General features: G+C 65.8%; 55 protein-coding genes (1 of these 55 running past the window's edge). 25 read left to right on the top strand and 30 right to left on the bottom strand.

Features of this window, described 5'->3' with window-relative positions:
- The 5 genes from PVZ72_RS18545 to PVZ72_RS18525 form a co-directional block, all read right to left on the bottom strand.
- Positions 1–1,015 carry the start of a bifunctional diguanylate cyclase/phosphodiesterase gene (locus tag PVZ72_RS18545; protein WP_273862665.1) on the bottom strand. The gene continues 1,520 nt to the left of window position 1, outside the view, so only the first 1,015 of its 2,535 coding nucleotides appear in the window; the start codon lies at positions 1,013–1,015; its stop codon lies off the left edge, out of view.
- A 161-nt stretch (positions 1,016–1,176) separates the two neighbouring features.
- Positions 1,177–1,761, bottom strand: coding sequence for a DUF4136 domain-containing protein (locus tag PVZ72_RS18540; RefSeq protein WP_187978664.1), 585 nt, complete (start codon positions 1,759–1,761; stop codon positions 1,177–1,179).
- 62 nt (positions 1,762–1,823) lie between these two features.
- Entirely contained in the window at positions 1,824–2,435 is a 612-nt protein-coding gene (locus PVZ72_RS18535) for a DUF4136 domain-containing protein (RefSeq protein WP_273862664.1), read from the bottom strand.
- 47 nt (positions 2,436–2,482) lie between these two features.
- Positions 2,483–3,238: a methyltransferase domain-containing protein gene (locus PVZ72_RS18530; RefSeq protein ID WP_273862663.1), complete on the bottom strand. Its 756-nt coding sequence runs from the start codon at positions 3,236–3,238 to the stop codon at positions 2,483–2,485.
- On the bottom strand, positions 3,235–3,540 hold the full coding sequence (locus tag PVZ72_RS18525; RefSeq protein ID WP_187978667.1) for a nucleotide pyrophosphohydrolase: 306 nt from the start codon (positions 3,538–3,540) through the stop codon (positions 3,235–3,237). Before PVZ72_RS18525 ends, PVZ72_RS18530 begins: the two co-directional genes overlap by 4 nt.
- A gap of 131 nt (positions 3,541–3,671) precedes the next feature.
- Here PVZ72_RS18525 and PVZ72_RS18520 point away from each other — a divergent pair, with 131 nt between their 5' ends.
- Positions 3,672–4,790 carry a hypothetical protein gene (locus PVZ72_RS18520; protein WP_273862662.1) on the top strand — a complete coding sequence of 373 codons (1,119 nt, stop codon included), beginning with the start codon at positions 3,672–3,674 and terminating at the stop codon, positions 4,788–4,790.
- Between the two features lie 132 nt (positions 4,791–4,922).
- Here PVZ72_RS18520 and PVZ72_RS18515 read toward each other — a convergent pair whose 3' ends face one another.
- From PVZ72_RS18515 to PVZ72_RS18465, 11 genes are all read right to left on the bottom strand, one after another.
- Positions 4,923–5,393, bottom strand: coding sequence for a helix-turn-helix domain-containing protein (locus tag PVZ72_RS18515; RefSeq protein ID WP_187978669.1), 471 nt, complete (start codon positions 5,391–5,393; stop codon positions 4,923–4,925).
- Between the two features lie 355 nt (positions 5,394–5,748).
- The gene (locus tag PVZ72_RS18510; RefSeq protein ID WP_187978670.1) at positions 5,749–6,168 is read right to left on the bottom strand and encodes a GNAT family acetyltransferase; all 420 of its coding nucleotides are present in this window, start codon (positions 6,166–6,168) and stop codon (positions 5,749–5,751) included.
- Positions 6,169–6,274: 106 nt separating this feature from the next.
- Positions 6,275–7,300 (bottom strand): peptide ABC transporter ATP-binding protein, encoded by a 1,026-nt coding sequence (locus PVZ72_RS18505; protein WP_133859869.1) that lies wholly within the window; start codon positions 7,298–7,300, stop codon positions 6,275–6,277.
- Positions 7,287–8,318, bottom strand: coding sequence for an ABC transporter ATP-binding protein (locus PVZ72_RS18500; RefSeq protein ID WP_133859868.1), 1,032 nt, complete (start codon positions 8,316–8,318; stop codon positions 7,287–7,289). The genes PVZ72_RS18505 and PVZ72_RS18500 overlap by 14 nt, the downstream gene beginning before the upstream one ends.
- Complete coding sequence (locus PVZ72_RS18495; RefSeq protein WP_027602553.1) at positions 8,315–9,226, bottom strand: ABC transporter permease subunit; 912 nt, start codon at positions 9,224–9,226, stop codon at positions 8,315–8,317. The genes PVZ72_RS18500 and PVZ72_RS18495 overlap by 4 nt, the downstream gene beginning before the upstream one ends.
- A 22-nt stretch (positions 9,227–9,248) precedes the next feature.
- On the bottom strand, positions 9,249–10,259 hold the full coding sequence (locus PVZ72_RS18490; protein ID WP_133859866.1) for an ABC transporter permease subunit: 1,011 nt from the start codon (positions 10,257–10,259) through the stop codon (positions 9,249–9,251).
- A 360-nt stretch (positions 10,260–10,619) separates the two neighbouring features.
- Entirely contained in the window at positions 10,620–12,038 is a 1,419-nt protein-coding gene (locus PVZ72_RS18485) for an OprD family outer membrane porin (RefSeq protein WP_273862661.1), read from the bottom strand.
- 145 nt (positions 12,039–12,183) lie between these two features.
- On the bottom strand, positions 12,184–13,776 hold the full coding sequence (locus PVZ72_RS18480) for an ABC transporter substrate-binding protein (protein ID WP_273862660.1): 1,593 nt from the start codon (positions 13,774–13,776) through the stop codon (positions 12,184–12,186).
- Between the two features lie 42 nt (positions 13,777–13,818).
- A complete protein-coding gene (locus PVZ72_RS18475; RefSeq protein ID WP_187978673.1) occupies positions 13,819–15,417 on the bottom strand; it encodes an ABC transporter substrate-binding protein in 1,599 nt (532 codons plus the stop codon).
- 70 nt (positions 15,418–15,487) lie between these two features.
- Positions 15,488–17,086, bottom strand: a complete 1,599-nt coding sequence (locus PVZ72_RS18470) for an ABC transporter substrate-binding protein (protein WP_059314002.1) — start codon at positions 17,084–17,086, stop codon at positions 15,488–15,490.
- A 246-nt stretch (positions 17,087–17,332) separates the two neighbouring features.
- Positions 17,333–18,040, bottom strand: coding sequence for an SIMPL domain-containing protein (locus PVZ72_RS18465; RefSeq protein WP_158892193.1), 708 nt, complete (start codon positions 18,038–18,040; stop codon positions 17,333–17,335).
- Positions 18,041–18,217: 177 nt separating this feature from the next.
- Here PVZ72_RS18465 and PVZ72_RS18460 point away from each other — a divergent pair, with 177 nt between their 5' ends.
- The 6 genes from PVZ72_RS18460 (at position 18,218) to PVZ72_RS18435 (ending at position 25,229) form a co-directional block, all read left to right on the top strand.
- Positions 18,218–19,477, top strand: coding sequence for an ATP-binding protein (locus PVZ72_RS18460; protein ID WP_183631112.1), 1,260 nt, complete (start codon positions 18,218–18,220; stop codon positions 19,475–19,477).
- 16 nt (positions 19,478–19,493) lie between these two features.
- Entirely contained in the window at positions 19,494–20,054 is a 561-nt protein-coding gene (locus tag PVZ72_RS18455; protein WP_007159542.1) for a response regulator transcription factor, read from the top strand.
- Between the two features lie 283 nt (positions 20,055–20,337).
- Positions 20,338–22,071, top strand: a complete 1,734-nt coding sequence (locus PVZ72_RS18450) for an ABC transporter ATP-binding protein/permease (RefSeq protein ID WP_273862659.1) — start codon at positions 20,338–20,340, stop codon at positions 22,069–22,071.
- 83 nt (positions 22,072–22,154) lie between these two features.
- Entirely contained in the window at positions 22,155–22,907 is a 753-nt protein-coding gene (locus PVZ72_RS18445; RefSeq protein ID WP_178083873.1) for a FadR/GntR family transcriptional regulator, read from the top strand.
- A 133-nt stretch (positions 22,908–23,040) separates the two neighbouring features.
- Positions 23,041–23,952, top strand: a complete 912-nt coding sequence (kdgD, locus tag PVZ72_RS18440) for a 5-dehydro-4-deoxyglucarate dehydratase (protein ID WP_133859859.1) — start codon at positions 23,041–23,043, stop codon at positions 23,950–23,952.
- Between the two features lie 257 nt (positions 23,953–24,209).
- On the top strand, positions 24,210–25,229 hold the full coding sequence (locus tag PVZ72_RS18435) for an alginate lyase family protein (protein WP_273862658.1): 1,020 nt from the start codon (positions 24,210–24,212) through the stop codon (positions 25,227–25,229).
- Between the two features lie 8 nt (positions 25,230–25,237).
- Here the strand turns inward: PVZ72_RS18435 and PVZ72_RS18430 are convergent, their stop codons facing one another.
- From PVZ72_RS18430 to gatC, 4 genes are all read right to left on the bottom strand, one after another.
- The gene (locus PVZ72_RS18430; RefSeq protein WP_133859857.1) at positions 25,238–25,636 is read right to left on the bottom strand and encodes a septal ring lytic transglycosylase RlpA family protein; all 399 of its coding nucleotides are present in this window, start codon (positions 25,634–25,636) and stop codon (positions 25,238–25,240) included.
- 89 nt (positions 25,637–25,725) lie between these two features.
- Positions 25,726–27,174 (bottom strand): Asp-tRNA(Asn)/Glu-tRNA(Gln) amidotransferase subunit GatB, encoded by a 1,449-nt coding sequence (gene gatB / locus PVZ72_RS18425; protein WP_133859856.1) that lies wholly within the window; start codon positions 27,172–27,174, stop codon positions 25,726–25,728.
- A 14-nt stretch (positions 27,175–27,188) separates the two neighbouring features.
- Complete coding sequence (gatA, locus tag PVZ72_RS18420; protein WP_273862657.1) at positions 27,189–28,640, bottom strand: Asp-tRNA(Asn)/Glu-tRNA(Gln) amidotransferase subunit GatA; 1,452 nt, start codon at positions 28,638–28,640, stop codon at positions 27,189–27,191.
- Positions 28,641–28,648: 8 nt separating this feature from the next.
- Positions 28,649–28,936 (bottom strand): Asp-tRNA(Asn)/Glu-tRNA(Gln) amidotransferase subunit GatC, encoded by a 288-nt coding sequence (gene gatC / locus PVZ72_RS18415; protein WP_187978678.1) that lies wholly within the window; start codon positions 28,934–28,936, stop codon positions 28,649–28,651.
- A 232-nt stretch (positions 28,937–29,168) separates the two neighbouring features.
- Here gatC and mreB point away from each other — a divergent pair, with 232 nt between their 5' ends.
- From mreB to tldD, 8 genes are all read left to right on the top strand, one after another.
- Positions 29,169–30,206: a rod shape-determining protein MreB gene (gene mreB, locus PVZ72_RS18410; RefSeq protein ID WP_133859853.1), complete on the top strand. Its 1,038-nt coding sequence runs from the start codon at positions 29,169–29,171 to the stop codon at positions 30,204–30,206.
- Positions 30,207–30,293: 87 nt separating this feature from the next.
- Positions 30,294–31,508 carry a rod shape-determining protein MreC gene (gene mreC / locus PVZ72_RS18405; RefSeq protein ID WP_273862749.1) on the top strand — a complete coding sequence of 405 codons (1,215 nt, stop codon included), beginning with the start codon at positions 30,294–30,296 and terminating at the stop codon, positions 31,506–31,508.
- Complete coding sequence (mreD, locus tag PVZ72_RS18400; protein WP_133859851.1) at positions 31,508–31,996, top strand: rod shape-determining protein MreD; 489 nt, start codon at positions 31,508–31,510, stop codon at positions 31,994–31,996. The genes mreC and mreD overlap by 1 nt, the downstream gene beginning before the upstream one ends.
- A 63-nt stretch (positions 31,997–32,059) precedes the next feature.
- The gene (locus PVZ72_RS18395; RefSeq protein ID WP_273862656.1) at positions 32,060–32,647 is read left to right on the top strand and encodes a Maf family protein; all 588 of its coding nucleotides are present in this window, start codon (positions 32,060–32,062) and stop codon (positions 32,645–32,647) included.
- A 76-nt stretch (positions 32,648–32,723) separates the two neighbouring features.
- On the top strand, positions 32,724–34,178 hold the full coding sequence (rng, locus tag PVZ72_RS18390) for a ribonuclease G (RefSeq protein ID WP_133859849.1): 1,455 nt from the start codon (positions 32,724–32,726) through the stop codon (positions 34,176–34,178).
- 9 nt (positions 34,179–34,187) lie between these two features.
- Positions 34,188–38,021, top strand: coding sequence for a YhdP family protein (locus tag PVZ72_RS18385; protein ID WP_273862655.1), 3,834 nt, complete (start codon positions 34,188–34,190; stop codon positions 38,019–38,021).
- A gap of 58 nt (positions 38,022–38,079) precedes the next feature.
- A complete protein-coding gene (locus PVZ72_RS18380; RefSeq protein ID WP_273862654.1) occupies positions 38,080–38,919 on the top strand; it encodes a carbon-nitrogen hydrolase family protein in 840 nt (279 codons plus the stop codon).
- A 111-nt stretch (positions 38,920–39,030) separates the two neighbouring features.
- Positions 39,031–40,476: a metalloprotease TldD gene (tldD, locus tag PVZ72_RS18375; protein ID WP_158892217.1), complete on the top strand. Its 1,446-nt coding sequence runs from the start codon at positions 39,031–39,033 to the stop codon at positions 40,474–40,476.
- Positions 40,477–40,511: 35 nt separating this feature from the next.
- Here tldD and yjgA read toward each other — a convergent pair whose 3' ends face one another.
- Positions 40,512–41,036, bottom strand: a complete 525-nt coding sequence (gene yjgA / locus PVZ72_RS18370) for a ribosome biogenesis factor YjgA (protein ID WP_133859845.1) — start codon at positions 41,034–41,036, stop codon at positions 40,512–40,514.
- A 92-nt stretch (positions 41,037–41,128) separates the two neighbouring features.
- Between yjgA and pmbA the strand changes: the two genes are divergently transcribed.
- Positions 41,129–42,478 carry a metalloprotease PmbA gene (gene pmbA, locus PVZ72_RS18365; RefSeq protein ID WP_273862653.1) on the top strand — a complete coding sequence of 450 codons (1,350 nt, stop codon included), beginning with the start codon at positions 41,129–41,131 and terminating at the stop codon, positions 42,476–42,478.
- 224 nt (positions 42,479–42,702) lie between these two features.
- On the top strand, positions 42,703–43,317 hold the full coding sequence (locus tag PVZ72_RS18360; RefSeq protein ID WP_133859843.1) for a superoxide dismutase: 615 nt from the start codon (positions 42,703–42,705) through the stop codon (positions 43,315–43,317).
- A 67-nt stretch (positions 43,318–43,384) separates the two neighbouring features.
- Here the strand turns inward: PVZ72_RS18360 and PVZ72_RS18355 are convergent, their stop codons facing one another.
- The 9 genes from PVZ72_RS18355 to PVZ72_RS18315 form a co-directional block, all read right to left on the bottom strand.
- Complete coding sequence (locus PVZ72_RS18355) at positions 43,385–43,657, bottom strand: HPr family phosphocarrier protein (protein ID WP_133859842.1); 273 nt, start codon at positions 43,655–43,657, stop codon at positions 43,385–43,387.
- A gap of 31 nt (positions 43,658–43,688) precedes the next feature.
- On the bottom strand, positions 43,689–44,543 hold the full coding sequence (gene rapZ / locus PVZ72_RS18350) for an RNase adapter RapZ (protein ID WP_133859841.1): 855 nt from the start codon (positions 44,541–44,543) through the stop codon (positions 43,689–43,691).
- Between the two features lies 1 nt (position 44,544).
- Complete coding sequence (ptsN, locus tag PVZ72_RS18345; protein ID WP_133859840.1) at positions 44,545–45,009, bottom strand: PTS IIA-like nitrogen regulatory protein PtsN; 465 nt, start codon at positions 45,007–45,009, stop codon at positions 44,545–44,547.
- 18 nt (positions 45,010–45,027) lie between these two features.
- Complete coding sequence (gene hpf, locus PVZ72_RS18340; protein ID WP_007159519.1) at positions 45,028–45,336, bottom strand: ribosome hibernation-promoting factor, HPF/YfiA family; 309 nt, start codon at positions 45,334–45,336, stop codon at positions 45,028–45,030.
- 91 nt (positions 45,337–45,427) lie between these two features.
- Positions 45,428–46,927, bottom strand: a complete 1,500-nt coding sequence (locus PVZ72_RS18335; RefSeq protein WP_133859839.1) for an RNA polymerase factor sigma-54 — start codon at positions 46,925–46,927, stop codon at positions 45,428–45,430.
- Between the two features lie 102 nt (positions 46,928–47,029).
- Positions 47,030–47,758, bottom strand: a complete 729-nt coding sequence (lptB, locus tag PVZ72_RS18330; RefSeq protein WP_017640054.1) for an LPS export ABC transporter ATP-binding protein — start codon at positions 47,756–47,758, stop codon at positions 47,030–47,032.
- Positions 47,755–48,297 carry a lipopolysaccharide transport periplasmic protein LptA gene (gene lptA / locus PVZ72_RS18325; RefSeq protein ID WP_007159516.1) on the bottom strand — a complete coding sequence of 181 codons (543 nt, stop codon included), beginning with the start codon at positions 48,295–48,297 and terminating at the stop codon, positions 47,755–47,757. Before lptA ends, lptB begins: the two co-directional genes overlap by 4 nt.
- Positions 48,284–48,856 carry an LPS export ABC transporter periplasmic protein LptC gene (gene lptC, locus PVZ72_RS18320; RefSeq protein WP_007159515.1) on the bottom strand — a complete coding sequence of 191 codons (573 nt, stop codon included), beginning with the start codon at positions 48,854–48,856 and terminating at the stop codon, positions 48,284–48,286. The genes lptA and lptC overlap by 14 nt, the downstream gene beginning before the upstream one ends.
- Positions 48,857–48,938: 82 nt before the next feature.
- Positions 48,939–49,913, bottom strand: coding sequence for a KpsF/GutQ family sugar-phosphate isomerase (locus PVZ72_RS18315; RefSeq protein ID WP_273862652.1), 975 nt, complete (start codon positions 49,911–49,913; stop codon positions 48,939–48,941).
- Between the two features lie 204 nt (positions 49,914–50,117).
- Here PVZ72_RS18315 and PVZ72_RS18310 point away from each other — a divergent pair, with 204 nt between their 5' ends.
- The 8 genes from PVZ72_RS18310 to hisG all read left to right on the top strand — a co-directional run bounded on the left by PVZ72_RS18310 (position 50,118) and on the right by hisG (position 55,416).
- Positions 50,118–50,927 (top strand): ATP-binding cassette domain-containing protein, encoded by an 810-nt coding sequence (locus PVZ72_RS18310; protein WP_187978685.1) that lies wholly within the window; start codon positions 50,118–50,120, stop codon positions 50,925–50,927.
- Positions 50,927–51,721, top strand: coding sequence for a lipid asymmetry maintenance ABC transporter permease subunit MlaE (mlaE, locus tag PVZ72_RS18305; RefSeq protein ID WP_059314028.1), 795 nt, complete (start codon positions 50,927–50,929; stop codon positions 51,719–51,721). The genes PVZ72_RS18310 and mlaE overlap by 1 nt, the downstream gene beginning before the upstream one ends.
- A complete protein-coding gene (gene mlaD / locus PVZ72_RS18300; protein WP_007159511.1) occupies positions 51,721–52,197 on the top strand; it encodes an outer membrane lipid asymmetry maintenance protein MlaD in 477 nt (158 codons plus the stop codon). The genes mlaE and mlaD overlap by 1 nt, the downstream gene beginning before the upstream one ends.
- A gap of 14 nt (positions 52,198–52,211) precedes the next feature.
- Positions 52,212–52,862, top strand: a complete 651-nt coding sequence (locus PVZ72_RS18295; RefSeq protein ID WP_187978686.1) for an MlaC/ttg2D family ABC transporter substrate-binding protein — start codon at positions 52,212–52,214, stop codon at positions 52,860–52,862.
- The gene (locus PVZ72_RS18290; protein ID WP_187978687.1) at positions 52,859–53,173 is read left to right on the top strand and encodes an STAS domain-containing protein; all 315 of its coding nucleotides are present in this window, start codon (positions 52,859–52,861) and stop codon (positions 53,171–53,173) included. Before PVZ72_RS18295 ends, PVZ72_RS18290 begins: the two co-directional genes overlap by 4 nt.
- Before the next feature lie 73 nt (positions 53,174–53,246).
- Entirely contained in the window at positions 53,247–53,486 is a 240-nt protein-coding gene (locus tag PVZ72_RS18285) for a BolA family protein (protein ID WP_007159508.1), read from the top strand.
- Between the two features lie 22 nt (positions 53,487–53,508).
- A complete protein-coding gene (gene murA / locus PVZ72_RS18280; protein WP_187978688.1) occupies positions 53,509–54,774 on the top strand; it encodes a UDP-N-acetylglucosamine 1-carboxyvinyltransferase in 1,266 nt (421 codons plus the stop codon).
- A 9-nt stretch (positions 54,775–54,783) separates the two neighbouring features.
- The gene (gene hisG / locus PVZ72_RS18275; protein ID WP_007159506.1) at positions 54,784–55,416 is read left to right on the top strand and encodes an ATP phosphoribosyltransferase; all 633 of its coding nucleotides are present in this window, start codon (positions 54,784–54,786) and stop codon (positions 55,414–55,416) included.
- Positions 55,417–55,532: the final 116 nt, after the last annotated feature.

Below are 55,532 nucleotides of genomic sequence, written 5' to 3'. Positions count from 1 at the left end.
TATGCCCGGTGATGCGGGCGAAGCGTTCGGACAGATAGGTGATGCGGCCCGCGGCATCGCTTTCCCACAGCCAGTCGGAGGCGGCCTCGGCGAGTTCGCGAAAGCGCCTTTCGCTGCGACTCAGTTCGGCCTGGCTGGCGATCAGGGCATCGAACTGTTGGTCGAGTTGCCGCGCCGAATTCAGCGCATGGCGGATCAGCAGGGCCAGCACCAGCCCGAGCAGCAGCACCCCGGCCAGAAAGACCGGCAGGGTGCGGTGCAGGAGCTGGGCGCCGGGTTGCGGCGGTTGCCAGTTGAGCAGCAGCGGTGAATCCAGGAAGCGCAGCGTTTCGTGATCGACCAGGGGCACCCGCGACGCCTCGAGTCGCGGCAAGCCATAGGTATCGCTGAGATGGGCCAGGGTGTCCGGATCGAGCACGTTGACGAACAGCATCACCGACGGGGCGCCGGGACCCGGGGCCACGCTGTAGCTCGCTCCGGGCGTGATGGTGGCCGCGGCGACCAGCGCCGGGACACCACCCACGCTCAGCACCCGTACCAGGCTCTCGGTCTCGCCAGGACGCTGGCGGGTGGCCGCCAGCAGGCCGGCCAGATCGCCTTCGAGCCATTGCGCCGCCGCGCGCTCCGTCGGCCGGCCATCGATCACCGCATAGACGGTACGATCCTGCGGATCCAGCACGAAGACCCCGTTGTAGCCATAGAGCTCATAGGGGATGTCGCCGACGTTGCGCTCGTCGTTGGCCCAGAAGAGGTCGACCGCCAGGTGCAGGTGCTTGTAGGCCTCACCCCACTTGGCGTAGTTGATGATGTTGTGGCCGATCTCGTTTTCGACCTGCACCAGGGTGCGGTCGATGTAGGTCCGGGCGCGTTGCTGGACGTCGGCGTCCTGGCTGGTGGCGGTCCTGATCAGCAGGTAGCAGCCGAGGCCAAGCAGGATCGGCAGGGCGCAGATGACCGGAAAGAGGCGCAGCAGCAGGTTGTGGCTGCGGCGGGTGGCGATGGGCGTGGACGGCATGGTGAACCTGGGCGGTGCTGGACGACGGTCAGGATTCCCGCGAGGTGGCCAAGGACGGCGCGAGGGGTGCCTGGCCAGCGGCCATTATCCGCCACCATCACCCAGCCGTCTGCTCGCGGCCTGACCAGGGGCAGCGCTGAGCTGCCCGGACGGTCGACCGTTCAAGGCCGCGGTGGATAGCTGACCAGCAGCTCGTTGATCAGACGGCTGAAGGCGGCGCTGCGTTGGCTGGGCGTGGCGTTCTGATCGTCCAGCAGGCGCTCTTCGCTGGCACGCCAGACCAGCTTGCCGTCACGGCCATCGAGCATGTCGAGCTGGACCGTCATCACCGGGTAGGTGACGGTCTGGGTGCGCACATAGCTTGGTCCCCAGGGGCCGGGACCCCAGGCGGAGCCCCAGGGACCGCCCCAGCCCGGACCCCAGTAGGGATCGGCATAGCTGTAGCTCTGCTGGCGCTGGTCGAGGATCACATAGAGCTTGAGCTTCAGATCCGGGCGCGTGCCCGCCGCCGCGGGGCGCAGCCCGCGCTGGTCGAGGCCACTGCTCACCGAATCGCGCAGGCGCTGCTCGGTGAGATCGCTGCGCACCCGCGGATCGTTGGGGCGGTACTCGATGGCCGGGTCCGCCCAGCCCCAGCTGCGATAGGCGGCGAAGTCGCGGCTGGCGTCATAGTCCAGATTGCGCGGGCCGCGCTCGGCGCAGGCCGCCAGCAAGAGGACCGCAAGCAGCAGGAGACAACGTTTCATGGGCGATCCTCTGAGGTGAGCGCGCTAGTCTGCTTGGACTGGCTTAAGGGCCACTTATCCCTTCAGCTCGGCGGATAGTTGGCCAGCAGGCGGCGGGTGGTCTCGCGCAGGGTGCGCGCGCGTTCGCCGCTCTTGCCGTTGCTGGCCTGCTCGGCGGCCGAGTGCCAGAGCACCTGGCCGGTGGCGGGATCGAGCAATTCCACCTCCAGCACGTCGACCAGGAAGGTCCGGGTGCGGGTCCGCGCCTGGCCGACCGTGGCGCCATAGCCCGGGCCGTAGCCATAGGGCCCGTAGCCGCCGTAGCCGTAGCTGGTGTCGTAGTAGTCGGTGTATTGCTCGCTGCGCTGCTGCTGGGTCAGGCGGGCGCGTACCTGCAGATCGGCGCGGGCACCGCCGATGGCGGGCCGCAAGCCGCGCTGGTCGAGACCATCGGCCACCGCCTGCTGCACGGTCTGGCCATCCAGGCCGCCGCTGACCACCGCGGCGCCCGGTGCCCAGCTCCAGGTGCGATAGCGACTCCAGTCACGCGGTGCCGGCGGATAGGCCGCCGGATCCTGCTGCGGCAGTACCGGGAGCGACGCCTCTGGCAGGCTGCTGGCGACATAGGGATTGGGCGTCTGGCAACCGGCCAGGGCGAGCAGCGCGAGCGACAGGTAGAACAGGGGGCGACGCATGACCGGTTCCTCGAAGGAATGCTGGCCAGAGCATACCGCGCCCTACGTCATCCTGCCTTAGCTTGGCAGAGCCAATGCAGATAGCGCCCCAGGCCCGCGAAAGCCGGGTGCCGCCGGTGGGCCAGTTCCATGGCCACCAGCTCCTCGCCGTCGGCACGGGTCTGGAATTCCGGCGGCATGTAGTCGTGAAAGACCCGGACGCCACTGCGCGCCCGAACCTGCCAGTCCGCCGCCAGCCAGGCCTCGACCTCGCGCGGATCGAGGGGCCGTTGCGGCGTGAGGCCGCGTTGGCCCGCGCCGGCGTATTCACCCTGCCGGAGTTTGCGAAAATGCCCCTTGAGCAGGTTGCGATAGATCAGGGCATCGCGGTTGTAGAAGGCCAGCGACAGCCAGCCGTCCGGGGCCAGGCAGCGTTGCAGGGTCGGCAGAATCGACGGGGGCGTTTCCAGCCATTCCAGCACCGCGTGGCAGAGCACCAGGTCGAAGGGCTCGGCGAAGGCGGGCAATTCCTGCCAGGGCAGCGCCAGCCAGGCGGCGCTGACCCCGGCCGCGGCGAAGGCCTCCTGGGCCCCGGCCAGCATGGGCGCCGAAGGCTCGGCCAGGGTCACGGCATGGCCCTGCTGCGCCAGCCAGAGACTCATGTGGCCGAGCCCGGCGCCGATGTCCAGCACCCGCAGCGGCCGCGCGGGCAGTACCTCGGCCAGATCCGCCTGCAGCACGGCCAGGCGGATGGCGCCCTTGGTGCCGCCATAGATGTTGGCGGCGAAACGGGTGGCGCGGTCGTCGAAGAAGGTATCGGTCACGGCAGGAAACGCCTCTCGTTGTCGGCCAGCTTGGCCAGCACCGCCTGCTCCACGTCCAGCTCCAGTTCGCTGCCCAGTTGCAGCAGATAGAGCAGCACGTCGGCGATTTCCTGGCCGGCGTGTTCGCGCTCGGCGGCGCTCAAGGTGCGGGCTTCGGCATCGCTCTTCCACTGGAAGATCTCCACCAGCTCGGCCATCTCGACGCTGGCGGCCATCGCCAGATTCTTGGGATTGTGATAGCGGCGCCAGGCGTTGGCATCGCGGATCGCGTGCAGGCGGGTGAGCAGGGCAGGGAGGTCCATGGGCGTCCGGGGGTCGACAAAACGCCATTCTCCCATGGCGAGACGGCTGTCGTCCGCCGGCCTGCGCGACAGCCTGACGCCGCTGTTCTACCCTGGGGCCCATCACCGACACCCCGGTTGCTGGAGCCCTGATGAAATCTTGCCTGACCGGACTGGGCTTGGCCCTGCTGTTGACCACTGGCGTCGCCCATGCCGAAAAGCTGCTCTTGGAGGGCACCCTGGGCCAGGTCCGAGTGGTGGTAGAGGTCGATTCCACCGCCAACGACGAAGCCTATGGCCGCTACTTCTACGACCGCTATCGCCGCGACCTGCGCCTGAGCGGTCCGGCGCAATCGGGCGACCGGCTCAAGCTGGAGGAGGGTGCGCCCTGGCAGGACGGTCCCAAGGCCAGCTGGTCACTGACGCGCGGCAAGGATGGTTCCTGGACCGGCACCTGGAGCGGTGCCGGCAAGACCCTGCCGCTCGCCCTGGCGCCGCTGCAACCGGGGCAGTCCGCGGCAGCGGATCGCTATCGGCAGAAATTGCGCCAGGACGATCCCTATGAGTATCGCCGCCTGCAGGGACTCAGGCTGGAACAGGGCGAGCGCCAGACCTTCATGGGCCGGGGCCTGCGCTGGTGGCGCGAGCCGGTCTCGGGCATGCGGCTGTTCACCGTGGAGGGTGCCAGCGAGGCAGCCAATGCCGTACTGCGCGAACGCCTCTGGGCGGAGGTCGATGCCCACCTGAGCTGCATCGGCGCTGACGGCGAGCACAGCCTGGAGGTGACCCCGCAGCTGCTCAGCGAGCGGGTGCTCAGCGTCAATCTGTTCAGCCAGTACAGCTGCAGCGGCGCGGCTCACCCGGATTTCGGCAGCGCGCCCCTGACCCTGGATCTGCAGACCGGCGAGGAGCTGGCGCTGGAGGATTTTCTCTGGTTGGGCCACGGCCAGCCGATTCGTCCGCAGCCGGAGGATCGCTATTCCCAGGCCCTGGCAGACTATAGGCAACAGACCCTGGCGCCCTGGGTGATCCGGCTGTTCACCCGCCTGTATCCGCAACTGATGCAGGCGCCCGCCGACGGCGACGGCTGCGACTATCGTAGCGCCGACGTCTGGCAATTCGCGCCCTGGTACCTGACGCCCAAGGGCCTCTATCTCGGCCCGACCTTCTTCCGCGCCGCCCGCAACTGCGACGAACCCGGCGGCACCCTGGTGCCCTACGCCGAAGTCCGCAAGCATCCGGGGCCGCTGGTGGACCTCCTGCCCCGCTGACGTAGGTTGGAGCTGAGCGCAGCGAAGCCCAACAGCGCCGCCTGCCTCGAAGGTCTGGCTGCCCAGTAGCAGCACCATGACCAGCTAGGCGGTTCAGCTGCGCCTAACGCTGGTGCCGATCGGTGGCTTTTCCTACTTCCGCAAGAGCTTTTGCAGCCGGGCGTGCTGCCAGAGGGCGATCCTGTCGCGCAGGAAGAAGGTCTGGATGCCACGACCCAGCAACAGGATTCCCCAGATGGCGGCGACCCACAGGGACCAGTGGCTGTCAGGCGAGGTCGCGCGATTGAGCACATAGAGAAAGACACAGATGACCATGCCGCGCAGCACCTGCCAATAGAAGCCGATCTCGGCGGCGACCTGTTCACGGGCATTCGCGATTCGCTCGTCTGCAGCGGATCCCACTGCTTGAGTGGCTTGACCTGTCAGGTCGGCAACGCTGATTTCCAGAACGGCAGCCAGGGCGCTCAGGGTCTCCAGACTGGCCTGCTCGCCATTTTCGATGCGTTGCACCGTACGGGTGCTTATGCCCGCGAGTTCAGCGAGCTGCTCTTGCGACCACGCTCGGGCCAGGCGGTGTTCCTTGATTTTGTTGGGCAGTTGCATCTCGGTTTCTCCAGCGGTGGTGGACGAGCAAAAGCCTAGCCGCAAGGCCCTCTGTCCGACACGACGACAACCCGACAGCAGCCTGACAGCGAGGTGACAGGGACCTGACGGCCTCGCTGACAGGGAAGAGCGGAAGCCCGTCTCCTGACAGGGTCTTCCCTGTCCATCCACTCTACACCGGCTACACGCGGTGAAAACCGTCCAGGGATTTCCACAGCAGGTTCGGCTCCGCGGGGTAAGGCTGCGCCGTTACCCACCCTACGATCAGCCGTGAGCCCGTAGCGTGGAAAACCGCAGGGGGTTCTCCATTGGACGTTGAGTATCGGCAGCGGACAGGGCTTCGCCGCCTTCCACCCTAGTCGTCGGCGATCAGCCGCTTGCCCAGGGTGACGACCTCGGCCTCGGCATAGCCCAGGGCCGCATAGAAGCCGAGGATCGCCGCATTGTCCCGGCGCACCATCAGCTGCAGCTTGGGACAGCCGCGTTCGCTCAGCAGCTGTTCGGCGGTCGCCACCAGCCGCCGGGCATGGCCGCGGCGCTGATGCTCCGGGGCAACTGCGAGGTAATAGAGCCAGCCGCGATGACCGTCGGTGCCGACCATGGCGCTGGCCATGAGGGTGCCGTCCGCTTCGCCCACCAGGAACAACTCGGGTTGTTCGGCGAGCTTGCGCTGGATGTCGCGGTAGGGATCGTTCCAGGGGCGAGTCAGTCCGCAGGCCTGCCACAGATTGATCACGGCCTCGGTGTCGGCGGACTGGAAGGGGCGGATGTGCATGGGGCGGGATCTCCATCGCGGCCATGGCGGTGCGCCGTAGCGACCGCTCCTACAGGTTACGGTACACCCTGTAGGAGCGGCCCATGGCCGCGATCAGCTTTTCCAGCTAGAGAAAGTTCTCCGCATAGTGGCAGGCCACCTGGCGGGCTTCCACGTTGCGCAACGCCGGGACCTCGGTCTTGCACTTCTCCGTCGCATAGGGGCAGCGACGGTGGAAGACGCAACCGGGTGGCGGATCCAGCGGGTTGGGCAGCTCGCCCTGGATGCGGATGCGCGGCTTGCTCGGGTCCGGGTGCAGACTCGGGGTGGCCGACAGCAGCATCTGGGTATAGGGATGCAGGGGCCGCTCGAACAGCAGGTCGCGGCTGGTCTTTTCGACGATGCAGCCCAGGTACATCACCATCACTTCATCGGCGATGTGGCGCACCACCGACAGGTTGTGGGAGATGAACACATAGGCGGTCCGGTACTGCTGCTGCAGATCCATGAACAGGTTGAGCACCTGCGCCTGGATGGACACGTCCAGCGCCGAGGTCGGCTCGTCCGCCACCAGCACCTTGGGCTGCAGCATCATGGCGCGGGCTACGGCGATGCGCTGGCGCTGGCCACCGGAGAACATGTGCGGATAGCGCTGGTAGTGCTCCGGCCGCAAGCCCACCTGCTGCATCATCGCCTGTACCTTCTCGCGCCTTTCGGTGCGGGAGAGGCTGGTGTTGATCTGCAGCGGCTCGGCCAGCTGGTCGCCGATCTTGCGGCGTGGATTGAGCGAGGCATAGGGATTCTGGAACACCATCTGCACCTCGCGGCGCAGTTCCTTGCGGCGGGCGGCGTCGGCGTTTGCCACGTCCTGACCGCCGATGACCAGGCTGCCGGCGGTGGGCTGCTCGATCAGGGTCAGGGCGCGGGCCAGGGTCGACTTGCCACAACCCGACTCACCCACCACGGCCAGGGTGCGCCCGGCCTGAAGGTCGAAGGAGACGCCGTTGAGCGCCTTGACCGTGGCGTTGTCCTTGAACAGGCCGCGGGAGATTTGATAGTGCTGGGTCAGGCCCTTGGCTTCGAGCACGAGGTGCTCGGGCGCCTGCTCCGGGGTGGTGGAGCGGGCGAGGACGGTGGCTTCAGACGGCGCCATGGCGATCCTCCGGCAACTGGCTGGGACGTTGATGTTCGGGCAGCACCGCAGGCGCCTCGCCCGGGGCGACGTTGCGCGGGAAGAAGCAGCGCACCGCACCACGGTCGTAGGGCTCCAGCGCCGGACGCTCCTGGCAGCGCGGCTGCACATAGGGGCAGCGCGGGCTCAGCAGGCAGCCGGCGGGCCGGTCGTAGCGACCGGGAACGATGCCGGGCAGGGTGTGCAGGCGGTCCGTCTGGCTGTGCTCGGGAATGGCCGCCAGCAGGGCTTCGGTATAGGGGTGGGCGGGGGCGTCGAACAGGGTCGGCACCACGCCTTTCTCCACCGCCTGGCCGGCGTACATCACCACCACGCGCTGGGCGGTCTCGGCCACCACGGCGAGGTCGTGGGTGATGAGGATCAGGCCCATGCCCTCGTCGCGCTGCAGATTGACCAGCAGCTCCATGATCTGCGCCTGGATGGTCACGTCCAGGGCGGTGGTGGGTTCGTCGGCAATCAAGAGGCGCGGCTCGGCGGCGATGGCCATGGCGATGGCGACGCGCTGGCTCATGCCCCCGGACAGCTGGTGCGGATAGGCGCCCAGGCGACTGGCCGCGGCCGGGATCTCGACCTTTTCCAGCAGCTCCAGGGCGCGCTGGCGAGCGGCGCGACCCTTGAGGCCCAGGTGCTGGCGGATCACCTCTTCCAGCTGGAAGCCCACGGTGTAGCTGGGGTTGAGCGCCGTCATCGGGTCCTGGAAGACCATCGACAGCTCCTTGCCGATCAGATGTCGCCGGCGGCGGCCCTTGAGGCTGAGCAGGTCCTGGCCGTCGAAGGCCAGGCGGTCGGCGGTGATGCGGCCGGGGTGATCGATCAGGCCCATCACGGCCATCATGGTCACCGACTTGCCGGAGCCGGATTCACCGACGATGGCGACGATCTCGCCCTGATCCACGGTGAGATCGAGGCCTTCCACCACCGGCGGGGCGTCGGTGCCGCCGAAGCGCACCGAGAGGTTCTGGATTTCGAGGAGGCTCATGACTGCACCTTCAGACGCGGATCGAGGGCATCGCGCAGGCCGTCGCCCATCAGGTTGATGGCCAGCACGGTGAAGAGGATGGCGAGACCCGGTAGGGTCACCACCCACCAGGCGCGCTCGATGTAGTCGCGGGCCGAGGCCAGCATGGTGCCCCACTCGGGGGTGGGCGGCTGCACGCCGAGGCCGAGGAAGCCCAGGGCGGCGGCATCGAGGATCGCCGAGGAAAAGCTCAGGGTCGCCTGGACGATCAGCGGCGCCATGCAGTTGGGCAGCACGCTGACGAACATCAGCCGCAGGGTACCGGCGCCGGCCAGCCGCGAGGCGGTGACATAGTCGCGATGCAGTTCGCCCATCACCGCGGCGCGGGTCAGGCGGACATAGGAGGGCAGCGAGACGATGGCGATGGCCACCACGGTGTTGATCAGGCCTGGGCCGAGGATGGCGACGATGGCCACGGCCAGCAGCAGCGAGGGCAGCGCCAGCATGATGTCCATCAGACGCATGATCACCGGACCGGCACGGTTGGGCGAGAAGCCGGCGACCAGCCCGAGCAGGATGCCGGGGATCAGCGAGAAGACCACCGAGGCCAGACCGATCAGCAGCGACAGCCGGGCGCCATGGATCAGCCGGCTGAGCAGGTCACGTCCCAGCTCGTCGGTGCCCAGGGGGAACTGGCTGTTGCCACCGTCCAGCCACAGCGGCGGGGTGAGCATGAAGTCGCGGAACTGCTCGCTGGGCGCATGGGGTGCGACCCAGGGCGCGAAGAGCGCGCAGAACACCACGATGACCATGAAGATCAGCCCGCCGAGGGCGCCCTTGTTGCGGGCGAAGGCGTGCCAGAACTCCTTGAAGGGAGAGGGATAGAGGGCGCTCGGGTCTTGGGCGGCCGGGGTGTTTACCGTTGTCATAGGCTCTGTCCGTATGGGCGCATCAACGCTGGTGGCGGATGCGCGGATTGACCAGGCCGTAGAGGATGTCCACGACGAAATTGACCAGGATGACCAGGGTGGCGATCAGCAGGATGCCGTTCTGCACCACCGGATAGTCCCGGGCGCCGATGGCCTCGATCAGCCACTTGCCGATGCCGGGCCAGGAAAAGATGGTCTCGGTGAGCACCGCGCCGGAGAGCAGGCTGCCGACCTGCAGGCCGAGCACCGTCAGCACCGGGATCAGGGCGTTGCGCAGGGCGTGGACGAAGACCACCCGCCCCGGCGACAGGCCCTTGGCGCGAGCGGTGCGCACATAGTCCTCACGCAGGACCTCGAGCATGGCCGAGCGGGTCATGCGGGCGATCACCGCCAGGGGGATGGTGCCCACCACGATGGCCGGCAGGATCAGGTGCTTGAGGGCATCGACGAAGGCGCCGGGCTCGTCGGAGAGCAGGGTGTCGATGAGCATGAAGCCGGTGCGCGGCGGGATGTCGTAGAGCAGGTCCAGGCGACCGGAAACCGGGGTCCAGCCGAGCTGCACGGAGAACAGCATGATCAGCAGCAGGCCCCACCAGAAGATCGGCATGGAATAGCCGGTCAGGGCCACGCCCATCACCCCGTGGTCCACCGTGGTGCCGCGCCTGAGGGCGGCGATGATGCCGGCCAGCACACCGAAGACCGTGGCGAACAGCATGGCCGCCACCGAGAGTTCCAGGGTGGCCGGGAACAGGGTCAGGAATTCGTCCCAGACCCCGACGCGACTGCGCAGGGATTCGCCTAGGTTGCCCTGGGCAAGGTTGCCGATGTAGTCGAAATACTGCTGGTACAGGGGCTTGTCGAGGCCCAGGCGGTGCATGGCTTCGGCGTGCATCTGCGGATCGACGCGGCGTTCGCCCATCATGACCTCCACCGGATCGCCGGGGATGAGGCGGATCAGGGCGAAGGTCAGCAGGGTGACGCCAAAGAACGTCGGTATCAGCAGCCCGAAGCGACGGGCGATGAAGGCGAGCATCGGAGGGGGTATCTCCTCTTGAGGCTGATCAAGACGGCGCGAGTACATGCCCGGCCGCGTTTTTAAGTGAGAGCCCGCGCAAAAGCTAATGAGCTTTTGATCTGACTCTCAGACCTTGTGGGTCTGGATTCATCCCTGACGAGACCATCCTGGTCCGCAACGAACGACACCTGCGGACAGCAGGCTCGTTCGGTCCTACGAATAGGTTCGAAGAGCGCTCTGGAGCAAGGCTCCAAACCCGGCAGACTACCACGTTGCCACGGGCGTCGATATCCTCGACACGGCCCGGGCTTCGCCGGTGTTCGCAGCGCGATCCCGGCCAGATGCCGGACACTGCGTGGAAGCCGCCGGGTCCCGCCATTACAGCAGGTTGAACGGCAGGGTGGAGACCAGGCGCAATTCCTTGACGTTGCCGTCGACCTGGTTCTGGCTGGCGCGGTGATCGGTCAGCAGCAGGCGGAAGCGACTGTCCTTGAGCGCGCCCTGCTGCACCTTGTAGGTGGTGACCAGGCCGATCTCATGGTGCTTCTCGCCATCCTGCTGCAGGACCTCGGCATAGTTGGCGTACTTGCCGGCGCCGGCATCATAGTGGGTGCCGTTGATGTCCCAGCCCTTGGCGTACCAGACGCCGGTGCTCAGGCCGGGCACGCCGAAGTAGCTCCAGTCGGTCTCGTAGCGGATCTGCAGCGACTTCTCGTTGGGGCCGTTGTAGTCTGAGACCAGGGAGTTGGCCAGGTAGATGGCCGCGGTCTCGTGGGCGTAGTCGAAGTACTCGTTGCCGTCGATCTGCTGGTAGGCCAGGGTCAGGCTGTGGGCCTGGTGGCTGCCGGTGAACGCCAGGCTCCAGGCGGTGTTGTCGATGTCACCAGCCTTGGCGCTGCCGGCATCGACGGTGCGGTAGGCGTTGGCCACCGCCTTCCAGGCGAAGGTATCAAGAGAACCGCCGGCCTGGGTGACGCTCAGGAAGTACTGATTCCAGACGTCCTCGAAGTTGGCGCCATAGACGCTGACTTCCCAGCCCTGGGGCAGCTTGTAGTTGCCACCGAGAAAGCTCAGGCGGTCGGCGGTGACCTCGCGGGTACCGTACTCGGTGGTCCACTTCTCGTCGCCGGCACCGGTCCGCGGACTGACGCGGGTGAAGCTGCCACCCTGCAGCGAGAGGTTGTCCCATTCGTCGCTGGTCAGGGCGAAGCCGTCGAAACCGGAGGGGAAGGGCCGGTTGTCGTTGTAGCTGATCACCGGGGTGTCGAGCATGAACCGGCCGATCTTGAGCTCGGTGTTGGAGACGCGGAAGCGCGCATCGGCGATGCCCAGCTTGGACCACTCGGCATGGCCCTCGCCCTCGGCGTTGGCCAGGGTGCGGTTGCCGCCGCCACCGATCTGACCCTTGCCCCGCTCCAGGTTGGTGGCCTGATAGCCGGCCACGTCGATACCGAAGCCCACCGGGCCCTGGGTGTAGCCGGAGCTGTACTTGAGCGCGGTGGCCTGGACCCAGGTATTGCGCGAGTGGGTGCGCACCCGGGTGCCGTTCTTGCTGTAGCTGAATATCGGATCGGAGCTGGTCTCGCGGGCAAAGAAGTTGCGCGTGGTCAGGGTCAGGCTGTCGTCGGCGAAAAAGCCCTTGGCGCCTGCCTGGCCCTTCACCGGCTTCTGCACGTTGGGCAGGGTCTGGACCTCGTTGGCGTAGCTGGGATCTTCCGGCGCCGGGGACTGGGCGTGGGCGGTCAGGGCCAGGGTGAGCAGGGAGAGGGCGAGGCCTCCCCGGTGGACGTTGGTCATCAGGTGTGCTCCAAAGCGGTCGTTTTTTCTGTTATCTGGGCGTTTTCCGGCATGGCCGAACCCGTCGCGCCGAAACACGGCGCGAGGCGGGAAAGGTCGAGGGACGGGCCGCCCGGGCCCGGTCGCTTACGGCATCAGTTGCCGATCAGTCGAGGGTCACCGTGGAGAAGTCGTAGACCCCCAGCGGACTCTGCACATAGCCCTGCACCTTGGGTTGCAGGACATCGGTAAACAGCGGGTGCGCCAGCGGAATCCAGGGCATCTGCTGGTGGAAGATCTGCTGGGCCTGCTCGTAGAGCGCGGTACGCTGAGCCGGGTCGTTGATGCGCTTGGCCTTTTCGATGGCATCGTTGAAGGCCTTGTCGCACCAGAAGGCGCGGTTTTCGCCGCCCTGCACCGCGGCGCAGCTAAGGTTGTTGGTGAGGAAGTTGTCCGGATCCCCGTTGTCGCCGGTCCAGCTCATCATCATCAGGTCGTGCTCGCCGGCCTTGGTGCGCTTGACGAACTCGCCCCACTCGAACTGGGTGATCTCGGCCTTGATGCCGATCTTGGCCAGGTCGCCCTGGATCAGCTGGGCGACCAGGGCCGGACTGCCGCCGGGGCCGGTACCGGTGCTGATGTAGTACTTGAGGGTGAAGCCATCGGCGTAGCCGGCTTCCTTGAGCAGCGCCTTGGCCTTTTCCAGGTCATGGGGCCAGGGCTTGATGTCCTTGGCGTAGCCCAGCAGCGAAGAGGGATAGGGATTGATCGCCGCCTTGGCGCCGCCTTCGCCGAACACCGTCTTCAGGTAGTTCTGCTGATCGAAGGCCATGGCGATGGCCTGGCGCACCCGCACGTCGCTCAGCGCCTTGTGCTTGGTGTTCATCGCCAGGTAGGAGGTGGTCTGGCTTTCCACCTGGGCCAGCTTGAGGCTCTTGTCCTGCTTGAGCATTGGCACGTCCTGCGGTTTCACCGTCAGGCCGATCTGGCATTCGTTGTTGCGTACCCGCTGGATGCGCACATTGGGGTCCAGGGTCACCGCCAGCACCAGGCCATCCATCTGCGGCTTCTTGCCGAAGTAGTCCGGATTGACCTTGTAGCGGGTGTTGGAGTCCTTGGCATAGCGCTGGAAGACGAAGGGACCGGTGCCGATGGGCTTCTGGTTGATGTCGTCGGTCTTCTTGCTGGCCAGCAGGCTGTCGGCGTATTCCTTGGACAGGATCGAACCGAAGGCCATCGCCAGGTCGGCGAGGAAGGGCGCCTCGGGCTGGTTGAGGGTGAAGCGCACGTGGCTGTCGTCCACCTTGTCGATGGACTTGATCAGGCTGCCCATCTCCATGGCCGCCGCATAGGGATAGCCGCTGGGGGAGAGGTTGTACCAGGGATTGTTCTTGTCGAGCATGCGCTCGAAGCTGAACACCACGTCGTCGGCGTTGAAATCACGCGTCGGCTTGAAGTAGTCGGTGGTGTGGAATTTCACCCCCTGGCGCAGGGCGAAGGTGTACTGCAGGCCATCGGGGGAGACCTCCCAGCTTTCGGCCAGGCCCGGCTCCAGCTCGGCGGTGCCCTGCTTGAATTCCACCAGGCGGTTGTACAGCGGCGTGGCCGAGGCATTGAAGGTATAGCCGGAGGTGTAGCGACCCGGATCGAAGCCTTCCGGATTGGCCTCGGTGCAGACCACCAGGGGCCGGGCCAGGGCGGCATTGGCCGTCAGGCAGAGGAGGGCGGCGAGAGACAGCGAGAATAGCGGTTTGGACACGGAAGGCTCCTCGTGAAGGCCCGCAGGGCGGGCCGGACAGAATCAGCGGTCGAGGCTTACGCCATAGAAACCGGTGACGCCAAAGGGATTGATCTTGAAGCCCTGCACTTCTTTGCGCATGGGCTGGGACACCACCGAGTGGGCCATGGGGCTCACCGGCATCTGCTGGCGAATGAGCTGCTGCGCCTGCTCGTAGAGCCGGGTGCGTTCGGCGCGATCGTTGCTGGTCTTGGCCTTCTGGATGAGGGCGTCGTAGTCCTTGTCGCACCAGCGCGCATAGTTGCTGCCGCCGATGGCGCTGCAGCCGTAGAGCACGCCCAGCCAGTTGTCCGGATCGCCGTTGTCGCCGGTCCAGCCATAGGTCAGCACATCGTGTTCGCCAGCCTTGGCGCGCTTGATGTACTCACCCCATTCGTAGCTGACGATCTTGGCCTTGATGCCGACCTTGGCCCAATCCTGCTGGATCATCTGCGCCGACTGGCGGGCGTTGGGATTGGAGGCGCGCTGCACCGTCATGGCCCAGAGCGCGATCTCGGTGCCGTCCTTGATCCCCGCCTGCTTGAGCAGCGCGCGGGCCTTGGTCGGATCATAGGGCGCGCCCTTGATATTCTTGTCGTAGGACCACTGATTCGGCGGGATCACGTTCTGCGCGACCTGACCGGCGCCCTGGAACACGGTGTCGACGATGGCCTGCTTGTTGATGGCCATGTCCAGGGCACGCCGCACCTCGGGCTTGTCCAGCGGCGGGTGCTGGACGTTGTAGGCGAGAAAGCCGACGTTGAAGCCCGGCTGCTGCAGGACCTTGAGGTTGGCATCCTGCTTCATCTCCACCAGGTCCGCCGGACGCGCATAGCCGCTGACCTGGCACTCGTTGGCCTTGAGCTTCTGCAGGCGGGTGGCGGCGTCGGGGGTGATGGCGAAGATCAGGTTGTCGAGCTTGACGTCCTCGGGCTTCCAGTAGTCCGGATTGCCCTTGAAGCGGATCACCGCATCCTTCTGGTAGCGGCTGAAGACGAAGGGGCCGGTGCCGATGGGCTGCTGGTTGAGCAGCTCCGGCTTGCCCTCCTTGAGCAACTGCGCGGCGTACTCCGCCGACTGGATGGAGGCGAAGCTCATGGCCAGGTCGGCGGCGAAGGCGGCATCGACCTTGTTCAGGGTGAAGACCACGGTGTGGTCGTCGACCTTGGCCACCTTGGCGATGTTCTGGTCCAGCCCCATGTCGGTAAAGTAGGGGAATTCCGTGGGGTAGGCCTTACGGAACGGCTGCTCCTTGTCGAGCATGCGCTGGAAGGTGAAGACCACGTCGTCGGCAGTGAAGTCGCGGGTGGGCTTGAAGTAGTCGGTGGTATGGAATTTCACGCCCTGGCGCAGGTGGAAGGTATAGGTCCTGCCATCCGCGCTCACGTCCCATTTGGTAGCCAGGCCCGGCTCCAGGGTGGTACCGCCACGCTGGAACTGCACCAGGCGGTTGAAGACGGTTTCCGCGGAGGCATCGAATTCGGTGCCCGAGGTGTATTGCGCCGGATCGAAACCGGCCGGGCTGGCTTCCGAGCAATAGACGAGATTGCTCGCCGCCTGGGCGAGCGGAGCACAGGCGAGCAGGCTCGCCGCCAGCAACGAGTAGGCGTAGGGAAGGCGCATGGGTCTCACTCCATCAGTCAAATGAACGGCCAGGGCCGGGAGTCTGGCTCCCGACCCTGGCCAAGAGGCTTCACTTGCTGACGCTGACGCCGTAGAACTCGTTCAACCCGAAGGGGCTGATCTTGTAGTCCTGGACTTCCTTGCGCATCGGCATGTAGACCGTGGAATGCGCGATGGGCGTCATGGGTACCTGCTGCTTGAGCACCTGCTGGGCCTGTTCGTAGAGCTTGGTGCGCTCGCCCTGGTCGGTCACGCGCTTGGCCTTGACCACCAGGTCCTCGAACGGCTGGTAGCACCAGCGGGAGAAGTTGTTGCCACCGATGGCCTTGCAGCCGAAGAGGGTCGCCAGCCAGTTGTCGGGGTCGCCGTTGTCGCCGCTCCAGCCGATCAGCATGATGTCCTGCTCGCCGCTCTTGGAGCGCTTGATGTACTCGCCCCATTCGTAGCTGACGATCTTGGTCTTGACGCCGATCTTGGCCCAGTCCTGCTGCAGCATCTCTGCCATCAGGCGCGCATTGGGATTATAGGGACGCTGCACCGGCATGGCCCAGAGGGTAAGTTCGGTGCCTTCCTTGAAGCCGGCTTCCTTGAGCAGGGCCTTGGCCTTTTCCGGATCGTAGGGCGCGTCCTTGATGGACTTGTCGTAGGACCACTGGGTCGGCGGCATGGCGTTGACCGCCACCTGGCCGGCGCCCTGGTAGACGGCGTTGATGATGGCCTCCTTGTTGACGGCCATGTCCATCGCCTGACGCACCTTGAGCTTCGCCAGATCGCCATGTTCGACGTTGTAGGAGATGTAGCCCAGGTTGAAGCCCGGCTGCGACGGCAGCTTGAGATTCGGGTCCTTCTTCAGGCCGTCCAGGTCCGCCGGACGCGGATAGACGGTGATCTGGCACTCGCCGGCCTTGAGCTTCTGCATCCGTACCGAAGGATCGGTGTTGATGGAGAAGATCAGGTTGTCCACCTTGGGCCCATCGACCTTGTCCCAGTAGTCCGGGTTGGCCTTGTAGCGGATCACCGCATCCTTCTGGTAGCGGCTGAAGACGAAGGGACCGGTGCCGATCGGCTTCTGGTTGATCTCGGCAGCCTTGCCGGCCTTGAGCAGCTTGTCGGCGTATTCGGCCGACTGGATCGACGGGAAGGGCATCGCCAGGTTCTGCAGGAAGGCGGCGTCCACTTCGTTGAGGGTCATGCGCACCGTGTAGTCGTCGACCTTTTCCACCTTGGCGATGTTCTGGTCGAGGCCCATGTCGGTGAAGTAGGGGAATTCGGTGGGGTAGGCCTTACGGAACGGATTGTCCTTGTCCAGCATGCGCTGGAAGGTGAAGAGGACGTCATCGGCATCGAAGTCGCGGGTCGGCTTGAAGTAGTCCGTGGTGTGGAATTTCACGCCCTTGCGCAGGTGGAAGGTGTACACCTTGCCGTCTTCGCTGATGTCCCAGCTCTCCGCCAGACCCGGCTTGACCTGGGTACCGCCGCGCTCGAACTGGGTCAGCTTGTTGAAGATGGTTTCCGCCGACGCATCGAAATCGGTGCCAGTGGTGTATTGCGCCGGATCGAAACCGGCCGGGCTGCCTTCGGAGCAGAACACCAGGTTGGTTGCCTGGGCCAGGGGTGCGCCGGCCAGCAGACCGGAAGCGAAGAGGGCAGCGAGTACGTTCTTGTGCATGGAGACCTCATGTCGGGGACGGCGCAACACGATGTGGCGTTGCGAAACAGAATGCCGATGTCTTGTGGACAGATGAGCCCACATGCACAGCTTATGCCCATGTCCATAGCTCAGGCGAGCTATTGACCCTGAGCGACCCAAACAGGAAACAGATGTCGCAAAGATGTAAGACGAGGTATCACGACGGGAAGGCAGTGCGCACCAAAAGTGCGCACCGATACAGCGTTGTTACTTTTCTGCCCTAGATCAGGGCATCTGTACCTCGATGGTACCGCCCGCAGTCACTTCGACGGTGGTGGTACCGGGGGCAACGTCCGGAGTCACGGCATCGCTGGCAGCTTTCATCGCCGACATGCGCAGCATCGGCAGCGGCTGGGGTACGCCACTGGTGCCCAGGTCCAGGTTGACGATGCGATAGCCCGAGCCACCCAGGGCTTCGGTGGCCAGCTGGGCACGCGCCTTGAAGGCGGCCACGGCGTCCTTGAACAGGGCATCCTCCTGCTGCTTGCGGGTGCCATCGGCAATGGTGAATTGCAGGTTGCCCATCTTCAGGTTGCCCAGCAACTCGCCGGTCAGCTTGGACAGGGCAGCGAAGTCGGCGCTTTCCAGACGCAGTTCGCCGCGCTCGCGCCAGGCATTGATGGCGCGGCCCTGGTCTTCGTAGACCGGGTAAGTGTTGCGATTGCCCAGGGAAACGTCCACGCCGGCGACCTTGCGCGCCTGTTCCAGGGCGGCGTTGAGGGTCTTGGTGGTGTCGCTGGCCAGGGCCGCCGGATCCTGGCCCTGGCTTTCGGTGTAGAGCATGACCTGCATGCGGTCGCGCGGCACCTCACGACTGACCTCGGCCCTCAGGCTGATCTGGTTGTAGCGCGCTTCGTCGGCCTGGGCGCCGGTGGCGAGCAGGGTACTGAACAGGGCGGCGCCCAGCACGAGCGGGCGTAGGGAAGGGGTCATGGTGTTCTCCTGGTTGGCAGTACGACAGCGGTGTGACCGCGGACCCGGCGGATGGTGCGTCGCTTTGCCGCGTCGGCGGCTGCGGACGGATACCCATCGCTATAATGCCAAGTCTGCTCTGACCGGCAGGTCCCTCGGGGCTGCCGTCTCGATCGTTTCTTGCGCCTGGAACCTCGCATGTTCTCCTTGCCCGTTCAATGGTTGTCCGCCAATCGCCAGAATCTCGGGCGCCTGGTCCTTATCCGCGTGCTGGTACTGGCCGCCCAGGCCGGCTCGGTGGGTATCGCCCGGCTGTCGGGCATCGTCCAGCTGCCCTGGACGGCCCTGGCCATCACTCTGGGCGTCTCGGCGGTGCTCTGCCTGTTCGCCGCCCTGCGGCTGACCCGCCCCTGGCCGGTCACCGAGCAGGAGTACGCCGCGCACCTGGGTTGCGACCTGGCCATTCACAGCGCCCTGCTGTATTTCGCCGGCGGACCCACCAATCCCTTCGCCTCCTATTACCTGGTGCCCCTGACCATCGCCGCGGCCACGCTGCCCTGGCTCTATACCCTGGTGCTGGCGGCCCTGACCCTGGCGGTCTTCTCGCTGATGCTGCTGTCCTACGAGCCGCTGCACCTGCTGGTGGCCAACGATGGCGCGGTGCTCAGCTACGGCATGTGGCTGAGCTTCGCCCTGTCCGCCGCCGTCATCACCCTGTTCGTCGCGCGCATGGCCACCGCCCTGCGCGAGCAGGAAAGCCTGCAGGCCCAGCGCCGCGAGCAGGCCATGCGCGATCAGCAACTGCTGGCCGTGGCCACCCAGGCCGCCGGCGCCGCCCACGAGTTGAGCACGCCGCTGTCCACCATGAGCGTGCTGCTCAAGGAGCTGCAGCAGGAGTACGCCGGCCAGCCGACCCTGAGCGAAGACCTGGCGCTGTTGCAGGCCCAGGTCGGGCAGTGCAAGCAGACCCTGCAGCAACTGGTACGCGCCGCCGAAGCGGACCGCCGCCAGACGGTGCAGGAGCAGACCGCCGTGGAATGGCTGGAGGCGACCATGGATCGCTGGCACCTGATGCGACCGGAAGCCACCTACAGCTTCGAGGTGGTCAGTCTGGGCACGCCGCCGCGCCTGACGCCGCCGGTCGAACTTACCCAGGCACTGCTGAATCTACTCAACAACGCCGCCGACGCCTGCCCGGAAAACCTGGCCATCCGTCTGCACTGGGACGCCCGCGAATTGTGCCTGTCGATTCGTGATCACGGTGCCGGAGTGCCCCTGGCCATCGCCGAGCAGCTCGGCAAGCCCTTCTTTACTACCAAGGGCAAGGGCTTCGGCCTAGGCCTGTTTCTCAGCCAGGCCAGCGTCACCCGCGCCGGCGGCACGGTGAAGCTCTACAATCACGAAGAAGGCGGCACCCTGACCGAATTGCGCCTGCCGCGGCACTACGCCCTGGCGTGAATGCCTGGAGAATTCTATGACTGACGACCTCAACAGCGGTTTCGACGACCAGCCCCACATCCTGCTGGTCGACGACGATCCCACCTTTACCCGGGTGATGGCCCGCGCCATGGACCGCCGCGGTCTACGCGTGTCCATCGCCGACAGCGCCGAGGAAGGCCTGCAACTGGCCAAGGAAGACCTGCCGGACTACGCCGTGCTCGACCTGAAGATGGAAGGCGACTCGGGGCTGGTGCTGCTGCCCCAGCTGCTGGAGCTGCATCCGGAGATGCGCGTGGTGATCCTCACCGGCTATTCCAGCATCGCCACCGCGGTGGAAGCCATCAAGCGCGGCGCCACCAACTACCTGTGCAAGCCGGCCGATGCCGACGACGTCCTGGCCGGCCTGCTCGCCCAGCACGCCGATCTGGATACCCTGGTGCCGGACAATCCCATGTCGGTGGACCGCCTGCAGTGGGAGCACATCCAGCGGGTGCTGTCCGAGCACGAAGGCAACATCTCGGCGACCGCACGCGCCCTGGGCATGCATCGCCGTACTCTGCAGCGCAAGTTGCAGAAGCGTCCGGTCCGCCGCTGAGAACCTATTCAAAGTCGGCTGCGCGTCGGCCAATCAGCGTTGAAAAGACCTTCGGAATGCTCATTTGACACTCGTAAACCCGAGCGCGGGTCCGATCCGCTTCCTCAGGTCTTTTTGCCTTGTTTGGCTTTAGCTCGCGCGACTTTGAACAGGCTCTTTCTGCTCGCCATCGCCCACGGTAGCGTGGGCGACAAACTGTTACATTGTTTCAGTCAGAATTCATTCAGGCTTTCCGGCATAGGCTGTGCAAGCGTCTCCTTGAGCAGTCCCTGAGAGTCCGAGCATGTCCGAATCCGCCGTACCCGTGCCCTCCGTCTACGGTGCTTCCCGTGGGCATTTCCTGGCCCGCGTCTGGGCCCTGATCACCCCCTACTGGCGCAGCGAAGAGAAAGGCAAGGCCTGGCTCCTGCTGTCCGTGGTCATCGCCCTGTCCCTCGCCGGGGTCGGCCTGTCGGTGGCCCTGAACACCTGGTACCGCTACTTCTACGATGCCCTGCAGAATCGCGATCTGGCCGCCTTCATCCGGCTGATGCTGTACTTCTGCGGACTGGCCGCCACCGCCATCCTGCTGGCCGTGTACCGCCTCTATCTGACCCAGGCGCTGACCATCAACTGGCGGCGCTGGCTGACCGAAAAGCACTTCGGCCTCTGGCTGTCGGATCGCAACTACTACCAGCTGGAACGCGAAGGCGGCGCCGACAACCCCGACCAGCGCCTCACCGAAGACATCCGCGACTTCGCCGACACCACCCTGAGCCTTGGGCTGGGCTTCATCCGTACGGTGGTCAGCCTGGTGTCCTTCAGCGTCATCCTGTTCGGCATCTCCGGCAACATCACCCTGTTCGGCATCACCATCCCGGCCTATATGTTCTGGGCCGCGCTGATCTACGCCACCATCGGCACCTGGCTGACCCATCTGATCGGCCGGCGACTGATCGGCCTCTACAACCAGCAGCAACGCTATGAAGCCGACCTGCGCTTCGGCCTGATCCGCGTCCGCGAAAAGGCCGAGAGCGTGGCGCTGTTCCGCGGCGAAGCCAACGAGCACCGGCGCCTGCTGGATCGCTTCGGCTACGTCTGGGGCAACTACCACCTGGTGATGAACTACACCAAGCGGCTGACCTTCTTCACCGCCGGCTACAGCCAGATCGCCATCATCGCCGGCTTCGTGCTGGCCGCGCCGCGCTATTTCTCCGGCAAGATCCAGCTGGGCGACCTGATGCAGATCAACTCGGCCTTCGGCAATGTCCAGGAGAGTCTCAGCTGGTTCGTCGACGCCTATGTCAGCCTGGCCGGCTGGCGCGCCGTCTCCGACCGTCTGCTGACCTTTCGCGAGACCATGGCCGAATTCAGCCAGGAGACCGACATCCTGGTGCCCCATGCCAGTGACAGCGACCTGATCCTGGAAGGGCTTTCACTGGGCGCCGCCGGCCGGTTGCTGCTGCATCCCACCGATCTGCGCATCGCCCGTGGCGAACACCTGCTGATCGAAGGTGCCTCGGGCAGTGGCAAGAGCACCCTGTTGCGGGCCCTCGCCGGACTCTGGCGGCAAGGGCAGGGCGGTATCGCCGTACCGCCGGGGCGCCAGCTGTTCCTGCCGCAGCAACCCTATCTGCCCATTGGCACCCTGCGCGAAGCCCTGGCCTATCCGCAACCCGTGGCGGCCTACAGTGACGAGCGCCTGACCGAAGTCCTGCGGCACTGTCGCCTGGATCACCTGGTGGAGCACCTCGACGAAAGCCGTCATTGGGAACGTACCCTGTCGCCGGGCGAGCAGCAGCGCGTCGCCCTGGCCCGGGCGCTGCTCTATGCACCCGACTGGCTGTTTCTCGACGAAGCCAGCTCGGCGCTGAGCGAAGCGGACGAGCGCGCGCTCTATGAGCGCCTGCTGGCGGAGAACCCCGGCCTGACCCTGGTCAGCGTCGGCCATCGTCCGAGTCTGCGCGCCTACCACCGTCGCCACCTGCTGCTGGAGGGGCAAGAGTTGCGTCCTAGAGCGGTCGGCGAGGCATCCTGATATGGACTAAGCGGTCTAAATCGGGCGTTTGGGAGGAGGGGGGTGCTATGATTCCAGAGTCCCTTCAATCGGTACGAGAATCCATGTCAGCACCCACCGTATCCCGCCCCCGAAAAAGACCCCGTAGCCTGGCAGAAGAGGTCGTCGGGGTGCTGATTCAGCAGATCGGCGACGGCCAATTCCAGCCCGGCGACAAGCTTCCCACCGAGTCGGCCATCATGCAGGCCCAGGGCGTGAGCCGCACCGTGGTGCGCGAGGCCATTTCCCGACTGCAGGCCGGTGGCTATGTGGAGACTCGCCACGGCATCGGCACCTTTGTGCTGGAGCGGCGCCCCGAGTCGCCGCTGCCGATCGATCCGGCCACCATCACCACCCTCAAGGACGTGCTGGCGATGCTCGAGTTGCGCATCAGCCTGGAAGTCGAGGCCGCCGGCCTGGCCGCCCAGCGCCGCTCGGCCGAGCAACTGCAGGCCATGTGGGCGTTGCTGGAAGCCATGCGTACCGGCGTCGAGCAGCCCGATCGTGCGGTGAGCGCCGACCTGGAGCTGCATCTGCTGATCGCCAGCTCGACCGGCAATCGCTATTTCAGCGACATCATGAGCTACCTGGGCACGGTGCTGATTCCCCGGACCCGCCTCAATTCCGCCTATCTCGCCCACGATGACCAGCAGCTCTACCAGCGTCGTCTGGATGCCGAGCACGAAGCCATCCTCCAGGCCATCGAAGACGGCAACCTGGAAGCGGCTCGCGCAGCCATGCGTCTGCACCTGAGCAACAGCCGCGAGCGCCTGAGACGCGCTCACGAAGAAATGGAGCGCCAGGCGGAAGAGGTCTGAAACGGGGCTGGAGCGTCTTGAGGAGCATTTTTCTGGTTGGGGCTTGCCCCTTCCATAAAAGAGGTTGTACGATGACTTACAACAGGTAGCGGACCTGCCGCACCTCAGTCCAACCTATGCCGAGGCACTCAAGATGACTCCACAAGAACTCAAACACGTCCTCTCTTCCGGTCTGCTGTCCTTCCCGCTGACCGACTTCGATGCCAACGGCGACTTCCGCCCCGATACCTATGCCAAGCGCCTGGAGTGGCTAGCTCCCTATGGCGCGACCGCGCTGTTCGCCGCCGGCGGCACCGGTGAATTCTTCTCGCTGGAAGCCAGCGAATACAGCGGCGTCATCAAGACCGCGGTGGACACCTGCCAGGGCAGCGTGCCGATCCTCGCCGGGGTCGGTGGCTCCACCCGCCAGGCCATCGCCTATGCCCAGGAAGCCGAACGGCTGGGCGCCAAGGGCCTGCTGCTGCTGCCGCACTACCTGACCGAAGCCAGCCAGGACGGCGTGGCCGCCCATGTCGAAGCCGTCTGCAAGTCGGTCAAGATCGGCGTGGTGGTCTACAACCGCAACGTCTGCCGCCTGCAGCCCCATCACCTGGAGCAACTGGCCGAGCGCTGCCCGAATCTGATCGGCTACAAGGACGGCCTGGGTGACATCGAGCTGATGGTCGCCATCCGCCGTCGCCTGGGCGATCGCTTCAGCTACCTGGGCGGCCTGCCCACCGCCGAAGTCTATGCCGCCGCCTACAAGGCGCTGGGCGTACCGGTCTATTCCTCGGCCGTGTTCAACTTCGTGCCCAAGACCGCCGTGCAATTCTACGAGGCCATCGCCCGTGACGATCACGAGGCGGTCGGCAAGCTGATCGACGACTTCTTCCTGCCGTACCTGGAAATCCGCAACCGTTGCGCCGGCTACGCCGTCAGCATCGTCAAGGCGGGCGCCAAGATCGCCGGCTACGACGCCGGTCCCGTGCGGACCCCGCTGACCGATCTCAAGCGGGACGAATACGAGCAGCTGGCCGCGCTGATGGACAAGCTCGGTCCGCAGTAAGGTCTGCTACCCGGGAGGTGCTCCGGCATCTCTCCTCCCGTTGCACAACCCGCGGCCAGTCGCTTGGTCGCGGGCTTTTTTTTGCCCGCTCGCCGGGGTTGGCAGACCTTCGGCAGCACGCGGCGAAAGGCGATCGGCTTAAGCTATCGCTAAGGACCGGGTGCGAGTCTGAGCAGACCAGCGCGCCTGAGCGTGAAGCCGGGCAAGGTGGCGCTCCAGCCCTTTCCTGAGCAACGCTTCGCTTGGAGGTCCCCGCCATGAGCGCCGCCCTGCTGTATCTCGCCCTGGCTACAGCCCCCGGACACACGACCTGCCTGGCGGCAAGACCGCCCTCGGCCGCGGCGCTGGCGCAGGCGGTCAGTCATCCTCCCGCGGCCGGGCCCCAGGCGCTGCCGGTCATCCATACCGCAGGCACCCTGCCGCATACCGGCATCCACGACCAGTCCGCCGCGGCGGTACGGGATTTCGGCTACATGCTCGATCTGGCGCTGGCCTGGCGGGACAGTCGCGATGCCGCGGCCCTGGCGCGCCTGGCCAGCTATCTCGATGCCTGGCTGCCAGGGTATCGGCCCAGCTTCCAGCCCATCGACGAGACCAATCTGAGCAATCTCATCGTCGCCTATCAGCTGACCGCGGCAGACCTGCCCGCCGCGACGGCCCGGCGTTCCCGCGCCTTCATCAAGACCCTGGCCGAGGGTTATCTGCAGCAGATGGCGGCGCATCGGGGGGACACCCACGGGGTCTGGAGCAACAACTGGCAGAGTCACAGGATCAAGCTGGCGACCCTGGCTGCTGGCGCGCTGGACGATCCGGCGCTGTTCGCCCAGGCGCGGGCGGCCTTCGTGGCGCAGCTGTCGGTCAATCTCAAGCCCGATGGCGAGGTGCTGGACTTCGGCGAGCGCGATGCCCTGCACTATGTCGTCTACGACCTCGAACCCCTGGTGCTGGCGGCGGCGGTGGCCCAGGGGCGCGGCGAGGACTGGTTGCACCTGCCAGGCGCTGAAGGCCAGACCCTGGCCAGGGCGCTCGACTGGCTGCTGCCCTATGCGCAGGGCCAGCGCAGCCACGAGGAGTTCCGCAATACGACGGTACGCTTCGATGTGCAGCGTGCCCAGGCCGGGCTACCCGGCTATGCAGGCACCTGGCAGCCCCGGGGTGCCAGAAACCTGTACTGGTCGGCCAGTCTGCTCGATCCGCGCTATGCGTCCATCGCCCGCCAGCTCGCTGCGGCACCGCCGCGGATGCTGTGGGCCTATGCCCCGGCCTGTCAGGGCTAGCGCCCCTATCAGTCCAGGCTGCGGATGCTGACCCGGGAGGTGCCGTCGGCCACCATGTCGAGCCGATCGGCCGCGCTGCGCGACAGGTCGATCAGGCGTCGACGAACCGTCGGGCCGCGATCGTTAATGCGCACCACCACGCTGCGGCCGTTGGCCAGGTTGGTGACCTGGACGCGGGTGCCGAAGGGCAGGGTGCGGTGGGCCGCGGTCAGGGCGCCAGGGTCGTATTTTTCACCGCTGGCGGTACGGCGACCGGCGTGCCACTTGGAGTAGAAGGACGCCATGCCGGTGTCCTGATAGTCATGGGCAGCGGTAGGGGACAGCGTGGGCGGGAAGCTTTCCTGACTGGCGCACCCGGCGAACAGCAGGACCAGCGACAGCAGTCCGGCACGGTGGATCCTATGCATCTCGATGCCTCCTGGCAAAACGACCGGCAGCAGCTTAAGGGCTCGCACCGAGGCTGTCAGCCCCGGTCCGTAACCCCGTACGACTGCCGTCAGCCTTCCAGTTTCTGCTTGAGCAGCTGGTTGACCTGGCCAGGGTTGGCCTTGCCCTTGGAGGCCTTCATCGCCTGGCCGACAAAGAAGCCGAACATCTTGCCGCGCTTGGCTTCGTCGCTGGCGCGGTATTGCTCGACCTGGGCGGCATTGGCCGCCAGGACCTCGTCCAGCATCGCCTCGATGGCACCGCTGTCGGTGACCTGCTTGAGACCCTTGGCTTCGATGATGGCATCGGCGCTCGCGCCTTCGCCGGCGGCCAGCGCCTCGAACACCATCTTGGCGATCTTGCCGGAGATGGTGTCGTCCTTGATGCGCAGGATCAGGCCGCCCAGCTGGGCCGCGCTCACCGGTGCCTGGGCGATGTCCAGGTCCTGCTTGTTGAGCAGGCTCGACAATTCGCCCATCACCCAGTTGGCCGCCAGCTTGGCGTCGCCGCTCACCTGCTGGACTTCCTCGAAGTAGTCGGCCAGTTCGCGGCTGGCGGACAGCACGCTGGCGTCATAGACCGACAGCCCGTACTCGCTCTGGAAGCGATCGCGCTTCTCGGTCGGCAGCTCGGGCAACTGACTGCGCACCTCGGCCAGGAAGGCCGGCTCGATCACCACCGGCAAGAGGTCGGGGCAGGGGAAGTAGCGGTAGTCGTTGGCTTCTTCCTTGCTCCGCATGGAGCGGGTCTCGTCCTTGTTGGGATCGTACAGGCGGGTTTCCTGCACCACCTTGCCACCGTCCTCGAGGAGTTCTATCTGGCGCTGAACCTCGTGGTTGATGGCCTTCTCGATGAAGCGGAAGGAGTTGACGTTCTTGATCTCGGCGCGGGTGCCGAAGGCCTCCTGGCCCTTGGGGCGTACCGAGACGTTGCAGTCGCAACGCAGCGAACCCTCGGCCATGTTGCCGTCGCAGATGCCCAGGTAGCGCACCAGGGCATGGATGGCCTTGACGTAGGCCACGGCTTCCTTGGCGCTGCGGATGTCCGGCTCGGAGACGATCTCCAGCAGCGGCGTGCCGGCGCGGTTCAGGTCGATGCCGCTCATGCCGTGGAAGTCTTCGTGCAGGCTCTTGCCAGCGTCTTCTTCCAGGTGCGCGCGGGTGATGCCGATGCGCTTGACTGTGCCGTCTTCCAGGGTGATGTCCAGGTGCCCCTTGCCGACGATGGGATGGTCCATCTGGCTGGTCTGGTAGCCCTTGGGCAGGTCCGGGTAGAAGTAGTTCTTGCGCGCGAAGACGTTGCGCTCGGCGATCTCGGCATCGATGGCCAGGCCGAACTTGCAGGCCATGCGCACGGCCTCGGCGTTGAGCACCGGCAGGGTGCCGGGCATGCCGAGGTCGACCAGGCTGGCGTGGGCGTTGGGCTCGGCGCCGAAGCTGGTGGCGCTGCCGGAGAAGATCTTCGATTGGGTGCTGAGCTGAGCGTGGATCTCAAGCCCGATCACGGTTTCCCATTGCATGTCTCTATCCTTCCTCAGAAGCCGCTCGGCGCCTGGCGATGCCAGTCGCTGACCTGCTGGTACTGGTGGGCGACGTTGAGCAGACGGCCTTCCTGGAAATAGTTGCCGAGCAGTTGCACGCCCACCGGCAGGCCATCGACGAAGCCGGCCGGCATCGACAGGCCGGGAATGCCGGCGAGGTTGGCGGCGATGGTGTAGAGGTCTTCGAGGTAGGCGGAGACCGGGTCGTTGCTCTTCTCGCCGAGTTTCCAGGCCAGGTTCGGCGTGGTCGGGCCGAGGATGACGTCGACCTCGGCGAAGGCCGCGACGAAGTCGTTCTTGATCAGCCGGCGGATGCGCTGGGCCTTGAGGTAGTAGGCGTCGTAATAACCGGCCGACAGGGCATAGGTACCGACCATGATGCGGCGCTTCACCTCGGCGCCGAAGCCTTCGCCACGGGATCTCTTGTAGAGATCTTCCAGATTGACCGGATTCTCGCAGCGATAGCCGAAGCGCACGCCGTCGAAGCGTGACAGGTTGGAACTGGCTTCGGCCGGGGCGATGACGTAGTAGGCCGGAATCGCGTGCTGCAGGGTGGGCAGCGAGATGTCCTTGACGGTGGCGCCGAGCTTCTTGAGCGCCTCGACCACGGCCAGCACCTTCTCGCCGATGCGGGCATCCAGGCCGGCACCGAAGTATTCCCGCGGCAGACCGATGCGCAGGCCGCTCAGCGGCTGCTGCAGGGCCGCCTGGTAGTCGTCCACTGGCTGGTCGACGCTGGTGGAGTCCTTGGGGTCGAAACCGGCCATGGCCTGCAGCAGCAGGGCGCAGTCCTCGGCGGTGCGTGCCAGCGGGCCGCCCTGATCGAGGCTGGAGGCGTAGGCGATCATGCCCCAGCGCGAGACGCGGCCGTAGGTGGGCTTGATGCCGGTGAGGTTGGTCAGGGCCGCCGGCTGGCGAATCGAGCCGCCGGTGTCGGTGCCGGTGGCGGCCGGCAGCAGGCGCGCGGCCACGGCCGCGGCGGAGCCACCGGAAGAGCCGCCCGGTACCCGGGTGACGTCCCAGGGATTCTTCACCGGGCCGTAGTGACTGGACTCGTTGGCCGAACCCATGGCGAATTCGTCCATGTTCAGCTTGCCGAGGGAGACGGCGCCCGCCGCGGCCAGCCGCTCCACGACGGTGGCGTCATAGGGCGCCTTGAAGCCGGTGAGGATCTTCGAGCCGCAGCTGGTCAGCACCCCCTGGGTGCAGAACAGATCCTTGTGGGCGAGAGGTGCACCGAGCAGGGCGCCGTTTTCGCCGGCGGCGCGCCGGGCGTCGGCAGCCCGCGCCTGGGCCAGCGCCTGGTTGGTGGTCACGGTGATGAAGCTGTTGAGCCGGGGGTCGAGCTGCTCGATCCGCTGCAGCAGGCCGCGGGTCAGCTCCTCGGCGGAAAAATCCTTGGCGGCCAGGGCGGCAGCGATTTCGGTCAGGGTCAGCTGATGCATGTCGTGTCTCACTCGATCACCTTGGGAACCAGGTACAGGCCGGCTTCCACGGCCGGGGCGATGGCCTGGTAGGCCTCGCGCCGGTCGTCTTCGGTGGCCTGGTCGGGTCGCAGGCGCTGGGTGGCTTCCAGCGGGTGGGCGAGGGGGGCGATACCCGTGGTATCCACGGCCTGCATCTGGTCGACGAGGCCGAGGATGTCGTTGAGGGTGGCGGTGGTAGCGGCGAGATCCGCCTCATCGAGACCCAGGCGGGCCAGGTGAGCAATCTTTTCGACGTCGGTGCGTTCGAGCGCCATCGGCTTCTCCAAGCAGGAAGGCGGCGTGACCCGGTTGGCGGCCGCGTATGCTGGAGACGGGCTGGGCGGGTCGGGCGCCGCGTTGAACAGGGGCTTAACGGCCCGGAAAAGCTCTCAATCTAGCATATCGGCGCCTTGCCCTAAATCCCTGCGATTGTTAGAGTCTGCCGCACTTTTTTACCCGCACGTTTGTCCTGTCGCGTGCCTGCTTGTCACCGCCTAGGGTCACCTCATGTTCAAGAAATTGCGTGGCATGTTCTCCAGCGATCTGTCGATCGACCTGGGAACCGCCAACACCCTGATTTATGTCCGCGAGCGTGGCATCGTGCTCAACGAGCCGTCGGTCGTCGCCATCCGTACCCATGGCAACCAGAAGAGCGTCGTCGCCGTCGGTACCGACGCCAAGCGCATGCTCGGTCGGACGCCGGGCAACATTGCCGCCATCCGCCCGATGAAGGACGGCGTCATCGCCGACTTCAGCGTCTGCGAAAAGATGTTGCAATACTTCATCAACAAGGTGCACGAGAACAGCTTCCTGCAGCCCAGTCCGCGGGTGCTGATCTGCGTGCCCTGCAAGTCGACCCAGGTCGAGCGCCGCGCCATTCGCGAATCCGCGCTGGGCGCCGGTGCCCGTGAGGTATTCCTGATCGAGGAGCCGATGGCCGCGGCCATTGGCGCCGGTCTGCCGGTCGAGGAAGCCCATGGCTCCATGGTCGTCGACATCGGCGGTGGCACCACCGAGATCGCCCTGATCTCGCTGAACGGCGTGGTCTATGCCGAATCCGTCCGCGTCGGCGGCGATCGCTTCGACGAAGCCATCGTCACCTACGTGCGTCGCAACTACGGCAGCCTGATCGGCGAATCCACCGCCGAGCGCATCAAGCAGGAAATCGGTACCGCCTACCCGGGCGGCGAGGTCCGCGAGATCGACGTCCGTGGCCGCAACCTGGCCGAAGGCGTACCGCGCAGCTTCACCCTCAATTCCACCGAGGTGCTCGAAGCCATGCAGGAATCCCTGGCGACCATCGTCCAGGCGGTCAAGAGCTGCCTGGAGCAGTCGCCGCCGGAGCTGGCCTCCGACATCGCCGAGCGTGGCCTGGTGCTGACCGGTGGTGGCGCCCTGCTGCGCGACCTGGACAAGCTGCTGTCGCTGGAAACCGGCCTGCCGGTGATCGTCGCCGAAGACCCGCTGACCTGCGTGGCCCGTGGCGGCGGCAAGGCGCTGGACATGATGGATCGCCACGCCATGGACCTGCTGTCCACCGAATAAGGCAGTTCCAGGCTACAGGCCCCGCTCCGGCCGCCCCTGGCGGCCGGAGCGCCGGGCGCGTTCTGCGAGGAACTCACCATCAAGCCGATTTTCAGCAAAAGCCCGGCGCTGGGCATTCGTCTGCTGATCCTGGCCGCCCTTTCGGTGGGTGTCATGGTCACCGACGCGCGCTTCGACTACCTGAAACCGGTACGCAGCGAACTGGCGCTGGTCCTCTCGCCCCTCTATGAGGTGGCGGGCTTTCCCCTGCGTGCCTGGGAAGGCGTCAGCGACCAGTTTTCCAGCCGCACCGAACTGATGGCGGAAAACGAGCGGCTCAAGGCCGAGCAACTGCTGCTGCAGCGCCGCCTGCAGAAACTCGCCGCCCTCACCGAGCAGAACGTGCGCCTGCGCGAGCTGCTCAATTCCGCCGCTTTGGTGGACGACAAGGTACTGGTCGGCGAACTGATCGGCGTCGACCCCAATCCCTATACCCATCGCATCATCATCGACAAGGGCGCGAAGGACGGCGTCTTCGTCGGCCAGCCGGTGCTCGACGCCAGCGGCCTGATGGGCCAGGTGGTGGAGGTGATGCCCTATTCGGCGCGGGTGCTGCTGCTCACCGACGTGACCCACAGCATTCCGGTGCAGGTCAATCGCAACGGCCTGCGCGCCATCGCCGTCGGCACCGGCAATCCCGAGCGGCTGGAACTGCGCTATGTGGCCGACACCGCCGACATCAAGGAAGGCGACCTGCTGGTGAGTTCCGGCCTGGGCCAGCGCTTCCCGGCGGGCTATCCGGTGGCCACCGTCTCCAAGGTGATCCACGACTCGGGGCAACCCTTCGCCGTGGTGCGCGCCATTCCCACCGCCAAGCTCAATCGCAGTCGTTACATGCTGCTGGTGTTCAGCGATACCCGCACACCCGAGCAGCGCGCCAACGACGCCGCCGAGGCCCAGGAGGCCGCCGATCGCCACGCGGCCCAGCGCCCGGCCGCGCCGGCGAATCCGCCGCCGGCCGGCGCCTCGGCTGCGCAGCCGGCGGCCGCCAATGTCACGCCGGCGCCCGGCACCGGCACCGGCAGTCGCAGCGCGACGCCGGCCAAGCCGCCCGCGGGCCAGGGCAGCAGCTCGGCCCATCCCGCCACGCCGACCAAGCCACCCGCGAACGCGAGCGGCAGCGCGGCGCATCCGGCGACACCGGCCAAGCCGCCGGCGCAGGGCGCGACCGCCACGCCGAGCCATCCGGCCGCTAACGCCGCTCAATCACAGCGCCGGGTCCAGCAACCCGCGCCGGAACTGCCGGACGAGGGTGATCGTTGATGGCTTTGCGCATCGGCCACAACGGGTGGGTGATCTGGCTCACCCTGTTGGTCGGGTTGCTGCTGTCCGTCGTGCCCATGCCCGAGTTCATGGAGATCGGCCGGCCGCTGTGGCTGGCGATGCTGCTGACCTTCTGGACCCTGACCCTGCCGCACCGTGTCGGCCTGTTCACCGCCTGGACGATGGGCATCGCCGAAGACGTGCTCTACGGCAACCTGCTGGGCCAGACCGCCCTGGTGCTGAGCCTGGTGGTCTTTCTGGTGCGCTCCCTGGCGCAGCGACTGCGGGCCTTTCCCATCTGGCAGCAGAGCTTCGTGCTGCTGGTGGTCTACGGCATCGCCCAATTGCTGGCGCTGTGGCTCAACGCCCTGGCCGGCAGCCGGCCACCGACCCTGGTGTTTCTCACCCCCTCGCTGGTCAGCGCGCTGCTCTGGCCGTGGATCTACCTGCTGCTCCGCGGGCTGCGCCTCAGATTCGGCGTCAACTAAGCTGGTTTCACCTGCAACAGGCTGGCATTCTCCCGTCATCCCCCCGCCGTCTGGTTGTTGTCGATGTCCCAGCTCTACCTCGCCTCCGCTTCGCCCCGCCGCGCCGAACTACTCGAACAGATCGGCGTGGCCTTCCAGAAGGTCGTCGCAACGGTGGACGAAACCCCGCATCCGGGGGAGGCGGCGGACGCCTATGTCGAACGCCTGGCGCGGGCCAAGGCAGCCATGGGCCGACAGGTGCTGGGCAGTGCCTCCGCCGGCTGCGTGCTGGGCGCCGATACCTGTGTGGTGCTCGATGACCAGCTGCTCGGCAAACCCCGGGATCGCGCCGACGCCCTGGCCATGCTCGCCGCCCTCAGCGGACGCCGGCACCGGGTGGTGACCGGCGTCGCCGTCGTCGATGGCGAGCGCTGCCTCAGTCGCGTGGTGTCCGCCGAGGTGGAATTCCGCCCCCTGGCGCCCGGCGAGGCCGAACGCTACTGGGACACCGGCGAGCCGGCCGACAAGGCCGGCAGCTACGCCATCCAGGGCGCCGGCGCGGTCTTCGTGCGCGGCCTGACGGGTAGTTACAGCGCCGTGGTAGGGCTGCCGCTGTGCGAGACCGCGGAACTGCTGAGCGCTTTCGCCATCCCTTGTTGGCGGTCTGTCTGACGGCCGAATATCCCGTGCTGAGGCGCCTGGCGCCACGGTCCCCTTTCTGCCCTTCCACGTTGTCCAAGAGTCCTCCATGAGCGAAGAGATCCTCATCAACATCACTCCCATGGAGTCCCGTGTCGCCGTCGTGGAAAACGGTGTGCTGCAGGAGGTGCACGTCGAGCGCACCCTGAGACGCGGCATCGTCGGCAACATCTATCGCGGGCGGGTGGTGCGGGTGCTGCCGGGCATGCAGGCGGCCTTCATCGACATCGGCCTGGCGCGGGCGGCCTTCATCCATGCCGCCGAGATCTCCCAGCGCGAGGGTGCGGCGGTGGAAAGCATCAACGCCCTGGTACGCGAGGGCCAGACGCTGGTGGTGCAGGTCACCAAGGATCCCATAGGCACCAAGGGCGCCCGCCTCACCACCCACCTGTCGATTCCCTCGCGCTACCTGGTCTACATGCCGCGTACCTCCCACGTCGGCATCTCGCTGAAGATCGAGGACGAAGCCGAGCGCGAGCGGCTCAAGGCGATCATGGCGCGCTGCGTGGAGAGCGAGGGCATCGAGCACGAGGGCGGCTTCATCCTGCGCACCGCCGCCGAGGCGGCGCGCGAAGAAGACATCCTCGCCGACATCCGCTACCTGCGACGGCTCTGGCAGCAGATTTCCGGCAACCTCCAGGGACCGACGCCGGTGCCCATCTACGAAGACCTGACCCTGGCCCTGCGCGCCCTGCGCGATCTGGTCGGGCCGCGCACGGAAAAGATCCGCGTCGACAGTCGCGAGAATTTCCAGCGCATCGGCCAGTTCGTCGAGGAGCTGATGCCCGAGGTGGCGACGCGGCTGGAGCACTATCCGGGCGAGCGGCCGATCTTCGACCTCTATGGCGTGGAAGACGAGATCCAGAAGGCCCTGGAGCGCAAGGTGCTGCTCAAGTCCGGTGGCTATCTGGTGATCGACCCCACCGAGGCCATGACCACCATCGACGTCAACACCGGCGCCTTCGTCGGCCATCGCAATCTGGAAGAGACCATCTTCAAGACCAACCTGGAGGCGGCCACCGCCATCGCCCGCCAGCTGCGGCTGCGCAATCTCGGCGGCATCATCATCATCGACTTCATCGACATGGAAGACGAAGAGCACCAGCGCCAGGTGATCCGTACCCTGGAAAAGCAGCTCGAACGCGACCATGCCAAGACCAACATCATCGGCATCACCGAACTGGGCCTCTTGCAGATGACCCGCAAGCGCACCCGCGAGAGCCTGTCCCAGGTGCTCTGCGAGCCCTGCGCCAACTGCCAGGGGCGCGGCATCCTGCGCACCGCCGAGACCATCTGCTACGAGATCTTCCGCGAGATCCTGCGCGAGGCGCGGGCCTACCAGGCCAATTCCTACCTGGTGCTGGCCAACCAGAAGGTGGTGGATCGGCTGCTGGACGAGGAATCGGGCAACGTCGCCGATCTCGAGGCCTTTATCGGCCGCACCGTCAAATTCCAGGTCGAGACCATGTATTCCCAGGAGCAGTACGATGTCGTGCTGCTCTAGGTCCGGGTCTTGATATCCCTGCTCAAACGCGGCGCGCTGGGTCTGGCGCTGCTGGTGCTCGTCCTGTTGACGCTCTACCTCGGCCTGGGGCGGTTGCTCATGCCCTGGGTCGGCGAATACCGCAACGAAGTCGAGTCGCGCGCTGCGGCGGCGCTCGGCGAGCCGGTGCGCCTGGGCCGACTCGAAGGACGCTGGGCCCGCTGGAATCCGGTGCTGATCCTGCGCGATCTGTCCCTGGGACGCGGCGAGGGCATGGTGCAGCTGGATCATCTCCAGGTGGTGCCGGATGTCTTCGGCAGCCTCTGGCATCGCCAACTGCGACTCAAGTCCGTGCAGGTTGATGGCGTCCATCTGGTCCTGCAGGAGGACGCCCAGGGGCACTGGCAATTGCGCGGCCTGCCGCCGCGAGCGCCGGATGCCAAGCCCTTCGATCCGGGTCCGCTGCTCGATGGCCTGGCGCGTCTGGGGCATGCCAGTCTGCTGGACAGCCAGCTCAGCCTGATTCCCCAGCAGGGTTCGCCGGTGACCCTGAGGTACGCCGAGGCCAGTCTGTCCCGGCAGCTCAGTGGCGCCCTGGAACTGGCGACCCGTTTCCGGCTGCCCGACGGTGGCACGGTAGCGGCGCACTTCACCGCCATGCCGCGTCCCGAAGACTGGCGTGCCAGCACCGTCGAAGGCTATCTCAGCCTGCCCGCCAGCGACTGGTCCCGCTGGGTGCCGGCGGCCCTGACCCGGCAGTGGCAACTGCGGCGTGTCCAGGCGGCAGGCGAGCTCTGGTTCGCCTGGGCCGAAGGTCGACTGGAGCGCTCCCACCTGCGGCTGAAAGCGGATGAATTGACGCTCGCCTACGCCGATCATCCGCCGGTGCGCCTGCAGGCCCTGACCCTGGACGCCGACCAGCAGGCCGGCGACGCCAGCCAGTACCGTGGTGCCCTGGCGCTTAAGGCCCAGCTCGACGGCAAGCCGCTGGAGGCCCGCTATGGCCTTGGCTATGACAGCACCGCCCAGCACCTGCAGGTGCGCGGCGACCAGCTGGATCTCAGGCAGGCCGCCAGGCTGGCGCGGGACCTGGCGCCCCTGCCGGCACCGGTTGCCCAGGCGCTCCAGGCCCTGGCGCCCCATGGCCAGCTGCGCAACCTCAATGCCGACTTCTATCCGCAGAAGCCGCTGCGCGAGCGCCTTTCCTATGCAGCCAACCTGGATCGCGTGGGCTTTGCCGCCTATCACGGTGCCCCGGCCGCCGAGGGCGTCACCGGCAGCCTGAGCGGTAGCCTGGGCGGTGGCGAATTGCGTCTGGATACCACCGACTTCATGCTGCACCTGAGCGATCTCTTTCCCGAACCCTGGCGCTATCGCACCGCCAGGGCGCGGCTGACCTGGAGTCTCGACGACCAGCGCTTCACCCTAGGCAGTGCCCTGATGCAGGTCACCGGCCCGGAAGGCGCTGCCAGTGGCGACATGCATATCCAGCTCGGCCTGCATCCCGAGGTGGACAGCTACATGGACCTGCGCGTCGGCCTCAAGGATGGCGACGCCAGCTACACCCGCAAGTACCTGCCGACCAAACTGCCGGCCACGGATTTCAGCCCGGAGCTGGCCCAGTGGCTGAGCACCGCCATCGTCGGCGGTCGCATCGACGAGGGTATCTACCAGTACCAGGGATCGCTGCGCCACGGCTCGCCGGCGCACTCGCGCACCATGAGTCTGTTCTTCCGGGTGCACGACGCCCAGTTGGCCTATCAGCCTGGCTGGCCCGCCCTGCGCGAGGCGCGCGGCGATGTCTTCATCGAAAGCGATGGGGTCAAGGTGCAGGTCCCCGAAGGACGCATCCTCGACACCCGGGTCAGGGACGTCGAGGCGCGCATCCCGCTGCTGCACGATGGCAGCGCGCCGCACCTGCGGCTCAGCGCGCGACTCGACAGCAGTGTGCGCGATGGACTGAAGATCCTCCAGGAAACGCCGCTGCCGACCGCCAAGGTCTTTGCCGGCTGGAAGGGCGAGGGCGCGCTCGCCAACAGCAGCCTGAACCTGGACATCCCCCTGGCCAAGGGGCAGCCACCGGTGGTGGTGGTCGAGCTGACGCCGGACAAGGCGCGCCTGGAACTGGCCGATCCCCCGCTGACCCTCACCGAGCTGCGCGGCACCTTCCGCTACGACACCCGCAGCGGCCTCAGTGCCCCCGACATCCAGGCGCGGGTCTTCGACCAGCCCATTCGCGGTCAGGCGCTGGCCGAGGGCAAACCCGACGATCCGCGCACCCGGCTGGTGGTGGACGGCCGGGTCGACGTCGACCAGCTGGCGCGCTGGCTGGGCAGCGAAGGACGACCCATCCCGGCGCGTGGCCTGCTCGGCTATCGCCTCGGCCTGACCCTGGCCGAGCACAGCGAACTGGCGGTCACCTCGGATCTGCTCGGGTTGGCCATCGATCTGCCGGCGCCCTTCGGCAAGAATGCTGACGAGGCACGTGACGGCTTCTTCAGCCTGGCGCTCAACGACGGCGAGCGGCGGGTGGAGGCGACCTACAAGGGCCTCGCCGATGCCGTGCTGCTGCTCGATCCCAAGGCTATCGCCAAGGGCCGCGGCGAGATCGTGCTGGGCGGCGGCACCGCCAATCTGCCCACCGCCGCCGGCTACGACCTGCGCGGGCAACTGGCGGAATTCGACCTGGCCGCCTGGCAGGACATCTACCAGCGCTATGGCAAGGCGGGGAGCGGCGGCAGTGCAGGGCAGGGCGGTGGCAACACCCTGGACGTCTCCAGCCTCGGGCGGGGCGATCTCAACTTCGGGCGCTTCCTGGCCTTCGGGCAACAGATCGACAACCTGCGCCTCACCTATGAACCCCAGGGCAGCGCCTGGCAACTCGGCCTGGCCAGCCAGACCATTGCCGGCCAGGTGCGCATCCCGCGCCAGACCGGCCAGCCGATCGACATCAACCTGCAGCACCTGCGCATCCCCCAGACGCCGGCGGACCCCTCGGTGGAAAGCGAGGCGCCGCGCCCCGATCCGCTGGCCGACGTCGATCCGCGCAGCCTGCCGGCGCTGAATCTGGTCATCGATCGCCTGGAGCTGGGCGGCCGTCTGGTGGGTGCCCAGCGCCTGCAGCTCAGGCCTTCGCCCTCAGGCGCCAATTTCAACGCCCTGGATCTCGACCTGCGGGGCCTCAAGGTGCAGGGCGCGCTGCGCTGGGAAGGTGCGCCGGGCGCGACCCACAGCTACTACCAGGGCCGCCTCGCCGGCGGCAACATCGCCGATATCCTGCTGGGCTGGAATTTCGCCTCCAGCGTCACCAGTCGCGATTTCCGCCTGGATGCCCGGGTCGACTGGCCCGGCTCGCCAGCCTATGTCGCCCTGGCCCGCCTCAATGGCAGCCTCGATGCCCGCTTCAATGACGGCCAGTTGCGCCAGGTGGAAGGCACGGCCTCGGCGCTGCGCATCTTCGGTCTGCTCAATTTCGAATCCATCCGCCGCCGCCTGCGGCTGGATTTCTCCGATCTGTTCGGCAAGGGCCTGAGCTACGACAGCATCACCGGGGTGCTCGACGCCCAGCAGGGGGCCTTCCGCACCCGCAAGCCCATCAGCCTCAGCGGGCCGGGTGCCGAGATGAGTCTGCAGGGCCTGCTGGACATGGCCAGCAACCGGGTCGATGCCAACCTCAAGGTGGGGCTGCCGGTCAGCAACTCCCTGCCGCTGGCCGCGCTGATCGCCGGGTCACCGGCCATCGGTGGCGCGCTGTTCATCGTCGATCGACTGATCGGTGATCGCATCACGCGCATGGCCAGCATCAACTACCACATCGAAGGCCCCTGGCAGAATCCGACCATGACCACGGGCAAGCGCGATTGAGCATTGCCCTGCGGCCGCACCGCTGCTTAGGATGGACGCTCCCTTCTGGAGTGCCTGCATGTCCATAGCCATCCTGCAGATGGTCAGCGGCCCCGCGGTGGCGGCCAATCTGCGCGCCGCCGAGCGACTGCTCGAACGCGCTGCCGGAGCGGGCGCGCGCCTGGCGGTGCTGCCGGAAAACTTCGTCGCCATCGGCCATCCGGCCCCCGCCGAGCTGGCGCGGGCCGAGGCGCTGGGGCAGGGCGAGATCCTGCCCTGGCTCTCTAGTCGGGCGCGCGAACTGGGGCTCTGGTTGCTCGCCGGTACCCTGCCGCTGCTGCCCGACGGTGCCACCGAGGGCAAGCCCTGTGCCTGTTCGCTGCTGTTCGACGACCAAGGTCGCCGCGTCGCCCGCTATGACAAGCTGCACCTCTTCGATGCCGACGTCAGCGACAGCCAGGGCAGCTATCGGGAATCCGACCACTATGCCGCCGGTGAGACCCTCACGGTGGTGGATACCCCGGTCGGCCGCCTGGGCCTGACCGTCTGCTACGACCTGCGCTTTCCCGAACTCTACAGCGCCCTGCGCGCTGCCGGTGCGGAGCTGATCAGCGCCCCCTCGGCCTTTACCGTGCCCACCGGCCAGGCCCACTGGGAGCTGCTGCTGCGCGCCCGGGCGGTGGAGACCCAGAGCTACCTGCTGGGCGCTGCCCAGGGCGGTGTCCACGCCAATGGCCGCACGACTTGGGGCCACGCCATGGCCGTGGATCCCTGGGGCGAGGTGCTTGCCGTCCAGGCCAGCGGCGAGGCCGTGCTGCTCATCGAGCGCGATGCCGAGCGCCAGGCCCAATTGCGCCAGCGAATGCCCGTCACCCAGCACCGCCGCTTCCTGCCGGCGCGCCTGGCCGAACGGCAATGACGGCCATTGGTCTTTTGCATCAGGGATCAGTCACTTCCGCGAGTAGGCTAGAGGTCACCTCGCGACCCTTTCATCGTTCCGACGCCCCCGGTGGCGTCGTCTGGAGTTTCCATGAGTGATTACCTGAATAGCGTCGGCTCGGCCCTGCTGGGCCCCGGCGGACTCGCGGTGGACGATCTGCAACCCGTGCTGCAGCGTCTGGCCGGACCCGGCATCGACGCCGCCGACCTGTATTTCCAGAGCATCGTCTCCGAGTCCTGGCTGCTGGAAGACGGCATCGTCAAGGAAGGCGGTTTTCACCTCGACCAGGGCGTCGGGGTGCGGGCGCTGTCCGGCGAGAAGACCGGTTTCGCCTACAGCAACGCCATTACCGGCGAGGCCCTGGATCTGGCCGCCCAGGCCGCGCGTTCCATCTCCCGCAGCGGTGCCGAAGGCCAGGTCCAGGCGTTCCGCGCGGTGGAGCCGGCGCAGCGGCTCTATGGCCAGGACAATCCCCTCGAAGTGCTGGATCGCGCCACCAAGGTCACCTTCCTGAAGCAGCTGGACGAGGCGACCCGCGCCCTGGATCCGCGCATCCAGCAGGTCACCATCAGCCTGGCCGGGGTCTGGGAGCGCACCCTGGTGGCCGCGGTCGACGGCACCCTCGCTGCCGACGTACGCCCGCTGGTCCGCCTGGGCGTCAGTGTCATCGTCGAGCAGAACGGCCGCCGCGAGCGCGGCAACAGCGGCGGCGGCGGTCGCTGCGACTACCGCTATTTCCAGCGTGACGACCGCGCCCTGGGCTATGCCCGCGAAGCGGTGCGCCAGGCGCTGGTCAATCTCGAAGCCACCGCGGCCCCGGCGGGCACCCTGCCGGTGGTGCTGGGGGCCGGCTGGTCCGGCGTGCTGCTGCACGAGGCGGTCGGCCATGGCCTGGAAGGCGACTTCAACCGCAAGGGCAGCTCCAACTACAGCGGCCAGCTCGGTCGCCAGGTGGCGTCCTCGCTGTGCACCATCGTCGACGACGGTACCCTGCCGGATCGCCGCGGCTCCCTGTCCATCGACGACGAGGGCACGCCCAGCGGCTACAACGTGCTGATCGAGAACGGCATCCTCAAGGGCTACATGCAGGACAAGCTCAACGCCCGGCTGATGGGCGTGGCGCCCACCGGCAACGGTCGCCGCGAATCCTATGCGCACCTGCCCATGCCGCGCATGACCAACACCTACATGCTGGCCGGCCAGAGCGATCCGGCCGAGATCATCGCCTCGGTGGAGAAGGGCATCTATTGCGCCAGCCTGGGCGGCGGTCAGGTGGACATCACCAGCGGCAAGTTCGTCTTCACCACCAACGAGGCCTATCTGATCGAGAACGGCAAGCTCGGTCGCCCGGTGAAGGGCGCCACCCTGATCGGCAACGGCCCCGAGGTCATGAACCGGGTGTCCATGGTCGGCAACGACCTGGCGCTGGATGCGGGGGTAGGGACCTGCGGCAAGGACGGCCAGTCACTGCCGGTGGGCGTGGGTCAGCCGACCCTGAAGATCGATGCCATCACCGTGGGCGGCACCGGCGCCTGATGCAGGCGCCGGCCGTGGCCATCGCGGACAGGGACCTAGCGCAGACCGCGCTGGCTCTCGTCGAGGGTGCGGATGTACTTGAACACCTTGCGCGCCGCCGCGGGCGGCTTGTTGTGCGCGGCCTCGTGCTGGGCATGCCGCACCAGGCCGCGCAGATGCTGGCGGTCGGTTTCCGGATAGAGCGCCACGAAGGCTTCCAGGGCCTGGTCGCCCTCGGCGATCAGGCGGTCGCGCCAGCGCTCCAGGGCGTGGAAGCGCTCGTTGTACTGCCGCGTCGAGGTGTCCATCTGGTCGGCCAGGGCCAGGATGGCTTCCAGGTCCTGGTCGCGCATCAGCTTGCCCAGGTACTGGACATGCCTTTTGCGCGCGATGTGCGTCTTGTGCTTGGGCGCCTCGGCCAGGGCCTTGCGCAACGGATCGGTCAGCGGCAGGCGGTCCAGCTGCTCGGCCGGCAGACCGGCCAGGCGTTCGCCCAGATCCTGCAGCGCATGCAGCTCGCGCTTGACCTGTGTCTTGCTCTTTTCGCCCAGCGGCGCGTCGTCGTCGTAAGAATCAACCATGAACTATGGGGTCCAGCTAAGAATGGGCGCCATCATAACGAGTTGCCGCACGGTTGTCCGGCCTGGCCGGCGCCGTCCGTAAGGAGAACGTCATGAATCGCAACGCCGCCGTGGGTCCCGCTGCGCTCCCCGAATTGCGCGAACAGGTCGAGGCCATCCTGGCCGAGGCCCGGCGCCAGGGCGCCAGTGCCGGTGAAGTGGCCGTATCGGTCGACCAGGGCCTGTCCACCTCGGTCCGCAAGGGCGAGGTGGAAACGGTCGAATTCAATCGCGACCAGGGCTTTGGCATCACCCTCTATGCCGGTCAGCGCAAGGGCTCGGCCAGTACCTCCGCCACCGGTCCCGAGGCGATCCGCGAAACCGTGGCTGCGGCCCTGGCCATCGCCAAGCACACCTCCGAGGATCCCTGTGCGGGCCTGGCCGACGCCGAGCTGATGGCGCGCGGCGAGTTGCCCGATCTCGATCTCTATCATCCCTGGGACATCACCCCCGAGCAGGCCATCGAGCAGGCCCTGGCCTGTGAGGCGGCGGCCTATGCCGCCGACAGTCGCATCGGCAACGCCGACGGCACCACCCTCAATACCCACCAGGGCTGTCGGGTGTACGGCAACAGCCACGGCTTCGTCGGCGGCTATGCCAGCACCCGCCACAGCCTGAGCTGCGTGATGATCGCCGGCAGTGGCGAGGCCATGCAGCGCGACTACTACTACGACGTCAACCGGATCGGCAGCGAGTTGATGAGTGCCGAGGAAATCGGCCGCCGCGCCGCCGAGCGCGCCGTGAGCCGCCTGGGCGCGCGGCCGGTGCCCACCGCCAAGGTCCCGGTGCTGTTTTCCCCGGAAATGGCGGCCGGTCTGTTCGGCACCTTTCTCGCCGCCATCTCCGGCGGCAACCTCTATCGCAAGTCGTCCTTCCTCGAAGGCGCCCTGGGCCAGCAGGTGTTTCCCGACTGGCTGACCCTGGACGAGCGGCCGCACCTGCCGCGCGCCCTGGGCAGTGCCGCCTTCGACGGCGAGGGCCTGGCCACCTACGCCAAGCCCTTCGTCGAGAATGGCCGCCTGGTCTCCTATGTGCTCGGCAGCTATTCCGCACGCAAGCTGGGCATGCAAAGCACGGCCAATGCCGGCGGCGTGCACAACCTCCATGTCAGCCACGGCACGGCGGGCCAGGCCGAACTGATCCGGCAGATGGGCACCGGCTTCCTGGTCACGGAAATGATGGGGCAGGGCACCAACCTGGTCACCGGCGACTATTCCCGTGGCGCGGGCGGCTTCTGGGTCGAGAATGGCGAGATCCAGTTTCCGGTCCAGGAGGTCACCATCGCCGGGCGGCTGGGCGACATGTTCCGCCAGATCCTGGCGGTGGGCAGCGACGTGGAACGCCGCGGCGGTCTGCGCACCGGCTCGGTGTTGATCGATGGCATGACCCTGGCGGGCAGCTAGTGCAGGTCACCGCAGACGTCGTGGAAAGGAAAATCCTGTCGAACGGGAGACAGCCCACCCCGTTACTCGTTAGTATCCTAGCAATGCACTAGGACATAGCCGTGCGGTCGAATCTGCTGACCGGACGGCCCAGGCTTCAGACGGTGCGCCGTGGCGCACCAGCCGTACACCCCATCGCCCAAGGGCAATGGGTCCTTACCAAAGCCACCATGGAGACAATCCGCATGCCGCATACTCTGCCTCAGCTGCCCTACGCCTACGACGCGCTGGAACCGCACGTCGATGCCCAGACCATGGAAATCCACCATACCAAGCATCACCAGACCTACATCAACAACCTGAACGCGGCGCTGGAAGGCACCGAGTTCGCCAACCTGTCGGCCGAAGACGTGGTTCGCCAGCTGGACAAGCTGCCCCAGGACAAGCGCGGCGCCGTGCAGAACAACGGTGGCGGCCATGCCAACCACAGCCTGTTCTGGACCGTGATGGCCCCCAACGCCGGTGGCAAGCCCGAAGGCGCCCTGGCCGAAGCCATCGAGTCCCAGCTGGGCGGCTTCGATGCCTTCAAGGAAGCCTTCACCAAGGCTGCCCTGACCCGCTTCGGCAGTGGCTGGGCCTGGCTGAGCGTCACCCCCGAGAAGAAGCTGGTGGTCGAGAGCACCGGTAACCAGGACAGCCCGCTGATGACCGGCAACACCCCGATCCTCGGCCTGGACGTCTGGGAGCACGCCTACTACCTGCGCTACCAGAACCGCCGTCCCGAGTACATCGGCGCCTTCTTCAACGTCATCAACTGGCCGGAAGTGACCCGTCGCTACGAAGCGGCGCTGAACGCCTGAGTCGACGCCCAATAAAAAAGCCGCCCTCGGGCGGCTTTTTTATTGGGCGATGCTGGAGGAGGGCCGATCACTCACCTTCGTCGAAGTAGTTGTTGATCAGCTCGACCAGGGCGCGCATGGCCTCGTCGCTCTGTTCACCCTCGGTTTCCAGTTGCAGCACCGTGCCCTTGCCAGCGGCCAGCATCATGACCGCCATGATGCTCTTGCCATCCACGGGCGGCTCGCCACTGCGGCCGACACGAATGCTGGCAGGATAGCGGCCGGCCACGCCGACGAACTTGGCAGCCGCACGGGCGTGCAGGCCCAGCTTGTTGATGATGGTGATCTGTTGGGCAGGCATTGAGTCTGTCCTTGTCGAAACAAAACGGGCGTCAGAGATCGCGGTGACGAATCTGGACGTTCTTGAGCAGGTCTTTGAGTTCGCGACCCAGGCGATCGGCCAGATAGACCGAACGGTGGTGACCACCGGTACAGCCAATGGCCACGGTCACATAGGACCTGTTGTTGGCGGCAAAACGCGGCAGCCACTTCACCAGGTAATCGCGGATGTCATTGTACAGGGTCTCTACCTCGGGCTGTTGCTCGAGATAGTCGCGTACCGGCGCATCCAGTCCGGAAAAGTCGCGCAGGTCCGGTTTCCAGTAGGGATTGGGCAGGAAGCGCACATCGAACACCATGTCCGCGTCCACCGGCAGCCCGCGCTTGAAGCCAAAGGATTCCACCAGGTAGGCGGTACCGGGCTCCGGCGCGTTCAGCAGGCGCAACTTGAGGATGTCACGCAGCTGATAGAGATTCAGGTGGGTGGTGTCGATCTTCAGGTCGGACAGGTCGGCGATGGGCGACAGCAGCACCTGCTCGTCATGGATAGCTTCGGCCAGGGACCTTTCCTGGTTCGACAGCGGATGCCGGCGGCGCGTCTCGGAAAAGCGCTTGAGCAGCGCCTGGTCATCGGCATCCAGGTAGAGGACGTCGCAGCGGATGTTGCGACTGCGCACCTGTTCGAGCAATTCGGGAAAGCGTTGCAACTGACTGGGCAGGTTGCGCGCATCGATGGACAGGGCGACCTTGGGCTGGGGGCGCTCCATGTCGGTCAGCGCATGCTGGGCCAGATCGGGCAGCAGACTGGCCGGCAGGTTGTCGATGCAATAGAAGCCATTGTCCTCAAGCACGTTGAGCGCCGTACTCTTGCCCGACCCGGAACGTCCGCTCACGATGATGAGGTGCATGTCAGTGTCCGCTCTGGGCCTCGACGACGATCTGATAGAGCGCCTGGCTATCCCTGGCCTTGCGCAGCCGCTCGCGGATGTCGGCGCGATCGAGGATGCCGGCGATCTGGCGCAGCAGGGTGAGGTGCTGCTCGGTGGCGGCTTCCGGGACCAGCAGGACGAACACCAGGTCTACCGGAGCGCCGTCCAGGGAATCGAAGTCCACCGGTTGCTGCAGGTGGAAGAGCACGCACAGCGGTTGTTGCAGCCCCGCCAGGCGGCAGTGGGGAATGGCAATGCCATTGCCGAAACCGGTCGAGCCCAGGCGCTCGCGCGCCATCAGGCATTCATGGATGTGCGCCGCGTCATGGCCGGGCAGTTCCTGCGCGGCCAGTTCGGCAATGCGTTCCAGTACAGCGGCTTTGCTGCCACCCGGCGCACCCGTCTGGGTGCGGCCGGGGGTCAGGATGTTTTCGAGTCTGATCATAAAGCGGCGATCGAAACCTCAGCGGACGCCGACGCCCTGCTGGCGTTCGATCGATTTTTCCTTGTGTTTAATCAGTTGGCGGTCGAGCTTGTCGGCCAGGAGATCGATGGCGGCATACATGTCGTCGTGCTCGGCATTGGCAACCACCGCGGCGCCGGCGACGTGCAGGGTGGCTTCGGCTTTCTGCTTGAGCTTGTCCACTTCCAGGATGACCTGGACGTTGGTGATACGGTCGAAGTGCCGTTCGAGGCGGGCGAGTTTCTCGCCGATGTAGTCACGCAGGGCTTCTGTCACTTCAAGCTGATGGCCACTGATGTTGACTTGCATACCGCTTCTCCTTATTGCCGGGCTGCGATCGGCGAAGCTGCTCGCCGACATGACAAGGATCGAACGAAGCACGGTCACACATCAGGACGCGTCAGATGAGACGCTTGCGTTCGCTGGACGGAGCGATACCCAGGGATTCCCGATACTTAGCCACCGTGCGACGAGCGACTTGTATACCTTGCGATTCCAGTAAACCAGCGATCTTGCTGTCACTCAACGGCTTTTTCGCGTTTTCCGCCGCCACCAATTTCTTGATGATCGCGCGGATCGCGGTGGAGGAGCATTCGCCCCCCTCGGCGGTGCTGACGTGGCTGGAGAAGAAATACTTGAGTTCGTAGATGCCACGCGGGGTGTGCATGAACTTCTGGGTGGTCACCCGGGAGATGGTCGACTCATGCATGCCCACCGCCTCGGCGATGTCATGCAGGACCAGCGGCTTCATCGCCTCTTCACCGTATTCGAGAAAACCGCGCTGGTGCTCGACGATCTGGGTCGCCACCTTCATCAGGGTCTCGTTGCGGCTCTGCAGGCTCTTGATGAACCAGCGCGCTTCCTGCAGCTGGTTGCGCATGTAGGTGTTGTCGGCGCTGCTGTCGGCGCGCTTGACGAAGCCGGCGTACTGGGGATTGACCCGCAGACGCGGCACGGCTTCCTGATTGAGCTCCACCAGCCAGCGCTCGTTGTGCTTGCGGACGATGACGTCCGGCACCACGTATTCGGCTTCGCCGGATTCGATCTGCGAGCCGGGGCGCGGATGCAGGGTCTGGATCAGTTCGATGACGGGCTTGAGCTCGTCTTCCTTGATCTTCATGCGCCGCATCAGCTGCGCATAGTCGCGGCTGCCGAGCAGATCGAGATAGTCACTGACCAGGCGCCTGGCCTCGCCGAGCAGGGGGAGATTGGCCGGTAGCTGGGCCAGCTGGATCAGCAGGCATTCGCGCAGATTGCGGGCGGCGACGCCGGCCGGCTCGAATTGCTGGACGCGTCTGAGCACCACCTCGACTTCATCGAGATCGACTTCCAGCTCGGGATCCAGCGAGGCATGGATGTCTTCGAGGCTTTCCTGCAGATAGCCGTCGGTGTCGATGCCGTCGATGATCGCCACGGCGATCAGGCGATCGAGATCCGACATGGGCGCCAGGTTGAGTTGCCAGAGCAGGTGGGTCTGCAGGCTCTCGCCCGCCGAGGTGCGGGTGGTGAAGTCCCACTCGTCGTCGTCATTGCTGGGCAGGCTGCTGGCGCTGGTCTGGTAGATGTCTTCCCAGGCGGTATCGACCGGCAGCTCGCTGTCGCTGGGAATACGCTCGCTCCATTCGGAGTCGTCGGCCATCTCGTTGACGGCGACCGAGGTTTCCTTGAAGGTGGTTTCCAGGTTGCCCGCGCCCGAGCTCTCATCGCCTTCGCTCGAGGCTTCGCTCTGGTCGAAGTCTTCACCTTCTTCCTGGCGTTCCAGCATCGGATTGGATTCCAGGGCTTCCTGGATTTCCTGCTGCAAGTCGAGCGTCGAGAGCTGAAGCAGACGTATGGCTTGTTGCAGCTGCGGCGTCATCGTCAGCTGCTGGCCCATCTTGAGGACTAGCGATGGTTTCATGGCTGCGGAAATACACCTTGTCTACCGACGCGAACAGCGCCACCGAACCTCGCGAACCCTGCGAGCGTTAGCAAATTATATGCCTTGTTTCCCCGGGTTTGCCTAGAGGCGGAATTCGTGGCCCAGATAGACTTCCTTGACCAGATCGTTGGCGAGGACTTCCTCGGCGGTACCCTCGGCGATGAGCTGGCCGTCGTTGACGATGTAGGCCGTTTCGCAGATGGTCAGGGTTTCCCGGACATTGTGGTCGGTGATGAGCACACCGATGCCCTTGGCCTTGAGGTGGCGAATGATCTGCTTGATGTCGCCCACCGAGATGGGGTCCACGCCGGCGAAGGGTTCGTCCAGCAGGATGAACTTGGGTGCGGTGGCCAGGGCGCGAGCGATCTCGACGCGACGTCTTTCGCCACCCGACAGGCTCATGCCGCGATTGTCGCGGATATGGGTGATGTGGAATTCCTGCAGCAGGCTTTCCAGTTCGCGCAGGCGACCGGCCTTGTCCAGATCCTTGCGGGTTTCCAGGATGCCGAGGATGTTGTCGGCCACGGTCAGCTTGCGAAAGATCGAGGCTTCCTGCGGCAGGTAGCCGATCCCGGCGCGGGCCCGGCCATGCATGGGCAGGGCGGTGACATCCTGATCGTCGATCAGCACGCGACCCTGATCGGCCTTGACCAGGCCGACGATCATGTAGAAACAGGTGGTCTTGCCGGCGCCGTTCGGACCGAGCAGGCCGACGATCTGACCGCTGTCGATGCTGACGCTGACGTCGCGAACGACCTGACGACCCTTGTAGCTCTTGGCCAGATGCTGGGCTTTGAGCGTGACCGTCATTGTCCCTGCCCCGACTGCTGCTGATCCTTGGGCTGGATGACCATGTCGATGCGCGGCCGCGGCGTGGTGACCTTGCTGCCGTTGGCGCGCCCGGCGTTGACGATCTGGCGCTGGGTGTCGTAGACGATCTTCTCGCCTTCGAAGGTGTTGCCCTGTTGGACCACCTTGGCCTGATCGATCAGGATGATGCGATTTTCCTGGGCGAAATACTGGATCGTCAGACCATAGGCCTTGACGATGTCCTTGTCTGCCGAGGGCTTCTGCTCGTAGTAGGCCGGTTTGCCCACTGCGGTGGCGACCTTGATGTTGCCCTGATTGTCCTGGGTCAAGGTCACCGTGTTGCCGGTGATCTTCATGCTGCCCTGGGTGATGACCACGTCTCCGCGGTACACGGCCACGCCCTGCTTGTCGTCGAGCTCGGCGCTGTCGGCCTGCACGCGGATCGGCTGGGTGCGATCGGTCGGCAGGGCCCAAGCCGCGGCACTGCCAAAGGTGGCGCCGAGGGTGAACAGGAAGGGGAGGGTTTTAACGAACCTCATGCTGGCCTCTTACGTTGGACAGCAGGAGCATTCTGCCGTCTTCTAGATACGCTTTCATGCCATTGGCCGTGGTCACCCCATTGGCGGCCTCGATTCTAACGGCTTGCTCGGTTTGCGCATATTGTTTGTCAGGAAAGACGGTCATGCGGGTGGTGGTCAACACCACCGGGCGGCCTTTTTCATCGGTACGCTCGACACGCACGTCATCGATCAGCTCCGCCTGACTGCCACCGGGGGCGACCTCGGCGCGGGCACTGCGAATGTGCCAGGGATAGTCGGTGCCGCGAAAGGCCAGCATGTCGGGCCGGGTCACCAGGGTGACGTCGGTCGCCTTGACGTGTTCGCTGCGCTCCGCCTTGAGTTCGTACTGGATCTTGCCGTCCAGGCGATACTGGATCGTCCGGGTATTGAGGGCATAGCCGTCGATGGCGCTGTCTTGCGGGGTCGACGAGGCCGGAGCATCGACGAAGCGCTGCGGCAGGATGTTCCAGTAGCCGATCGCGATGAGCGCGGCGGCGATCAGGACCAACAGCACGGGGCGGCGCAAGCTGCGAAACATGAGGGTACCTGTGGTGGGCCGCACCAGGGGCGGCGGGTTGAACACGAGATTGCGGCGTATTAGTCGGGCAGTATAACCCGGCCTACAGCACCCCGGCGCGTAGCAGGTCACCCATGTTGAGGGCGCCGATCGGCCGGTGCTCGTCATCGATCACCACCAGCGCGTTGATCTTGTGCTCTTCCATGATCTTCAGCGCCTCGGCGGCGAGCATCTGCGCCCTGGCGGTTCGACCGCCACGGGTCATCACGGTTGCGATCGCCGTGGTGCGCACGTCGATGCCGCGATCCAGGGCGCGACGCAGATCGCCGTCGGTGAAGATACCGGCCAGACGACCATCGGTGGCGAGCACGCTGGTCATGCCCAGCCCCTTGCGCGACATCTCCAGCAGGGCATCGGAGACCAGGGTGTCTTCGCTGACCTGCGGCAGGTCGGCGCCGGCATGCATGACGTTTTCCACCTTGAGCAGCAGGCGCCGACCCAGGGCGCCACCCGGATGGGAGAAGGCGAAATCCTCGGCGGTGAAGCCGCGGGCCTCGAGCAGGGCGATGGCCAGGGCGTCGCCCAGTACCAGGGCGACGGTGGTGGAGGAGGTGGGCGCCAGATTGAGCGGGCAGGCCTCAGTGGCGACGCTGGTATCCAGGTTGACGTCCGCGGCCTTGGCCAGCGGCGAGGCCGGATTGCCGGCAAAGCTGACCAGCGGGACGCCAAGGCGCTTGATCAGCGGCAGCAGGGTCAGGATCTCGCTGGAGGTGCCCGACTGGGAGATGGCGATGATGACGTCATCGCGGGTGATCATGCCCATGTCGCCATGGCTGGCTTCGGCCGGGTGTACGAAGAAGGCCGGACTGCCGGTGCTGGCCAGGGTCGCGGCGATCTTGTTGCCGACATGCCCGGATTTGCCCATGCCCAGGACCACGATGCGCCCACGGCAGGCGAGCAGGTGGCGACAGGCGGCGGCAAAGCTTTCGTCGATGCGTTCGCCCAGGGCGGCCACGGCCGCTCGCTCTACATCTATGGTGCGCTTGGCGGAAGCGATGAAATCTATTGAGTCGGGCATGGGTCAGAAGGCAGGTGACGGGACAATCGGAAATTATATGCGCAAAGCCGCGACACTCAGCAACGCCGCCCGCAGTTCAGGAGTCACATCGGCAACGAATGCTATAGTGCCGCCCTTTTGCCGGGGTCGCCGAACGCGAGAGCCGCGTGCCCTGAAGCGGCGGAGCGGCGTCTCCCTGCACAGAGTTGAACCTTAGGAGTCTCGATGACCGTCGATAGCCCGTACGCCGTGGAGCTAAAGGGCGTTTCCTTCAAGCGCGGCACGCGTCTCATCTACGACCGGGTCGATATCCGCATCCCGCGGGGCAAGGTCACCGGGATCATGGGACCGTCCGGCAGTGGCAAGACCACCCTGTTGCGCCTCATCGCTGCCCAGTTGCGACCGAGCAGTGGCGAGATCTGGGTCAATGGCGCCAACCTGCCGCAGTTGTCCCGGGGTGAGTTGTTCGACATGCGCCGGCAGATGGGCGTGCTGTTCCAGAGCGGCGCGCTGTTCACCGATCTCGATGTGTTCGAGAACGTGGCCTTTCCACTGCGCGTGCACACCAAGCTGCCCGAAGAGATGATCCGCGACATCGTCCTGCTCAAGCTGCAGGCGGTGGGCCTGCGCGGTGCCGTCGAGCTGATGCCGGACGAGCTGTCCGGCGGCATGAAGCGCCGGGTCGCCCTGGCGCGGGCCATCGCCCTGGATCCGCAGATCCTCATGTACGACGAGCCCTTCGTCGGCCAGGACCCCATTGCCATGGGCGTGCTGGTACGGCTCATCCGCCTGCTCAACCAGGCGCTCGGGCTGACCAGCATCGTGGTCTCCCACGACCTGGCCGAGACGGCCAGCATCGCCGACTACCTCTATGTGGTCGGCGATACCAAGGTGCTCGGGCAGGGCACGCCGAAGGAGCTGCGCGAATCGCCCGATCCGCGGGTTCGCCAGTTCATGCAGGGCATCCCCGATGGCCCGGTACCCTTCCACTACGCCGCGCCTGATCTGCGCGATGCCTTGCTGGGGAAACACTGATGCGTAAGGTCTCCGCCGTGGAGCGGATTCGTCGGCTGGGCAAGGCCGGGCTGGACGTCGTGGCGGCCATTGGCCGCTCCGTCATCGTCCTGCTCCTGGCGGTGTTCGGTCGTGGTGGCGTGGGCAGCGGCCTGCAGCTGCTGGGCAAGCAACTCTATTCGGTGGGCGTGATGTCACTGCCCATCATCGTGGTGTCGGGCTTCTTCATTGGCATGGTGATCGCCCTGCAGGGCTACAACATCCTGGTCAAGTATGGCTCCGAGCAGGCCGTGGGGCAGATGGTCGCCCTGACGCTGCTGCGCGAATTGGGCCCGGTGGTGACGGCCTTGCTGTTCGCCGGTCGGGCCGGTTCCGCCCTGACCGCCGAAATCGGCAACATGAAATCCACCGAGCAGCTGTCCAGCCTGGAAATGATCGGCGTGGATCCGCTCAAGTACATCGTCGCGCCGCGTTTCTGGGCCGGCTTCATTTCCATGCCCTTGCTGGCCGCCATGTTCAATGTGGTGGGTATCTGGGGCGCGGCCATGGTCGCCATCGACTGGCTCGGCGTCTACGACGGCTCCTTCTGGGCCACCATGCAGAACAGCGTGATGCTCAGTGACGTGCTCAATGGCGTGATCAAGAGCCTGGTGTTCGCCTTCGTGGTGACCTGGGTCGCCGTCTTCCAGGGGTATGACTGCGAGCCGACCTCCGAAGGCATCGGTCGCGCCACCACCCGTACCGTCGTCTATGCGTCGCTTGCCGTGCTGGGCCTCGACTTCATTCTTACCGCCCTGATGTTTGGAGATCTCTGATGCAAACCCGCACCCAGGAAATCGGTGTCGGACTCTTCCTGCTGGCCGGCGTGCTCGCATTGCTGCTGCTGGCGCTGCGGGTAAGCGGTCTGACGATGAGCGACCATCACGATACCTACAAGGTCTATGCCTACTTCGACAACATCGCCGGTCTCACCGTGAGATCGCGGGTGACCATGTCGGGCGTGACCATCGGCAAGGTCACCGCCATCGATCTCGACCGCAACAGCTACCGTGGTCGGGTCACCATGCAGATCGACAAGCAGGTGGACAACCTGCCGACCGACTCCATCGCCTCGATCCTGACTGCCGGCCTGCTCGGCGAGAAATACATCGGCATCAGCGTGGGCGGGGACGAACAGGTGCTCAAGGAAGGCTCGACCATTCGAGATACACAATCCTCCCTGGTTCTCGAAGACCTGATCGGCAAATTCCTGCTCAATTCGGTCAATAAAGACTCTTCCGCCAATAAATGATGAGAGGCTTCTCCATGCTCAAGCTACTTCGTCACGGAGTGATCGCGATCCTGGCCCTGCTGCCCCTGGTGTCCCAGGCGGCACCCTCGGCCCACGACGTGATCCAGCAGACCACCAGCACGCTGCTCAGCGATCTCGAGGCCAATCGCGACAAGTATCGCAGCAGTCCGGAAGCCTTCTACGAGTCGCTCAACAACATCCTCGGCCCGGTGGTGGATGCCGAAGGCATCTCGCGCAGCATCATGACCGTGCGCTATAGCCGCAGCGCCTCGCCCGAGCAGATGACGCGCTTCCAGGAAAACTTCAAGCGCAGCCTGATGCAGTTCTATGGCAACGCGCTGCTGGAGTACAACAACCAGGGTATCCGGGTACTGCCCGAAGGTCCGTCCGATGGTCCCGATCGCACCAGCGTGGGCATGGAGGTCAAGGGCAACAACGGCGCCGTCTACCCGGTGCAGTACAGCATGGTCAAGCAGGGCAATGACTGGAAGGTGCGCAATGTCATCATCAATGGTCTGAATCTCGGCAAGCTGTTCCGCGACCAGTTCGCCCAGGCGATGCAGGAAAACGGCAACGACCTGGACAAGACCATCAACAACTGGGCGGGCACCGTGGCCAAGGCCAAGGATTCTCCCGAGGCCCAGAAGGCCAAGGTCGGTTCGTGAGTCGCGCCGCCATCACCCGCGAGGGCGCCCGGCTGCAGCTGTCGGGCGTACTCGATCACGCCAGTGTGCCGTCCCTGCGCGAGCAAGGTCGTACCCTGATCGCCCAGGGCAGCGGTCCGCTGGTGCTGGACTGCGCTGGCGTTGAACATTCCAACAGCGCCGGCCTGGCGCTGTTGCTGGCCTGGTTGCGCGATGCCCAGGCCGCAGGGTGCTCGCTGACCATCGCTGGCCTGCCCTCCGAGTTGCGGCAGATCGCCGAGGTCTCGGATGCCCTCGAACTGCTGCCCCTGGCGGACGACGCTCACGGGTAACGGTCATCGCAGTCGCCGTACAGCCGGTTTTTTTGTATGATCGCCGGCTGTACTAGATTGCCGAGGTGCCGCCATGCAGGCCCAAGAAGTCAAAAGCCTCCTTGAGGCAAAACTGGCCGATACCCAGGTCGAAGTGGAAGGCGAGGGCTGCAATTTCCAGCTCTACCTGATCAGCGACGAGCTCCAGGCACTCAGCCCGGTCAAGCGTCAGCAGCAGGTCTACTCCCATCTCCAGCCGCAGATCGCCGATGGCAGCATCCATGCTGTCACCATGAAATTCTTCACCCGTGCTGCCTGGGCCGAACGCGCCTGATTCGCAGCGCCGAGAACTCGCTATGGACAAACTGATCATTACCGGCGGCAACTGCCTGAACGGTGAAATTCGCATTTCCGGGGCCAAGAACTCCGCCCTGCCGATCCTCGCCGCGACCCTGCTCGCCGACACCCCGGTGACCATCGCCAACCTGCCGCACCTGCACGACATCACCACCATGATCGAGCTGTTCGGCCGAATGGGCGTCCAGCCGGTGATCGGTGAAAAGCTCAATGTCGAGGTGGATGCGTCCAGCATCAAGACCCTGGTCGCGCCCTATGAACTGGTCAAGACCATGCGCGCCTCGATCCTGGTGCTGGGTCCGATGGTCGCGCGCTTCGGCGAAGCGGAAGTCGCCCTGCCCGGCGGTTGCGCCATCGGCTCGCGTCCGGTCGATCTGCACCTGCGCGGCCTGGAGGCCATGGGTGCCAAGATCACCGTCGAAGGCGGCTACATCAAGGCCAAGGCGCCGGCCGGTGGCCTGCGCGGTGCCCACTACTATTTCGATACCGTCAGCGTGACCGGTACCGAGAACGTGCTGATGGCCGCTACCCTGGCCAAGGGTCGCAGCGTCATCCAGAACGCCGCTCGCGAGCCCGAGGTCGTCGATCTGGCCAACTGCCTGATCGCCATGGGTGCCAACATCCAGGGCGCCGGTACCGACACCATCACCGTGGAAGGCGTCGAGCGCCTCGGCGGCGCCACCTATTCGGTGCTGCCGGACCGCATCGAGACCGGTAGCTACCTGGTTGCCGCCGCTGCCACCCGCGGTCGCGTCAAGCTCAAGGACACCGATCCGACCATCCTCGAGGCCGTGCTGGCCAAGCTGGAAGAGGCCGGTGCCCACATCTCGACCGGCAGCAACTGGATCGAGCTGGACATGAAGGGCAATCGCCCCCGCGCGGTCAACATCCGCACGGCGCCCTACCCGGCGTTCCCCACCGACATGCAGGCCCAGTTCATCTCCATGAACGCCGTCGCCGAAGGCACCGGTACCGTGGTCGAGACCATCTTCGAGAACCGCTTCATGCACGTTCACGAGATGGTGCGCATGGGCGCCAACATCGCCATCGAAGGCAATGCCGCCATCGTCACCGGCGTCCAGCGCCTCAAGGCCGCCCCGGTCATGGCGACCGACCTGCGCGCCTCGGCGAGCCTGGTCATCGCGGCCCTGGTGGCCGAAGGCGATACCCTGATCGATCGCATCTACCACATCGACCGCGGCTACGAATGCATCGAGGAGAAATTCCAGCTGCTCGGTGCCAAGATCCGTCGTACGCCCAAGTAAGGACCTCCGATGCTGACCATCGCCCTGTCCAAGGGCCGTATCCTCGACGACACCCTACCGCTGCTGGCAGCGGCGGGGATCGCGCCGACCGAGAATCCGGACAAGAGCCGCAAGCTCATCATCCCGACCACCCAGGACGATGTGCGCCTGCTCATCGTCCGCGCCACCGACGTGCCCACCTACGTGGAGCATGGCGCCGCGGACCTGGGCGTGGCCGGCAAGGACGTGCTGATGGAATACGGCGGCGATGGCCTCTATGAGCCGCTGGACCTGCGCATCGCCCGCTGCAAGCTGATGACCGCGGGCGCCGTTGGCGCTCCGGCGCCGCGTGGCCGGCTGCGGGTGGCGACCAAGTTCGTCAATGTTGCCAAGCGCTACTATGCCGAGCAGGGCCGCCAGGTCGACATCATCAAGCTGTACGGCTCCATGGAGCTGGCACCGCTGGTGGGGCTGGCCGACAAGATCATCGACGTGGTCGACACCGGCAATACCCTCAAGGCCAACGGTCTCGAACCCCAGGAGCTGATCGCCCACATCAGCTCGCGGTTGATCGTCAACAAGGCCTCGATGAAGATGCAGCACGGTCGTATCCAGGCGCTCATCGAGACCCTGCGACACGCCGTCGAGGCGCGCGGCGCCTGAGAACCTGTTCAAAGCCTGCTGCGCGTCGGCCAAACTATGTTGAAAATGGCTTCGGAATGCTCATTGACCACTCGTAAACTCGTTCGCGAGCCCGGTCCGCTTCCTCAGCCATTTTC

It is taken from the genome of Pseudomonas sp. LA5, from assembly GCF_028640825.1.
GTDB lineage: Bacteria > Pseudomonadota > Gammaproteobacteria > Pseudomonadales > Pseudomonadaceae > Chryseomonas > Chryseomonas aestiva.
This window is presented reverse-complemented; position numbering and strand designations above follow the sequence as displayed.

What these genes read in the sequence shown, in the direction of transcription:
- murA (WP_187978688.1), top strand. Translation starts at nt 53,509, where the DNA reads ATGGACAAACTGATCATTACCGGCGGCAACTGCCTGAACGGTGAAATT.
- mreD (WP_133859851.1), top strand. Translation starts at nt 31,508, where the DNA reads ATGGCTTTGCGCATCGGCCACAACGGGTGGGTGATCTGGCTCACCCTG.
- PVZ72_RS18335 (WP_133859839.1), bottom strand. Translation starts at nt 46,927, where the DNA reads ATGAAACCATCGCTAGTCCTCAAGATGGGCCAGCAGCTGACGATGACG.
- PVZ72_RS18295 (WP_187978686.1), top strand. Translation starts at nt 52,212, where the DNA reads ATGCTCAAGCTACTTCGTCACGGAGTGATCGCGATCCTGGCCCTGCTG.
- PVZ72_RS18285 (WP_007159508.1), top strand. Translation starts at nt 53,247, where the DNA reads ATGCAGGCCCAAGAAGTCAAAAGCCTCCTTGAGGCAAAACTGGCCGAT.
- PVZ72_RS18535 (WP_273862664.1), bottom strand. Translation starts at nt 2,435, where the DNA reads ATGCGTCGCCCCCTGTTCTACCTGTCGCTCGCGCTGCTCGCCCTGGCC.
- ptsN (WP_133859840.1), bottom strand. Translation starts at nt 45,009, where the DNA reads ATGATCAGACTCGAAAACATCCTGACCCCCGGCCGCACCCAGACGGGT.
- rng (WP_133859849.1), top strand. Translation starts at nt 32,724, where the DNA reads ATGAGCGAAGAGATCCTCATCAACATCACTCCCATGGAGTCCCGTGTC.
- hisG (WP_007159506.1), top strand. Translation starts at nt 54,784, where the DNA reads ATGCTGACCATCGCCCTGTCCAAGGGCCGTATCCTCGACGACACCCTA.
- gatA (WP_273862657.1), bottom strand. Translation starts at nt 28,640, where the DNA reads ATGCATCAGCTGACCCTGACCGAAATCGCTGCCGCCCTGGCCGCCAAG.
- PVZ72_RS18500 (WP_133859868.1), bottom strand. Translation starts at nt 8,318, where the DNA reads ATGAGCCTCCTCGAAATCCAGAACCTCTCGGTGCGCTTCGGCGGCACC.
- PVZ72_RS18490 (WP_133859866.1), bottom strand. Translation starts at nt 10,259, where the DNA reads ATGCTCGCCTTCATCGCCCGTCGCTTCGGGCTGCTGATACCGACGTTC.
- PVZ72_RS18465 (WP_158892193.1), bottom strand. Translation starts at nt 18,040, where the DNA reads ATGACCCCTTCCCTACGCCCGCTCGTGCTGGGCGCCGCCCTGTTCAGT.
- PVZ72_RS18540 (WP_187978664.1), bottom strand. Translation starts at nt 1,761, where the DNA reads ATGAAACGTTGTCTCCTGCTGCTTGCGGTCCTCTTGCTGGCGGCCTGC.
- yjgA (WP_133859845.1), bottom strand. Translation starts at nt 41,036, where the DNA reads ATGGTTGATTCTTACGACGACGACGCGCCGCTGGGCGAAAAGAGCAAG.
- lptB (WP_017640054.1), bottom strand. Translation starts at nt 47,758, where the DNA reads ATGACGGTCACGCTCAAAGCCCAGCATCTGGCCAAGAGCTACAAGGGT.
- PVZ72_RS18505 (WP_133859869.1), bottom strand. Translation starts at nt 7,300, where the DNA reads ATGGCGCCGTCTGAAGCCACCGTCCTCGCCCGCTCCACCACCCCGGAG.
- PVZ72_RS18525 (WP_187978667.1), bottom strand. Translation starts at nt 3,540, where the DNA reads ATGGACCTCCCTGCCCTGCTCACCCGCCTGCACGCGATCCGCGATGCC.
- mlaD (WP_007159511.1), top strand. Translation starts at nt 51,721, where the DNA reads ATGCAAACCCGCACCCAGGAAATCGGTGTCGGACTCTTCCTGCTGGCC.
- PVZ72_RS18510 (WP_187978670.1), bottom strand. Translation starts at nt 6,168, where the DNA reads ATGCACATCCGCCCCTTCCAGTCCGCCGACACCGAGGCCGTGATCAAT.
- rapZ (WP_133859841.1), bottom strand. Translation starts at nt 44,543, where the DNA reads ATGCACCTCATCATCGTGAGCGGACGTTCCGGGTCGGGCAAGAGTACG.
- PVZ72_RS18520 (WP_273862662.1), top strand. Translation starts at nt 3,672, where the DNA reads ATGAAATCTTGCCTGACCGGACTGGGCTTGGCCCTGCTGTTGACCACT.
- mlaE (WP_059314028.1), top strand. Translation starts at nt 50,927, where the DNA reads ATGCGTAAGGTCTCCGCCGTGGAGCGGATTCGTCGGCTGGGCAAGGCC.
- PVZ72_RS18435 (WP_273862658.1), top strand. Translation starts at nt 24,210, where the DNA reads ATGAGCGCCGCCCTGCTGTATCTCGCCCTGGCTACAGCCCCCGGACAC.
- pmbA (WP_273862653.1), top strand. Translation starts at nt 41,129, where the DNA reads ATGAATCGCAACGCCGCCGTGGGTCCCGCTGCGCTCCCCGAATTGCGC.
- hpf (WP_007159519.1), bottom strand. Translation starts at nt 45,336, where the DNA reads ATGCAAGTCAACATCAGTGGCCATCAGCTTGAAGTGACAGAAGCCCTG.
- lptA (WP_007159516.1), bottom strand. Translation starts at nt 48,297, where the DNA reads ATGAGGTTCGTTAAAACCCTCCCCTTCCTGTTCACCCTCGGCGCCACC.
- PVZ72_RS18485 (WP_273862661.1), bottom strand. Translation starts at nt 12,038, where the DNA reads ATGACCAACGTCCACCGGGGAGGCCTCGCCCTCTCCCTGCTCACCCTG.
- PVZ72_RS18450 (WP_273862659.1), top strand. Translation starts at nt 20,338, where the DNA reads ATGTCCGAATCCGCCGTACCCGTGCCCTCCGTCTACGGTGCTTCCCGT.
- tldD (WP_158892217.1), top strand. Translation starts at nt 39,031, where the DNA reads ATGAGTGATTACCTGAATAGCGTCGGCTCGGCCCTGCTGGGCCCCGGC.
- PVZ72_RS18430 (WP_133859857.1), bottom strand. Translation starts at nt 25,636, where the DNA reads ATGCATAGGATCCACCGTGCCGGACTGCTGTCGCTGGTCCTGCTGTTC.
- PVZ72_RS18455 (WP_007159542.1), top strand. Translation starts at nt 19,494, where the DNA reads ATGACTGACGACCTCAACAGCGGTTTCGACGACCAGCCCCACATCCTG.
- PVZ72_RS18310 (WP_187978685.1), top strand. Translation starts at nt 50,118, where the DNA reads ATGACCGTCGATAGCCCGTACGCCGTGGAGCTAAAGGGCGTTTCCTTC.
- kdgD (WP_133859859.1), top strand. Translation starts at nt 23,041, where the DNA reads ATGACTCCACAAGAACTCAAACACGTCCTCTCTTCCGGTCTGCTGTCC.
- PVZ72_RS18515 (WP_187978669.1), bottom strand. Translation starts at nt 5,393, where the DNA reads ATGCAACTGCCCAACAAAATCAAGGAACACCGCCTGGCCCGAGCGTGG.
- PVZ72_RS18380 (WP_273862654.1), top strand. Translation starts at nt 38,080, where the DNA reads ATGTCCATAGCCATCCTGCAGATGGTCAGCGGCCCCGCGGTGGCGGCC.
- PVZ72_RS18355 (WP_133859842.1), bottom strand. Translation starts at nt 43,657, where the DNA reads ATGCCTGCCCAACAGATCACCATCATCAACAAGCTGGGCCTGCACGCC.
- lptC (WP_007159515.1), bottom strand. Translation starts at nt 48,856, where the DNA reads ATGTTTCGCAGCTTGCGCCGCCCCGTGCTGTTGGTCCTGATCGCCGCC.
- PVZ72_RS18395 (WP_273862656.1), top strand. Translation starts at nt 32,060, where the DNA reads ATGTCCCAGCTCTACCTCGCCTCCGCTTCGCCCCGCCGCGCCGAACTA.
- gatC (WP_187978678.1), bottom strand. Translation starts at nt 28,936, where the DNA reads ATGGCGCTCGAACGCACCGACGTCGAAAAGATTGCTCACCTGGCCCGC.
- gatB (WP_133859856.1), bottom strand. Translation starts at nt 27,174, where the DNA reads ATGCAATGGGAAACCGTGATCGGGCTTGAGATCCACGCTCAGCTCAGC.
- PVZ72_RS18315 (WP_273862652.1), bottom strand. Translation starts at nt 49,913, where the DNA reads ATGCCCGACTCAATAGATTTCATCGCTTCCGCCAAGCGCACCATAGAT.
- mreB (WP_133859853.1), top strand. Translation starts at nt 29,169, where the DNA reads ATGTTCAAGAAATTGCGTGGCATGTTCTCCAGCGATCTGTCGATCGAC.
- PVZ72_RS18470 (WP_059314002.1), bottom strand. Translation starts at nt 17,086, where the DNA reads ATGCACAAGAACGTACTCGCTGCCCTCTTCGCTTCCGGTCTGCTGGCC.
- PVZ72_RS18360 (WP_133859843.1), top strand. Translation starts at nt 42,703, where the DNA reads ATGCCGCATACTCTGCCTCAGCTGCCCTACGCCTACGACGCGCTGGAA.
- PVZ72_RS18495 (WP_027602553.1), bottom strand. Translation starts at nt 9,226, where the DNA reads ATGACAACGGTAAACACCCCGGCCGCCCAAGACCCGAGCGCCCTCTAT.
- PVZ72_RS18460 (WP_183631112.1), top strand. Translation starts at nt 18,218, where the DNA reads ATGTTCTCCTTGCCCGTTCAATGGTTGTCCGCCAATCGCCAGAATCTC.
- PVZ72_RS18475 (WP_187978673.1), bottom strand. Translation starts at nt 15,417, where the DNA reads ATGCGCCTTCCCTACGCCTACTCGTTGCTGGCGGCGAGCCTGCTCGCC.
- PVZ72_RS18445 (WP_178083873.1), top strand. Translation starts at nt 22,155, where the DNA reads ATGTCAGCACCCACCGTATCCCGCCCCCGAAAAAGACCCCGTAGCCTG.